Origin of the sequence: Cupriavidus sp. HPC(L), assembly GCF_000307735.3 — a bacterium.
Taxonomy (GTDB): domain Bacteria; phylum Pseudomonadota; class Gammaproteobacteria; order Burkholderiales; family Burkholderiaceae; genus Cupriavidus.
This window is the reverse complement of sequence record NZ_AMPR02000090.1, coordinates 1-40,647: the sequence shown is the minus strand read 5'-3', so window position 1 is coordinate 40,647 and position 40,647 is coordinate 1. Positions and strand designations below refer to the sequence as shown.

At 68.4% G+C, this 40,647-nt stretch carries 36 protein-coding genes; 20 read left to right on the top strand and 16 right to left on the bottom strand.

What is annotated here, in order from left to right; all coding sequences use genetic code 11:
* The first annotated feature begins 75 nt into the window (after positions 1-75).
* The 3 genes from B551_RS07030 to B551_RS07020 are packed head-to-tail and all read left to right on the top strand — an operon-like array spanning position 76 to position 8,029.
* The gene (locus tag B551_RS07030) at positions 76-3,234 is read left to right on the top strand and encodes an MdtB/MuxB family multidrug efflux RND transporter permease subunit (RefSeq protein WP_006579839.1); all 3,159 of its coding nucleotides are present in this window, start codon (positions 76-78) and stop codon (positions 3,232-3,234) included.
* The gene (locus tag B551_RS07025; protein WP_006579840.1) at positions 3,231-6,560 is read left to right on the top strand and encodes an efflux RND transporter permease subunit; all 3,330 of its coding nucleotides are present in this window, start codon (positions 3,231-3,233) and stop codon (positions 6,558-6,560) included. Before B551_RS07030 ends, B551_RS07025 begins: the two co-directional genes overlap by 4 nt.
* 2 nt (positions 6,561-6,562) lie before the next feature.
* Complete coding sequence (locus tag B551_RS07020) at positions 6,563-8,029, top strand: efflux transporter outer membrane subunit (protein ID WP_023263755.1); 1,467 nt, start codon at positions 6,563-6,565, stop codon at positions 8,027-8,029.
* Positions 8,030-8,065: 36 nt separating this feature from the next.
* Here the strand turns inward: B551_RS07020 and B551_RS07015 are convergent, their stop codons facing one another.
* Positions 8,066-8,980 carry a LysR family transcriptional regulator gene (locus B551_RS07015; RefSeq protein ID WP_023263754.1) on the bottom strand — a complete coding sequence of 305 codons (915 nt, stop codon included), beginning with the start codon at positions 8,978-8,980 and terminating at the stop codon, positions 8,066-8,068.
* A 155-nt stretch (positions 8,981-9,135) separates the two neighbouring features.
* Here B551_RS07015 and B551_RS07010 point away from each other — a divergent pair, with 155 nt between their 5' ends.
* Positions 9,136-9,588: a PACE efflux transporter gene (locus B551_RS07010; protein ID WP_006579880.1), complete on the top strand. Its 453-nt coding sequence runs from the start codon at positions 9,136-9,138 to the stop codon at positions 9,586-9,588.
* A 144-nt stretch (positions 9,589-9,732) separates the two neighbouring features.
* On the opposite strand, the gene B551_RS07005 is transcribed toward B551_RS07010, so the two are convergent.
* Positions 9,733-9,945 carry a glycine zipper 2TM domain-containing protein gene (locus tag B551_RS07005; RefSeq protein WP_006579879.1) on the bottom strand — a complete coding sequence of 71 codons (213 nt, stop codon included), beginning with the start codon at positions 9,943-9,945 and terminating at the stop codon, positions 9,733-9,735.
* 191 nt (positions 9,946-10,136) lie between these two features.
* Here B551_RS07005 and B551_RS07000 point away from each other — a divergent pair, with 191 nt between their 5' ends.
* From B551_RS07000 to dacB, 8 genes are all read left to right on the top strand, one after another.
* Positions 10,137-10,868, top strand: coding sequence for a hypothetical protein (locus B551_RS07000; protein ID WP_006579878.1), 732 nt, complete (start codon positions 10,137-10,139; stop codon positions 10,866-10,868).
* A 198-nt stretch (positions 10,869-11,066) separates the two neighbouring features.
* Positions 11,067-12,329, top strand: a complete 1,263-nt coding sequence (locus tag B551_RS06995) for a flavin-dependent oxidoreductase (RefSeq protein WP_023263752.1) — start codon at positions 11,067-11,069, stop codon at positions 12,327-12,329.
* Between the two features lie 36 nt (positions 12,330-12,365).
* Complete coding sequence (locus tag B551_RS06990; protein ID WP_006578277.1) at positions 12,366-13,526, top strand: ABC transporter substrate-binding protein; 1,161 nt, start codon at positions 12,366-12,368, stop codon at positions 13,524-13,526.
* Positions 13,523-14,032: a DUF3237 domain-containing protein gene (locus B551_RS06985; RefSeq protein WP_006578278.1), complete on the top strand. Its 510-nt coding sequence runs from the start codon at positions 13,523-13,525 to the stop codon at positions 14,030-14,032. The genes B551_RS06990 and B551_RS06985 overlap by 4 nt, the downstream gene beginning before the upstream one ends.
* Positions 14,033-14,069: 37 nt before the next feature.
* Positions 14,070-14,609, top strand: coding sequence for a MarR family winged helix-turn-helix transcriptional regulator (locus B551_RS06980; protein ID WP_043437899.1), 540 nt, complete (start codon positions 14,070-14,072; stop codon positions 14,607-14,609).
* Between the two features lie 379 nt (positions 14,610-14,988).
* Positions 14,989-16,425 (top strand): hypothetical protein, encoded by a 1,437-nt coding sequence (locus tag B551_RS06975; RefSeq protein WP_006578280.1) that lies wholly within the window; start codon positions 14,989-14,991, stop codon positions 16,423-16,425.
* Between the two features lie 88 nt (positions 16,426-16,513).
* The gene (locus tag B551_RS06970; RefSeq protein ID WP_157071927.1) at positions 16,514-17,458 is read left to right on the top strand and encodes a hypothetical protein; all 945 of its coding nucleotides are present in this window, start codon (positions 16,514-16,516) and stop codon (positions 17,456-17,458) included.
* 99 nt (positions 17,459-17,557) lie between these two features.
* The gene (dacB, locus tag B551_RS06965; RefSeq protein ID WP_052511282.1) at positions 17,558-19,168 is read left to right on the top strand and encodes a D-alanyl-D-alanine carboxypeptidase/D-alanyl-D-alanine-endopeptidase; all 1,611 of its coding nucleotides are present in this window, start codon (positions 17,558-17,560) and stop codon (positions 19,166-19,168) included.
* Positions 19,169-19,180: 12 nt separating this feature from the next.
* Here dacB and B551_RS06960 read toward each other — a convergent pair whose 3' ends face one another.
* The 7 genes from B551_RS06960 to B551_RS06930 form a co-directional block, all read right to left on the bottom strand.
* On the bottom strand, positions 19,181-20,158 hold the full coding sequence (locus B551_RS06960) for an L-threonylcarbamoyladenylate synthase (RefSeq protein WP_023263748.1): 978 nt from the start codon (positions 20,156-20,158) through the stop codon (positions 19,181-19,183).
* A gap of 61 nt (positions 20,159-20,219) precedes the next feature.
* Positions 20,220-21,464 (bottom strand): 5-(carboxyamino)imidazole ribonucleotide synthase, encoded by a 1,245-nt coding sequence (locus tag B551_RS06955; protein ID WP_023263747.1) that lies wholly within the window; start codon positions 21,462-21,464, stop codon positions 20,220-20,222.
* A gap of 100 nt (positions 21,465-21,564) precedes the next feature.
* Positions 21,565-22,062, bottom strand: a complete 498-nt coding sequence (purE, locus tag B551_RS06950) for a 5-(carboxyamino)imidazole ribonucleotide mutase (RefSeq protein ID WP_006577368.1) — start codon at positions 22,060-22,062, stop codon at positions 21,565-21,567.
* Positions 22,063-22,102: 40 nt separating this feature from the next.
* Complete coding sequence (locus B551_RS06945; RefSeq protein WP_006577367.1) at positions 22,103-23,011, bottom strand: phosphoribosylaminoimidazolesuccinocarboxamide synthase; 909 nt, start codon at positions 23,009-23,011, stop codon at positions 22,103-22,105.
* Positions 23,012-23,164: 153 nt separating this feature from the next.
* A complete protein-coding gene (gene fba / locus B551_RS06940; RefSeq protein ID WP_023263746.1) occupies positions 23,165-24,229 on the bottom strand; it encodes a class II fructose-bisphosphate aldolase in 1,065 nt (354 codons plus the stop codon).
* 232 nt (positions 24,230-24,461) lie between these two features.
* Positions 24,462-25,898 carry a pyruvate kinase gene (pyk, locus tag B551_RS06935; protein WP_006577366.1) on the bottom strand — a complete coding sequence of 479 codons (1,437 nt, stop codon included), beginning with the start codon at positions 25,896-25,898 and terminating at the stop codon, positions 24,462-24,464.
* 80 nt (positions 25,899-25,978) lie between these two features.
* A complete protein-coding gene (locus B551_RS06930; protein ID WP_006577365.1) occupies positions 25,979-27,175 on the bottom strand; it encodes a phosphoglycerate kinase in 1,197 nt (398 codons plus the stop codon).
* A 437-nt stretch (positions 27,176-27,612) separates the two neighbouring features.
* On the opposite strand from B551_RS06930, the gene B551_RS06925 reads away from it, so the two are divergent.
* The gene (locus B551_RS06925) at positions 27,613-28,773 is read left to right on the top strand and encodes a helix-turn-helix transcriptional regulator (protein WP_023263745.1); all 1,161 of its coding nucleotides are present in this window, start codon (positions 27,613-27,615) and stop codon (positions 28,771-28,773) included.
* Positions 28,774-28,775: 2 nt separating this feature from the next.
* Here the strand turns inward: B551_RS06925 and B551_RS06920 are convergent, their stop codons facing one another.
* From B551_RS06920 to B551_RS06910, 3 genes are all read right to left on the bottom strand, one after another.
* A complete protein-coding gene (locus B551_RS06920; protein ID WP_006575853.1) occupies positions 28,776-29,099 on the bottom strand; it encodes an AzlD domain-containing protein in 324 nt (107 codons plus the stop codon).
* Positions 29,096-30,007, bottom strand: coding sequence for an AzlC family ABC transporter permease (locus tag B551_RS06915; RefSeq protein ID WP_043437886.1), 912 nt, complete (start codon positions 30,005-30,007; stop codon positions 29,096-29,098). The genes B551_RS06920 and B551_RS06915 overlap by 4 nt, the downstream gene beginning before the upstream one ends.
* Positions 30,008-30,191: 184 nt before the next feature.
* Complete coding sequence (locus tag B551_RS06910) at positions 30,192-31,091, bottom strand: AraC family transcriptional regulator (protein WP_006575851.1); 900 nt, start codon at positions 31,089-31,091, stop codon at positions 30,192-30,194.
* A gap of 143 nt (positions 31,092-31,234) precedes the next feature.
* On the opposite strand from B551_RS06910, the gene B551_RS06905 reads away from it, so the two are divergent.
* On the top strand, positions 31,235-31,990 hold the full coding sequence (locus tag B551_RS06905; RefSeq protein ID WP_006575850.1) for an SDR family NAD(P)-dependent oxidoreductase: 756 nt from the start codon (positions 31,235-31,237) through the stop codon (positions 31,988-31,990).
* Positions 31,991-32,008: 18 nt separating this feature from the next.
* Here B551_RS06905 and B551_RS06900 read toward each other — a convergent pair whose 3' ends face one another.
* The 3 genes from B551_RS06900 to B551_RS06895 all read right to left on the bottom strand — a co-directional run bounded on the left by B551_RS06900 (position 32,009) and on the right by B551_RS06895 (position 33,857).
* The gene (locus tag B551_RS06900; RefSeq protein WP_006575849.1) at positions 32,009-32,428 is read right to left on the bottom strand and encodes a PIN domain-containing protein; all 420 of its coding nucleotides are present in this window, start codon (positions 32,426-32,428) and stop codon (positions 32,009-32,011) included.
* Positions 32,415-32,669: an AbrB/MazE/SpoVT family DNA-binding domain-containing protein gene (locus B551_RS25525; protein WP_006575848.1), complete on the bottom strand. Its 255-nt coding sequence runs from the start codon at positions 32,667-32,669 to the stop codon at positions 32,415-32,417. The genes B551_RS06900 and B551_RS25525 overlap by 14 nt, the downstream gene beginning before the upstream one ends.
* A 168-nt stretch (positions 32,670-32,837) precedes the next feature.
* On the bottom strand, positions 32,838-33,857 hold the full coding sequence (locus B551_RS06895; protein WP_006575847.1) for a tripartite tricarboxylate transporter substrate binding protein: 1,020 nt from the start codon (positions 33,855-33,857) through the stop codon (positions 32,838-32,840).
* Positions 33,858-34,171: 314 nt separating this feature from the next.
* On the opposite strand from B551_RS06895, the gene B551_RS06890 reads away from it, so the two are divergent.
* From B551_RS06890 to B551_RS06865, 6 genes are all read left to right on the top strand, one after another.
* Positions 34,172-35,092, top strand: a complete 921-nt coding sequence (locus tag B551_RS06890) for a branched-chain amino acid transaminase (protein WP_006575846.1) — start codon at positions 34,172-34,174, stop codon at positions 35,090-35,092.
* Positions 35,093-35,177: 85 nt separating this feature from the next.
* Positions 35,178-35,372, top strand: a complete 195-nt coding sequence (locus tag B551_RS06885; protein ID WP_006575845.1) for a zinc-finger domain-containing protein — start codon at positions 35,178-35,180, stop codon at positions 35,370-35,372.
* Positions 35,373-35,505: 133 nt separating this feature from the next.
* On the top strand, positions 35,506-36,528 hold the full coding sequence (gene waaF, locus B551_RS06880) for a lipopolysaccharide heptosyltransferase II (protein WP_023263744.1): 1,023 nt from the start codon (positions 35,506-35,508) through the stop codon (positions 36,526-36,528).
* A 160-nt stretch (positions 36,529-36,688) separates the two neighbouring features.
* Complete coding sequence (locus B551_RS06875) at positions 36,689-37,129, top strand: nuclear transport factor 2 family protein (protein ID WP_023263743.1); 441 nt, start codon at positions 36,689-36,691, stop codon at positions 37,127-37,129.
* 127 nt (positions 37,130-37,256) lie between these two features.
* Positions 37,257-38,249 (top strand): YheT family hydrolase, encoded by a 993-nt coding sequence (locus tag B551_RS06870; protein ID WP_023263742.1) that lies wholly within the window; start codon positions 37,257-37,259, stop codon positions 38,247-38,249.
* A 90-nt stretch (positions 38,250-38,339) separates the two neighbouring features.
* Complete coding sequence (locus tag B551_RS06865; protein WP_006575843.1) at positions 38,340-38,942, top strand: DUF2946 family protein; 603 nt, start codon at positions 38,340-38,342, stop codon at positions 38,940-38,942.
* 42 nt (positions 38,943-38,984) lie between these two features.
* Here the strand turns inward: B551_RS06865 and B551_RS06860 are convergent, their stop codons facing one another.
* Positions 38,985-40,646, bottom strand: a complete 1,662-nt coding sequence (locus tag B551_RS06860; protein WP_023263741.1) for a M48 family metalloprotease — start codon at positions 40,644-40,646, stop codon at positions 38,985-38,987.
* Position 40,647: the final 1 nt, after the last annotated feature.

Sequence of the window (40,647 nt, the reverse complement as noted above, 5' to 3'; positions counted from 1 at the left end):
CCGCGGCCTCGGCCTCCGCCGCCGCGCCGGCACCGCGCCAATGAGCCCGCGTCGTAGCCGTACCGAGGACGCTGCATGAACCCGTCACGCCTATTCATCGAGCGGCCCGTCGCCACCGCGCTGCTGATGCTCGCGATCCTGCTGTCCGGGCTGGTCGCCTACCGGATGCTGCCGCTGTCGGCGCTGCCCGAGGTCGACTACCCGACCATCCAGGTCACCACGCTGTATCCCGGGGCCAGCCCCGACGTGATGACCTCGGCGGTGACCGCGCCGCTGGAGCGCCAGTTCGGCCAGATGCCCGGGCTCAAGCAGATGTCGTCGTCCTCGTCGGGCGGCGCGTCGGTGATCACGCTGCAGTTCGACCTGACGCTGCCGCTCGACGTCGCCGAGCAGGAGGTGCAGGCCGCCATCAATGCCGGCAGCAACCTGCTGCCGGGCGACTTGCCGATGCCGCCGGTCTACAGCAAGGTCAATCCCGCCGACGCGCCGATCCTGACGCTGGCGATGACCTCGGACACGCTGCCGCTGCCCAAGCTGCAGGACCTGGTCGATACGCGCGTGGCGCAGAAGATCTCGCAGATCCAGGGCGTGGGTCTGGTCACCATCAGCGGCGGCCAGCGCCCGGCCGTGCGCATCCAGGCCAATCCGACCGCGCTGGCCGCGCTCGGCATGTCGATCGACGACCTGCGCACCGCGATCGGCGCGGCCAACGTCAATGGCGCCAAGGGCAGCTTCGACGGCCCGGCGCGTGCCTCGACGATCGACGCCAACGACCAGCTGCGCTCGGCGGACGAATATCGCCAGATCATCATCGGCTACCAGAACGGCGCGCCAATCCGCATCACCGACGTGGCCACCATCGTCGACGGCCCGGAGAACTCGCGCCTGGCCGCATGGGCCAACGGCAAGCCGGCCATCGTCGTCAATATCCAGCGCCAGCCCGGGGCCAACGTGATCGCGGTGGTCGACCGCATCAAGACGATGCTGCCGCAGCTGCAGGCCTCGCTGCCGGCCTCGGTCAAGGCCGAGGTGCTGACCGACCGCACCACCACGATCCGCGCGTCGGTGCACGACGTCGAAATCGAACTGCTGCTGGCGATCGCGCTGGTGGTGATGGTGATCTTCCTGTTCCTGCGCAACGTGCCGGCGACGGTGATCCCCGGCGTGGCGGTGCCGCTGTCGCTGGTCGGCACCTTCGGCGTGATGTACCTGGCCGGCTTCTCGATCAACAACCTGACGCTGATGGCGCTGACCATCGCGACCGGCTTCGTCGTCGACGACGCCATCGTGATGATCGAAAACATCATGCGCTACATCGAGAAGGGCGAATCGCCGATGGCGGCGGCGCTCAAGGGCTCGAAGCAGATCGGCTTCACCATCATCTCGCTGACCTTCTCGCTGGTGGCGGTGCTGATCCCGCTGCTGTTCATGGGCGATGTGGTCGGCCGGCTGTTCCGCGAGTTCGCGGTCACGCTGGCGGTGTCGATCCTGATCTCGGCGGTGGTCTCGCTGACGCTGACGCCGATGATGTGCGCCCGGATGCTGCGCCACGTGCCCGAGGACCAGCTGCCGCGCTTTCACCGCGCCACCGGCGCCTTCTTCGACCGCGTGATCGAGCGCTACGGCCGCGCGCTGAACTGGGTGCTGGGCCGGCAGCGCGCCACGCTGCTGGTCGCGATCGGCACGCTGGCGCTGACCGTGGTGCTGTACCTGGCGATTCCGAAGGGCTTCTTCCCGGTGCAGGACACCGGCGTGATCCAGGGCGTCACCGAAGCCTCGCAGAGCATCTCGTTCCAGGCGATGTCGCAGAAGCAGCGCGCGGTGTCGGAAGTCGTGCTGAAGGACCCGGCGGTGCAGAGCGTGTCCGCCTTCATCGGCGTCGACGGCACCAACACCACGATGAACGCCGGCCGCATGCTGATCAACCTGAAGCCCAAGGGCGAGCGCGACGACATCGCGACGGTCACCGAGCGGCTGCAGGCCGCGGTCGAGGAGATGGGCGGCGTCTCGCTGTACATGCAGCCGGTGCAGGACCTGACGATCGAAGACCGGGTCTCGCGCACGCAGTACCAGTTCACGGTGGAAGACCCCGATCCGCAGACGCTGGCGACCTGGGTGCCGAAGCTGGTCGAGCGGCTGAAGGAGGAACCCGAATTCCGCGACGTCGCCACCGACCAGCAGAACAACGGCCTGCGCGTCTACGTCGACATCGACCGCGACGCGGCCGCGCGCTTCGGCATCACCACCGCGGTGATCGACAGCGCGCTGTACAGCGCCTACGGCCAGCGGCTCGTGTCGACGATCTTCACGCAATCGAGCCAGTACCGCGTGGTGCTGGAGGCGATGCCGGAATTCCGCGACAACCCGCAGGCGGTGGCCGAGCTGCGGCTGCCCTCGTCGTCCGGCGGCCAGGTGCCGCTGGGCGCGTTCGCCCGCATCAGCGAGCGCACCGGGCCGCTGGTGATCAACCACCAGGGCCAGTTCCCGGCCGCGACGATCTCGTTCAACCTGGCGCAGGGCGCGTCGCTGGGCCACGCCGTCGACAAGATCAAGCAGGTCGAGCAGGAGATCGGCCTGCCGATCTCGATGCAGACCACCTTCCAGGGCGCGGCGCTGGCATTCAGCGCGTCGCTGTCGAACACGCTGTGGCTGATCCTGGCCGCGGTGGTCACGATGTACATCGTGCTCGGCGTGCTGTACGAGAGCACGATCCATCCGGTGACGATCCTGTCGACGCTGCCGTCGGCCGGCGTCGGCGCGCTGCTGGCGCTGCTCCTGGCCGGCCATGACCTGGGCATCATCGCGATCATCGGCATCATCCTGCTGATCGGCATCGTCAAGAAGAACGCGATCATGATGATCGACTTCGCGCTGGAGGCCGAGCGCGAACGCGGCATGGCGCCGCGCGACGCGATCTTCGAGGCCTGCCTGCTGCGCTTCCGGCCGATCCTGATGACGACGATGGCGGCGCTGCTGGCGGCGCTGCCGATGATGCTGGGCACCGGCATCGGCTCGGAACTGCGCCGGCCGCTGGGCATCACGATGGTCGGCGGGCTGCTGGTCAGCCAGGTGCTGACGCTGTTCACCACGCCGGTGATCTACCTGGCGTTCGACCGGGTCGCCGGCCGGCTCAAAGGCTGGCGCCGGCGCCGCTTCGGCGATCCGGACACCGATCGGGATGCGGACTTCGGCCCGGGCGGCACGCCGGGTACCGAACCGCCGAGGGCGCCATGAACCTGTCGGCCATCTTCATCCACCGGCCGGTCGCGACCGCGCTGCTGACGCTGGGCATCCTGCTGGCCGGACTGGCCGCGCTGCGGATGCTGCCGGTGTCGCCGCTGCCGCAGGTCGACTACCCGACCATCTCGGTGTCGGCCTCGCTGCCGGGCGCCAGCCCCGAAACGATGGCCGCCACCGTGGCGACGCCGCTGGAGCGCGCGCTCGGCTCGATCGCCGGCGTCAACGAGATCACCTCGAGCAGCTCGCTGGGCTCGACGCGGATCGTGCTGCAGTTCGACCTGTCGCGCGACATCGACGGCGCCGCGCGCGACGTGCAGGCGGCGATCAACGCCTCGCGCGCGACGCTGCCGAGCAGCCTGCCGGGCAACCCGACCTATCGCAAGGTCAACCCGTCGGACGCGCCGATCATGATCATCGCGCTGACCTCGCCGACGATGACGCGCGGCCAGCTGTACGACGCCGCCTCGACCATCCTCGCGCAGAAGCTGTCGCAGATCGAGGGCGTCGGCCAGGTGACGATCGGCGGCGCTTCGCTGCCGGCGGTGCGGGTCTCGCTCAATCCGACCGCGCTGAACAAGTACGGCATCGCGCTGTCCGACGTGCGCAACGCGATCAGCGCGACCAATGCCAACCGGCCGCTCGGCGTGGTCGAGAACGACAGCAAGGCATGGCAGATCTATGCCAACGACCAGGCGATGAAGGCGGAAGACTACATGCCGCTGATCATCCGCTACGCGACGCCGGGCAGCTATTCGACCACCACCGCCGGCGCGCTGATCGCCAGCACGTCGAGCGCGACCTCGGGCGGTACGGTGCGCACCACCACCGTCAACGGCGTGACCACGACCACGGTGACCGCGGGCGGCACGACCACCACCACGGTCAACAATGCCGCCGGCAGCAATGCGGCGACCAGCGGCCCCAATTCCTTCGCGGTGCCGGTGCGGCTATCCGACGTCGCCACGGTGACCGACTCGGTGCAGGACGTGCGCAACGCCGGCTCGGCCAATGGCGAGCCGTCGGTGCTGCTGGTGCTGAACCGCTCGCCCGGCGCCAACATCATCGAGACCGTCGACCGCGTCAACGAGATGCTGCCGACGCTGCGCCAGATGATCCCGGCCGCGATCTCGATGGACGTGATGATGGACCGCACGCCGACCATCCGCGCGTCGCTGCGCGAGGTCGAGCACACGCTGATCATCTCGGTCGCGCTGGTGATCATGGTGGTGTTCCTGTTCCTGCGCAACGTGCGCGCCACGCTGATTCCCAGCGTCGCGGTGCCGGTGTCGCTGATCGGCACCTTCACCGTGATGTACCTGGCCGGCTTCTCGCTGAACAACCTGTCGCTGATGGCGCTGACGATCGCCACCGGCTTCGTCGTCGACGATGCGATCGTGGTGCTGGAGAACATCTCGCGCCATCTGGAGGCCGGCATGCGGCCGGTGCAGGCGGCGCTGCGCGGCGCGCGCGAGGTGGGCTTTACCGTGATCTCGATGAGCCTGTCGCTGATCGCGGTGTTCATCCCGCTGCTGCTGATGGGCGGCATCATCGGCCGGCTGTTCCAGGAGTTCGCGATCACGCTGTCGGTGGCGATCCTGGTGTCGCTGGTGGTCTCGCTGACGACCACGCCGATGATGTGCGCGCGGCTGCTGCGCGAGCCGCGGCACCAGCGCCCGCCCGGCCGCTGGTATCGCGCCAGCGAGCGCGCGTTCGGCTGGATCAGCGAGCGCTATGCGCGCTCGCTGTCGGTGGCGCTGCGGCACAGCCGCCTGGTCTGGCTGATCCTGCTGGTGACGATCGGCCTGAACGTCTGGCTCTATGTGATCGTGCCGAAGGGCTTTTTCCCGCAGCAGGACACCGGCCGGCTGATCGGCTTCATCCGCGCGGACCAGGCCACCTCGTTCCAGGCGATGCGCCAGAAGCTCGACAGCTTCATCCGCATCGTGCAGTCCGACCCCGCGGTGGTCAACGTGACCGGCTTTACCGGCGGTTCGCAGCGCAATACCGGGCAGATGTTCGTCACGCTCAAGCCGCTGACCGAGCGCACCGAGACGGCCAACGAGGTGATCGCGCGGCTGCGCGGCAAGCTGGCGAAGGAGCCGGGCGCGAGCCTGTTCCTGGTGCCGGTGCAAGACATCCGCATCGGCGGCCGGCAGAGCAGCTCGCAGTATCAGTTCACGCTGCGCTCGGACGACCTCGAGGTGCTGCGCGCGTGGGAGCCCAAGGTCCGCAATGCGCTGTCGAACCTGAAGGAGCTGGAGGACATCGACACCGACACCAACGACAAGGGCCTGCAGACCTCGGTGATCGTCGATCGCGACACCGCGTCACGGCTCGGCGTCACGATGCAGCAGGTCGATTCGCTGCTGAACGACGCGTTCGGCCAGCGGCTGGTGTCGACGATCTACCATCCGCTGAACCAGTATCGCGTGGTGATGGAGCTGAGCCAGGAATACCTGCAGGGGCCGAACGCGCTGAAGGACATCTATGTGGTGACCGGTGCCGGCAATCGCGTGCCGCTGTCCGCGTTCGCGCGCGTGGTGCCGACCAGCACGCCGCTCGGCGTCAACCACCAGGGCCAGTTCGCCGCGTCGACGATCTCGTTCAACCTCGCCGAGGGCGTGTCGCTGTCGCAGGCCACCGAGCGGATCCAGCATGAAATGGCGCGGATCGGCGCGCCCGAATCGCTGCAGGCCAATTTCGCCGGCACCGCCAGCGCCTTCCAGGAGTCGCTGCGCAGCCAGCCGATCCTGATCCTGGCCGCGCTGATCACGATCTACATCGTGCTGGGCATCCTGTACGAAAGCTATGTGCACCCGCTGACGATCCTGTCGACGCTGCCGTCCGCCGGCGTCGGCGCGTTGCTGGCGCTGCTGGCCTCGGGCACCGAGTTCAGCGTGATCGCGCTGATCGGCGTGATCCTGCTGATCGGCATCGTCAAGAAGAACGCGATCATGATGATCGACTTCGCGATCGATGCCGAACGGCGCGAAGGGCTGACGCCGCGCGAGGCGATCTATCAGGCCTGCCTGCTGCGCTTCCGGCCGATCATGATGACGACGATGGCGGCGCTGCTCGGCGCGGTGCCGCTGGCGCTCGGCCGTGGCGACGGCGCCGAGCTGCGCGCGCCGCTCGGCATCTCGATCGTCGGCGGCCTGCTGGTCAGCCAGCTGCTGACGCTCTACACCACCCCGGTGGTCTACCTGACGCTGGACCGCTGGCGCCTGAAGTGGCAGGCCTGGCGCAACCGCCGCCATGCACGTCGCGACAGCGGCCGCGGCACGCCGTCCGCGCCGACGCCTGCCGGATTCGATTCGTGACGATGAACCAGAAAGCGATGACCCGCCCCTCCTCCCTGCCCCGCTGCGTCGTGATGGCCTGCGCGCTGCTGCTCGGCGCCTGCGCGGTCGGGCCCGACTACCAGCGGCCCGATGCGCCGGTGACACCCACCTTCAAGGAGGCGCCGGCCGAATGGGGCCAATGGAAGCCCGCCGAGCCCGGCGACGCCAGAGAGCGCGGCGACTGGTGGACCGTGTTCGGCGATCCGCAGCTCGACGCGCTGATGGCGCGCGTGAAGGTCTCCAACCAGACCATCGCCGCCGCCGAGGCCCAGTACCGGCAGGCCACCGCGATCCTGCGCGCGGCACGCTCCGGCTACTTCCCGGTGGTCGGCGCGCAGGCCAGCGTGGACCGCTCGCGCAGCGGCAACGGCAATATCACCAGCGGACAGACGGCAACGCTGTCTGCCAGCTGGGAGGTCGATCTGTGGGGCCGCGTGCGGCGCCAGGTCGAGAGCAGCGAAGCGAGCGCGCAGGCCAGCGAGGCCGACCTGGCCTCGACGCTGCTGTCGACGCAGGCCACGCTGGCGCAGACCTATTTCCTGCTGCGCGTCGCCGATGCCCAGCAGGCGCTGCTGCAGCGGACCGGGGCCGATTACGAAAAATCGCTGCAGCTGGTGCGCAACCAGTACCAGGCCGGCATCGCGCAGCGCTCCGACGTGCTGCAGTCCGAGACGCAATTGAAAAGCGCGCAGGCACAGCTGATCGACATCCAGATCGAGCGCGCGCAATACGAGCATGCGATCGCGGTGCTGACCGGGCAGCCGCCGGCGGCATTCTCGCTGGCGCCAATCGACTTCACCGAGACGGTGCCGCGCGTGCCGGTGGCGGTGCCGTCGCAGCTGCTGGAGCGCCGCCCCGACATCAGCGCGGCCGAGCGCCGGGTCGCCGCTGCCAACGCGCAGATCGGCGTGGCGCAGGCCGCGTATTACCCGACGCTGAGCCTGTCGGCCGCGGGCGGCTTCACCTCGAGCTCACTCGAGCGCTGGCTGTCGCTGCCGAACCGGATCTGGTCGTTCGGCCCCGAACTGGCCATGACGCTGCTCGACTTCGGCGCGCGCAGCGCGGCCAAGGAACAGGCGATCGCGGTCTACGACCAGACCGTGGCGAACTATCGGCAGACGGTGCTGACGGCGTTCCAGGAGGTCGAGGACAACCTGGCCGCGGCGCGCCTGCTCGAGCAGGAAGCGGTGGTACAGAACGAGGCGCTGCGCTCGGCGCGCGAGGCGCTGTCGCTGGTCAACAACCGCTATCGCGCCGGTACCGCAGGCCTGCTCGACGTGCTGACGGCGCAGACCGCGGCCTATACGGCCGAGCGCACCGCGCTGTCGATCGCCGGCCGGCAGCTGAGCGCGAGCGTGGTGTTGATCAAGGCGCTGGGCGGGGGATGGCAGGGCCCCGGGACGGCGGTGGCGACGGGATCCGAGGCAGGAGCTGCGGTGTCGCGCTAGGCGCCGCGGCGGTGGTCTGCCGCCGCCCTCGCCGAATCAACCGCTGCTGCGCCGCCGCGGCGCCGGCTGCGGCAGCGGCTGGTGGCTGACCCGCTCCTGCAGCCAGGCGCCCGCCTTGCCGAGCGGGCGCTGCTTGTGCCAGACCAGCTCCATCGCCACCGGCCAGTCCTGGTCGTCGAAGTCCAGCTCCGGTGAAACCAGCTGCGCGGCGGCCGGCGAGTTGGCGGCGACGTGCCACGGCACGAAGGCCCAGCCCAGTTCGCGCTTGACCAGCTCGACGATGACCCAGTGGCTCTCGACCCACCAGACCTCGGCTGCCACGCGCAGGCGCATCTTCTCCTCGCTGTCGCTGCGCACCGCCACCATCAGCTGCCGATGGCGCTTGAGCTCTTCCCAGCCGACGCGCTGCTGCGCCGCCAGCGGATGGTCGGGCGCGCAGATGATCTGCATCGGCACCCAGCCCAGCCCGCGGAAGGCCAGCGCGGGCGGCAGCACCTCCTGCCGCCACATCAGGCCCAGGTCGGCACCGCCCTCGAGCACCAGCCGGCTGACGTCCTCCATCACCGGGAACAGCAACTCCAGCTCGACCGCAGGAAACCGGTGCGAGAACTCCTCGAGCAGCACGCCCAGCGTCTCCTCGGGATAGAGCTCGTCGACCGCCAGCACCAGCCGGCTTTCGACGCCCTCGCCCAGGCTCTTGGCGACGCCGCGGAAATGCTCGCAGCGCTCCAGGATCACGCGGGCCTCGACCAGCAGGCGCTCGCCCGCCGGCGTCAGCGCGGGATAGCGTCCGCTGCGGTCGAACAGCGCATTGTCGAGATCGATTTCGAGATTGGAGACGGCGGTGCTGACCACCGACTGGGCCTTGCCGAGGCGGCGCGCCGCGGCCGAGAACGAGCCGGTCTCGGCCGCGGCGACGAAGGCTTGCAGTTGTTCGAGGGACAGGCTCATGGCGCGGGTTGGCCGTCGGATGAACGGCGGTAGCGGAACGGAATCCCCATGGTGCCACATCTGCACCACATCCATCTGGATAACCGATACTTCCCAACTTGTATCTGCTGCCCTACCCGATAGACTGGCGTCATTGTCTTCGATGGAGCGACACAATGCGCGGTACGTTGGACAGAATCCGTCACACGGTGGGCTTCGAACTGATCGGCCTGCTGATCTTCGCGCCGCTGGGCAGCTGGGTGTTCGGCTACGCCCTGCACCAGATGGGCGTGATCGCCGCGGTCGCCTCGCTGATCGCGGCGGTCTGGAACTACGTCTACAACCTGATGTTCGACAAGGCCATGGTTCGGCTGACCGGCTCGGTGCGCAAGTCGCCGGCGGTGCGCGTCGGCCATGCGCTGCTGTTCGAGCTGGGCCTGCTGATCGTGTTCCTGCCGTCGGTGGCGTGGTACCTGAAGATCAGCCTGCTCGATGCGCTGCTGATGGACCTGGCGGTCGCCGGCTTCTACGTGGTCTACGCCTTCGTCTACAACTGGGCCTACGACATCGTGTTCCCGGTGCCGGGCCGCACGGTCGCCGCCGAGGCGTCCGGCAGCGAGCCGGCCTGATCGGCGCCGCGCCAGAGCAGCGGCAACACCGACGCAACGCAGACGCATCAAACGACGACGCCCCGGCCATTGGCCGGGGCGTCCTGCCTTGGTGCCGCCTGACTGCTGCGGCCCTGACCGCTGCAGCCCTGACTTCTGCGACCCTTACTTCTTCTTGTCGTCGGTCAGCACATTGCCGACCACACCGCCCAGCGCGGCGCCGCCCAGCGTGGCGCCCGGTCCGCCGATCAGGGTCGCGCCGGCGACCCCGCCCACACCGGCACCGATGGCGGTGTTGCGCTGCTTGGCGGTCATGTCGGCGCAGCCCGCGGTGGCGAGCAGCGTGGCCAGCGCGAACGACAGGGTAAGGGTACGCATCGAAAGCTCCTTGTACGGGCGAGAGACAGCTCGATTGTGCGGCCCCATCGCACCGGGCGGGCAGACCATCGCCACCTATACCGCTGTCAGATAAATCCCACATCGGCCGCGCGTCCTCACGTCGTGACGGCGTCGTGCGACACCATGTCATCGGTGCGCGTTAGACTTCGGGCGCCATTGCGAGCCAACACATGCTGCCGATTTCCGCCCGCCTCTCCCCTCTGCGCCGCGTCTTCGCGGCAACGCTGCTGCTCTGCCTGACCCCGCTGGCATGGGCGGCGCGGCCGCTCGTCACCGACGACGCGCGCATCGTCGATCCGCAATCGTGCCAGCTCGAATCGTGGCTGCGCTTCAATCGCGACGGCACCGAACGCTGGGCGCTGCCGGGCTGCAACTTCACCGGCAACTTCGAATGGACGTTCGGCGGTTCGGTGCAGCGATACGGCGATGGACCGGGCAACGCGATCACCGATCTGCAGTTGCAGGGCAAGACGGTGCTCAAGCCCGTGGAGACCAACGGCTACGGCGTCGCGCTGACGGTCGGCATGACGGAATATCCGAAGGCCTCGCCGCGCAGGACGCCGGGCGGGCTCTACCTGAACCTGCCGCTGACGGTGTCGATGCGCGACGACCGTCTGCTGCTGCATGCGAACGTCGGCGCCACGCACGATCGCGCCGAGCGGCAGACCCGCATGACCTGGGGCGTGGCCGGCGAGGCGACGATCAGCGAGCGCTGGGCCATGATCGCCGAGACCTTCGGCGAGAGCGGCGACCGCCCGTGGATCCAGCTCGGCGCGCGCGTGTGGATCGTGCCGCAGCGCGTCCAGGTCGACATGACCTGGGGCACGCAGCTGAACCAGCCGCGCGAGACGCGCTTCGTGTCGGTCGGCCTGCGGCTGCTGTCGCCAAGCTGGGGAAAATAAGCCAGAACGCAGCCGTGTCGACCCGCCCTTGCGCGGTTCGGCGATTTAGTTATACTCCATAACAATTCGTCGAACGGACGTCGAACGGACGTCGAACGGACGTCGAACGGACGTCGAACAGACGTCGAACAGACGCCAAGCAGACATCCAACACAGAGCGGACCGCCCGTTGCGCGCAGGTCCGCCGCAGGAGACACCATGCGCATCGCCATCGCAGGCGGCGGCATCGGCGGGCTGACGCTCGCGCTGCTGTGCCATCGCCACGGCATCGACGCCGAAGTCTGGGAAGCCAGCGAATCGCTGAAGCCGCTCGGCGTCGGCATCAACCTGCTGCCCCATGCGGTTCGCGAACTCGCCGAACTCGGCCTGCAGCCCGCGCTCGCGCAGATCGCGATCGAAACGAGTTCGCTGTCCTACTACAACAAGTTCGGCCAACGGATCTGGCATGAGCCGCGCGGGCTTGCCGCCGGCTATCCGTATCCGCAGTTCTCGGTCCATCGCGGCGAGCTGCAGATGCTGCTGTATCGGACCGCGGTCGAGCGGCTGGGCGCCGATCGCGTCCATACCGGCCACGCCTTCGAGGCGGTGCACGACACCGGCGCGCGGCCCGGGTCGCCGGTGCAATTCACGCTGCGGCGGCGCGCGGACGGCGCGCAGGTGCCGGCCAGCGCCGATGTGCTGGTCGGCGCCGACGGCATCCATTCGGCGGTCCGGCGGCAGTTCTATCCGAGCGGCGACGCCCCGCGTTTTTCGCGGCGGATGCTGTGGCGCGCGGTCACCGAGGCGCCGCCCTATCTGGACGGCCGCTCGATGTTCATGGCCGGCCATCAGGACCAGAAGTTCGTCGCCTATCCGATCTCCGAGCCGCTGCGCCGGCAGGGCCGCTCGCTGATCAACTGGATCGCGGAGTTGCGCGTGCCGGACGACGCGTCCGACACGCCGCCGCGCAGCGACTGGAACCGGCAGGTCGACAAGTCGGTGTTCCGCGAGGCCTTCGCCGGCTGGCGCTGGGACTGGATCGACATTCCGGCGCTGATCGACGGCGCCGGGGCGATCTACGAATTCCCGATGGTCGACAAGGATCCGCTGCCGCGCTGGACCTTCGATCGCGTCACGCTGCTCGGCGACGCCGCGCACCCGATGTACCCGATCGGCTCGAACGGCAGCGCGCAGGCGATCGTCGATGCCCGCCATCTGGTCGACTGCCTGCTCGGCACGCCCGATACCAGCTACGCGCTGCGCGAATACGAGGCAGAACGGCTGCCGCGCACCGCCGGCATCGTGCTGCGCAACCGGCTCAACGGCCCCGAGCAGGTCATGCAGCTGGCCGAGTTGCGCGCGCCGCAGGGCTTCACCGATATCGAGCAGGTGATTCCACACGCCGAGCTGGAGGCGATCGCATTGCGCTACAAGCAGCTGGCCGGATTCGACCGGCAGTCCGTGCAGGGCGGCACACCCTAACCGCCCGCACCATCATATAAGAAAGGGAGACAAGCCATGACACTTCGCCGCACCGCGCTCGCGCGCCTGGCCCCGGCACTGGCATTGACGCTGGCCGCCGCCTCGATGTCCGGCGCCGCGCTGGCCGACGTCACCGTCGGCGTCAGCATCTCGTCGACCGGGCCCTCGGCCTCGCTCGGCATTCCGCAGAAGCAGTCGCTGGGGCTGATGCCGCAGCAGATCGCCGGCGAGACCATCCGCTATGTGGTGCTCGACGACGGCTCCGATCCGACCCAGGCCACCAAGGTCGCGCGCCGCTTCGTCAGCGAGGACAAGGTCGATATCATCCTCGGCTCGTCGGCGGTGGCACCGTCGATTGCGATCGCCGAAGTCGCCGACGAGAGCAAGACCGTGCAGCTGGCGTTCTCGCCGATCGAGCTCAAGCCCGGCCGCGGCGAATGGACCTACCGGCTGGCCCAGCCGATCAAGCTGATGGCCGAGGCCGTCGCGGCAACGGCCAAGGCGAACGGCGTCAAGACCATCGGCTTCATCGGCTTTGCCGACGCCTATGGCGAGACCTGGCTGAAGGAATTCACCACGGCCGCGGCCGCCAACGGCATCCGCATCGTCGCCACCGAACGCTACGCGCGCTCGGACACCGCGGTCACCGCGCAAACGCTGAAGCTGATCTCGGCGCGCCCCGATGCGATGCTGATCGCCGGCGCCGGCACCGGGGCCGCGCTGCCCCACACGACGCTGCGGGAACGCGGCTATCGCGGGCCGATCTACCACACGCACGGCGCCGCCACCAAGGACCTGATCCGCATCGGCGGCAAGGCGGTCGACGGCGCCATCCTGCCGGCCGGTCCGGTGATCGTGCCCGAACAACTGGCCGCCGACAGCGCGCCGAAGAAGCCGGGCCTCGACTATGTCGGCCGCTACGAGAAGCAGTACGGCGCGGAAAGCCGCACGCAGTTCGGCGCGCATCCGTACGATGCGGGCCTGGTGCTGCAACGGATCGTGCCGGTCGCGCTCAAGCGCGCCAAACCGGGCACGCCGGAGTTCCGTGCGGCGCTGAAGGCGGCGCTGGAGAGCGAGCGCGAGATCGTGGTCTCGCATGGCGTGCTCAACTACACCAGCCAGGACCACTTCGGTTTCGACCAGCGCGGCCGCGTGATGCTGACCATCGACAACGGCAACTGGAAGCTGCTGAAATGACGGCCGAATCGACGTTGCCTGGCCTGCCCGGCTTGCCGACGCCGAAGCTCGAGCACGTCGCCGACTTCAGCTTCCGGCTCGATCCGGCGATCGAAGTCGGCGTCAGCGCGGTCGGGCAGCGGCGCGTGATTCCGATTCTCGATGGCATCGTCGACGGCCCGCTGCTGCGCGGCCGCGTGCTGCCCGGCGGCGCCGACTTCCAGCTGGTGCGTCCGGACCTTGGCGACGGCGTCACGGTCGCGGAGATCGAGGCGCGCTACGTGCTGCAGACCGACGACGGCGCCCGGATCTACATCGTGAACGCGGGCCTGCGCAGCGGTCCCGCCGATGTGCTGGCGCGCCTGTCTGCCGGCGAGACGGTCGATCCGTCGCGGGTCTACTTCCGCACCGCGCCCCGCTTCGAGACGCAGGCACCGGCCTACCGCTGGCTGATGCAACACACGTTTGTCGCGACCGGCGCGCGTTTCCCGGACCGCGTGCAGATGCGATACTTCCGCGTCGCCTGAACGGATGGCGGGCGTCGGCGCCGCCATTCCCTTTTCCATGTCCGCTTCGTTACGCTCCTCACGCTCGTCCCCATCTTCCCGCTCTCCGCGCAAGACCCGCGATACGCTCGCGCCCGACCCCGCCACCGAAGCCGGCGGCTTCGACCCGCATCTGCCGGACGTCGACTATGGGGTGCTGGACAACCTGATCGGCTACGCGATCCGCCGCGCGCAGATCCGGCTCTACGAAGACTTCGTGCGATCGCTGGCGCCATGGAACATCACGCCGCCACGCTTTTCGGCGCTGGTGCTGATCTCGCGCAACCCGGACCTGAAGCTGACCGACCTGGCCAGGATCATGGGCATTGCACGTTCGGGGGCCGTGCTGCTGGTCGATGCGCTGGAAGAGATGAAGCTGGTGGCGCGACGGCCGGCGGAGAAGGATCGCCGCGCGTTCAGCCTGGTGTTGACGGCGGCCGGCCGGCGCACGCTGGAGGCGGCGACCGAGGCCGTTTGCGACCATGACGCGAAGATGGCGCGCGCGCTGTCGGCGCAGGAACAGCAGACGTTGAGAGCACTGCTGTCGCGACTGGCCTGAGAGTAACAAATCCTGTAGTGGCCGCCATCATTTGAATAGTGTCGTCGCAGTGCGGTGGGTACGCTTCGCTGTCCTGAAGCTCCAGCCAACGTTGCCGTTCCTCGTTGGCCTTTCTCCACCCACCCACCGCGCCGACATGTTCCGTATCTTTGCCCCGTCTCGCCCTGCCGCACATCTTGCCGCACATCTTGCCGCAGACCCTGCCTCAGCCCCTGCCGTACATCCCGCCGCTCCGCTTGCGGCCGATCTCCCGATCCACACCGAAGCCCAATCTCAGCCCCCGCAAGACATCCAGCCCGCCAGCGTTGGTCCAGTAGCCGCCCATCGCGCGGAACCAGCGCCATCCGCCGATGCCGTCCGGAACCAGCCGGCGCCCCGCGTGGTCGATCTGCTCGATTCCGCCTGGCAGAAGCTGACCAGCGCGGTGCATTCGCTGCCGGATACCAGCCGCAAGGACGAGATCCTGAGCACCGCGACGCGATGCGGCAAGAAGATCGCGAAGGCGCAGTCGGCCGCCGCGCGCATCGAAGCCTGGGATCTGCAACAAGGCCACGACGTACGCATCTCCCCTCAGGAGTTGTTGCGGCTGCGTGCCGATATCAAGCAGTGTGCGCAGTCGGTCGGCGAAGCGCTGGCCGATCTCGATCAGTTGGCCACGAGCGTTCGGGATTATCCGGACAACGAAGCCCCGGGCACCAGGGCCATCGTGTTGATCGGGATCGCCGGCATCGTCAGCGCGCTGGCGATGCTGGTCGTCACGGTCGCCTGCCCTCCCCTGGGCCTCGCACTGCTCGGAGCGCTCGCTGCCGGCGGGGCCGCAGGTGGCGGTTATCTGATCCACAAGCTCTGTCAGGCCGCCTCCGCTCACGAGGGCTTCGAACGAGCGAACGGCGACGTGTCCGGCGCCCTCCGGCAATCGCTGGAGCAGGCCAGGGCCCTGGAGGCCCGGTTCAACGACGAATTGGCGCCTGCGTTGATGCGGAATGCGACCCTCCGAACCACGGACGATCTGCAGGAATTTCTCGAGCGGCAGATGTCGCTGAATCGGTTTGCAGGCGACGTCACGCAGCGAAGGGCGGAATGGCAGCGCGATATCACCGCTCAGCTGCACGCCGACCTTCCGCGGGATCAGTCGGAACTGTTGTATCCGTGCGAGATAGCCAACGAGCGCCTGATTCCGCCGGGCTTCCGTGACGGGCTGGCCGCGCTCCCCGCGAAGCAGCAGCAGAGGGAGATCGACAAGCGTCTCCCTGGGGCCATCGACATCGCGATCAACAAGATCCGCGCTGCCGCGGATGGCAACGACGACACGTTCGATGCGCTGCTATATCTGATCACGCAGCGCCCTCGCAATGCGGTGGAGAACGCGGCGATGACTGTGCTGGCCAGGGCCATCGGACTTTCCGAAGCGTTCAGCACTGCCGCGGGGCAAAAGATCAACCTCGTGCAGATTGCATGCGACGAAAGCGGAAGGGCCATCGGCGGCACGATCACCTACAAGCTGTACCAGCCGGCACCCGAACTCGGCCTCAACGCCTTGTACATCATGCCGCTGGGGGCCGGCGAAATCATGTTGGCGCCGGAAGACGCCGGTCTTCAGGCCGTCGCGACCTTCGCGTTGGAAGGCCGGAACATCAAGGTCACGTCGCTTACGTTCAACGCAACGCTCTCCATCCTTGCAGCCTGCGCCGAAATGTTCGCGCCCGAAGTGGACCGGTTGGCGCAGTCGGGCAATCCACGGGATTTTGTGTTTGACGAGAAGCCGGCCGGCAGCAACGTTCCGGTACCCGGCGATCCGCCCGCGGGCCGCGGCTGAACAGCGACGAGGGCACCGAACGGCAGCCCGGATCGGCTCGACGGCGATATCGGGGCAATCCTTGATTCCAACCTGGGAGGAACTGCATATGTCATTGGTACCGACGGGATCCACGCACACGGCCATGCCGCCCCCCGGATATCTGGGCGCCCTGCCGACGGAACTGAAGCTCGCGGTCATCGATGCCGATCCGGGCGCCGCGCTTGCGTTGATGGATACCACGCATGAATTCGAGATGCTGGTTTGCGACGGGCCACTGCGCCCGCTCTTCCAGTACTTCGAGCGTTCGCCGGACCGCCTGCGGTCCTTCCTGCAGGCAGGTATCCGCTCGGGAAAGACAGCCGGCCAGTTGGTGGGCCTGGCGAAGGTATTCGACCAGGTGACGAGCGCCCCAATCGAGGGCATCCGTCATGCCGCGCGATATCTGGTGGAGTTGGGAATGGTGACGCCACGGATCTACAACGCCATGTGTCCTTCCTTTGTCCATCTGCTGTGCGAAAAGGACACGCTGACGTTCTCGTTTTCGCGCCGCTTTCCGTTGCTCAGCGAAGGCGAGCTGGCCGAACATCGGAACATGCTGCGGCCGTACGCCGACGAGCACGCGTTCAACCATGTTTCCGAACTCGATATCGTCCTGCTTCGCATCGCGCCCGCGCTCGGTGAACGTGGACTGCTCGGACTGGCTTTTGATCAGTTGTGCGATCGGGACTGCTTCGGCCGCTTTCTGATCCTCGATGGATTCGCCGATCGCGAAGCGGCCTACCATTGCTCAAGAGCCGACTCCGCGGCTCTTGCGCAAATGATGAAGCGGTTCTATGGCGCGATGGACCTGCGAATCATCGATTTCAACCGCAACGCGCGGGATGGCGCCCTCTACCGGACCGCCTTCGGCAGCCCGGGACGTCCTTCCGCCAGCTGTCAGTCAACAGCGTCGGCGTCATCGGCCCGCGTCCGTGTTCGTCCTGCGGCAAAGTGGCGTCACACGCGGGACGACCAGCGAATCTGGCTGTTTCAGCTGTTTCGCCAGCTCTGACGGCCAACGACAGGAAGCCGGGACCTGACAGCGCTTCCTCGCGACGATGAGCAGCCGAAGCTGGCATCGGGTCGCATCGTTGCAGACGACTACGGTACCATGCTGCCCATGCCTGCTCGCCCCCTTCTCGCCCGCAGCATGGTGCCATTGCTGGCGTTTGCGCTGGCATTCGGTCCCGCTGCCAATTCCGAAGCCGCCCCCAAGCGGTCCAAGCCAAAAGCCGCCGCCGCGAAGGCATCGCGGCAATCGCCATCGACAAAGGCAGTGCCCTCCCATGCCCGGCTGCTGTCCCTGTCACAGGATCAAACGGGCCTGCCGGCGTCGGTGCTGCTCGGCTTGCGGCAGGCGGGCGTACCGCTTTCCGCGGCCAGCTTCTACATCGTCCGGCAAGGCGCCCCGGCCGCGACCGTCAGCTGGAACGCCCAGACCCCGATGAACCCGGCTTCGACGATGAAGCTGATCACGACCTTCGCCGGCCTGCAGCTGCTGGGGCCCAGCTACCGCTGGCAGACCTCGCTCTATGCGGACCGCGAGCCGGGCGCCGACGGCGTGGTCGGCAACGTCTATCTGCGCGGCCAGGGCGACCCCAAGCTGGTACCGGAGGAGATGGCCAAGCTGGTGGCCCAGGCGATGCGCGCCGGCGTGACCACCATTGCCGGCGACGTGGTGCTCGACCGCAGCTACTTCGACAATGGGCTGGACAACGGCGGCACCATCGACGGCGAGACCCATCGCGCCTACAACGTGGCACCGGACGCGCTGCTCTATTCGTTCAAGACGCTGTCCTTCACGTTGACCCCGGATGCCGCCACGCAGACGGTCGGCGTGTCGGTCATGCCGCCGCTGGCGCAACTGCGCGTGGACAACCGGCTGGCGCTGACCAACGGCCGCTGCGGCGACTGGCGCGCCGGCGCGACGCCGACGCTGTCCCCGCAGACGGACGGTACCGTGGTGGCGTCGTTCGACGGCAGCTATTCGGCCGATTGCGGCGAGCAGGTACTGAACTTCGCGGCGCTCAGTCACGACGACTTCATCGGCGGCGGCTTTGTCGCGCAATGGCTGGCGGCCGGCGGCACCTTCGCGAAGCCACCGGCGATCCGGCGCGGCAGCGTGCCGCGGCCCGCCTTCCGGCTGACGCGCCACCATGGCCTGCCGCTGGCCGACATCGTCCGCGACATCAACAAGTATTCGAACAACGTGATGGCGCGCCAGCTGTTCCTGACCATCGGCGCGGAGATCGACCGCCGCGGCCCAGCGAACACCAGGCGCGCGGCGGCGGTGATCCGCCGCTGGCTGTCGCACCAGGGACTGGACATGCCGGGGCTGATGCTGGACAACGGCTCGGGCCTGTCACGCCAGGAGCGCATCAGCGCGTACGACCTCGCGCGGCTGCTGCAACAGGCGCTGGCCAGCGAGGCGGCGCCGCTCTTCGTCGACTCGCTGCCGGTCCTTGGCGTCGATGGCACGTTGCGGAACCGGCTGACGCGCAGCAGCGCCGCCGGCCACGGCTATCTGAAGACGGGTACGTTGGCGGATGTGCGCGCCATCGCCGGCTATGTCGATGCGGCCGATGGCAAGCGCTACGTGGTGGTCAGCCTGATCAACCACCCGAACGCCGCGCAGGCGCAGCAGGCGCATGACGCGCTGCTCGAATGGGTCTATCGCGGCGCGCCGGTGTCGGCCGCCGCAGCCGCAGCGGCTGCAGAATAGCGGCCCGGGCGTTCAGTCCTGGAACGCGGCGGCGGCGCGCTGCAGCCGGTCCCGCACGCCCGCCCACTCATGCCCTTCGGGCAGCGGCTCGACGTACAGCCGCGCGTAGCCTTCCTTATCGAGCCGGCGCAGCAGCCGGTACAGCTCCCGGGCATAGGCCTTGGCGTCCGCCGGGGCTTGCACCCAGACGCAGCGGGGATCGTCCGCCGGCGCGGCGGAGACCCAGGCCACGCGCGCATCGGCCGGCAGCGTCGCGAGATCGCGCGCCAGTGCGCGCGCATCGGCCAGATACAGCGGCGTGCGGGGCGCGTAGTGCGCCTTCAGCGTGCCGGAGGCCCGCGGTGCCGCGGCATCCGGCGGCAGCGGCGCGACGCCCAGCACATCGGCCATCATCGCCGGCGTGATCGCGCCCGGGCGCAGCAGCACCGGGCCGACACCCTGGTCCAGCCGCGACAGGTCGACGATCGTCGATTCGATGCCGACCTCGACGCCATCGCCCTCGAGCACATAGACGCTGTCGCCGAATTCCTCGCGCACATGCTGCGCGGTGGTCGGGCTGACCTGCCCGAACTTGTTGGCCGAAGGCGCGGCGATGCCGCCGCGGCCGCGCTTGAAGCGCGACAGCAGCGCCTGCGCGACCGGATGCGACGGGCAGCGCAGGCCGATGCTGTCCTGGCCGCCGGCCACGTCGGCCGGGATATGGGATGCGCGCTTCAGGATCAGCGTCAGCGGCCCGGGCCAGAACGCGTCGATCAGGCGCTGCGCGGCCTCGGGCACGTCGTCGGTCCAATGCCCGATGTCGGCGCCGTCGACCACATGGACGATGATCGGATGGTTGGACGGCCGCCCCTTGGCCGCGAAGATGCGCGCCACCGCCTCCGGGTTCTCGGCATCGGCGCCGAGGCCATAGACGGTTTCGGTCGGAAACGCGACCAGCTGCCCGGCCTCGAGCAGGCGCGCGGCCTCGTCGAGTTCGGCGGCGGTCGGCATCCGGGAAGGATGGGAAGCGGCGGCCATCGTCATCACACTGTGCGGAAAACGGTGCGGAAAATCAGGGCGCGATATGCAGCAACTGCAGCGCCGCGTCGAAGGCGCGCTGCGCGTCCTCGGCGCGCTCGCCGACGCAGTTGACGTGGCCCATCTTGCGTCCGGGCCGCGCATCGCTCTTGCCGTACAGATGCAGCTTGGCACCCGGCTGCGCCACCACCGCATCCCAGGCCGGCTCGCGCTCGAGCCCGTATTCGTACCAGACGTCGCCCAGCAGGTTCAGCATCTTGCCGGCAGAATGCTGGCGCGTGCTGCCCAGCGGCAGCCGCGCCATCGCGCGCACCTGCTGCTCGAACTGGCTGGTCTCGCACGCATCCATCGTGATATGGCCGGAATTGTGCGGGCGCGGCGCCATCTCGTTGGCGACCAGGCTGCCGTCCTTCAGCACGAAGAATTCGATGCACAGCACGCCGACATAGCCCATCTCGCCGGCGATGGTCGCCGCGGCGGCACGCGCGCGGTCGGCGATCTCGGCCGACACCTGGCGCGACGGCATCACCGTCGAGAACAGGATGCCGTCGCGATGGACGTTCTCGGCCAGCGGCCAGGTCGCCGTCGAGCCATCGGCGCCGCGCGCGGCCAGCACCGACACCTCATAGGCCAGCGGCAGCATCTGCTCGAGCACGCATGGCACATGCTGCATCGCGTTCCAGGCGGCGCGAACGTCGTCGCGGGTCTTGACGCGGGCCTGGCCCTTGCCGTCGTAGCCCATGCGCGCGGTCTTCAGGATGCCCGGCAGCAGCTGCTCGGGCAGCTGGTCGATGTCGGCATCGTGCTGGATCACCCAGTGCGGGGCCGGCGACACGCCGGTGCGCTCGGCGCAGGCGGCGAAGAACTTCTTCTCGCCGATGCGGTTCTGCGCGATCGACACGCAGTGGCCGCGCGGCGCGACGAAGGCGCCGAGCTGCTCCAGCCGCTCCAGCGACATCGACGGCACGTTCTCGAATTCGGTCGAGACCGCCTGGCACAGCTTCGCCATCTCGCCCAGCGCCGCCTCGTCGGTGTAGGTCGCGCAGATATGCCTGTCGGCGACCGCGCCTGCCGGGCTGTCCTGGTCGGGATCGAGCACGCAGACCTTGTAGCCCATCGCCTGCGCGGCGTGCGTGAACATCCGGCCCAGCTGGCCGCCGCCGAGCATGCCGAGCCAGGCGCCGGGCAGGATCGGCGCGTTCGGGCCGCCGACGCCGAATTCGGCGCGCGACTCCGGCGTGTGCGCTTCGATCAGATGGGGATGGATATCGGTGGGCATGCTCGTGCGGATTCCAGGAGAACGGTTCGCGGCCGCCGGCGGCGGCCGCGGGGGCGTGAATCAGTAAAGCCGTAATGCAGTCATTCGATGCCGTATGCGCTCACAGCGGCAACGTCATCGCGCGCGCCGCTTCGGTCTGGCGCGTGCGGAAGGCGTCCAGCGCCGCGGCCAGCGCGTCGTCGGTGGTGGCCAGCGTGGCGATCGCATGCAGCGCGGCATTGGCCGCGCCCGCCTCGCCGATCGCGAAGGTGGCGACCGGCACGCCCTTGGGCATCTGCACGATCGACAGCAGCGAATCCTCGCCGCGCAGGTATTTGGACGGCACCGGCACGCCGAACACCGGCACGATGGTCTTGGCGGCGATCATGCCCGGTAAGTGCGCGGCACCGCCGGCGCCCGCGATGATCGCGCGCAGTCCGCGCGAGCGTGCCGTCTCGGCATAGCGGAACATCTCGTCGGCCATCCGGTGCGCCGAAACCACCTGCGCCTCGAACGGAACGCCGAAATCCTTCAGCATCGCCACCGCGTGCTGCATCACGTCCCAGTCCGAGCTGCTGCCCATCACGACGCCGACCAGCGGCTTGTTTGTCTGGCTCACTTCCAATCCTTGCTTGCGTGGCGTGCCCGCGGCCGCCCGGTTATTGCAGTTCCTGCCCGGTCAGCCGGGTCAGCGCCTCGCGGTACTTGGCCGCGGTCTTGTCGACCACGTCGGCCGGCAGCGCCGGCGCCGGCGCGGTCTTGGGCCACGGCTTGCCGTCGATGCGCACCGCCTCGAGCCAGTCGCGCACGAACTGCTTGTCGAACGACGGCGGGTTGGTGCCGACCTGATAGGAATCGGCCGGCCAGAAGCGCGACGAATCGGCGGTCAGCACCTCGTCCATCAGCGTCAGCGTGCCGTTCTCATCCAGCCCGAACTCGAACTTGGTGTCGGCGATGATGATGCCGCGCGTGGCGGCGTAGTCGGCCGCCTCCTTGTACAGGCGGATCGAGATGTCGCGCATCTGCGCGGCCAGTTCCTTGCCGATGCGCGCCTCGACCTCGGCGAAGCTGATGTTCTCGTCGTGCTCGCCCATCTCGGCCTTGGCCGCCGGCGTGAAGATCGGCTCGGGCAGCTTCTGCGCGTTCTGCAGGCCGGCCGGCAGCGCGATGCCGCAAACCCGGCCGGTCGCCTGGTAGTCCTTCCAGCCCGAGCCCGCCAGATAGCCGCGCACCACGGCCTCGACCAGGATCGGCTTCAGACGCTTGACCACGACCGCGCGGCCGCGCACCTGCGCGACCTCATCGGCCTGCACCACCGTCTCGGGCGCAATGCCGGTCTCGTGGTTCGGCACGATATGGGCCAGCTTCTGGAACCAGAAGTTGGCCATCTGGTTCAGCACGCGGCCCTTGCCCGGAATCGGCTCGCCGAGGATCACGTCGAACGCCGACAGCCGATCGGTCGTCACGATCAGCAGCTTGTCGTCGCCGACGGCATAGTTGTCGCGCACCTTGCCATGGCCGAGCAGCGGCAGCGAGCGGATGGAGGACTGATAGAGAGCGTCAGACATAGAAATTGGCCGGCGAGCCGGAGAGAGGGAGAAACAATGAGGGGCTTCGTGCAGTGGCGAAGCCCCCATCGGTCGAATCATTGGCCGACGCCATGGCGTCGGCCATGACCCGGCCCCCGATGCGTGCAACGCGGGAGGCCAGGCCCAGACGGCTTACTGCACCACTTGCGACAGCTTGCCCGACTTGTACTGCTCGGCGATGTCCTTCAGCGCGATCGGCTTGATCTTGCCGGCCTGGCCTTCGCAGCCGAACGCGACATAGCGCGCCTTGCACACCTGCTTGGCCGCTTCGCGGGCCGGCTTCAGGTATTCGCGCGGATCGAACTTGCTCGGGTTCTCGACGAAGAAGCGGCGGATCGCGCCCGTCATGGCCAGGCGGATATCGGTGTCGATATTGATCTTGCGCACGCCGTACTTGATCGCTTCCTGGATTTCCTCGACCGGCACGCCGTAGGTTTCCTTCATGTCGCCGCCGAACTTGCGGATTTCCTCCAGCAGTTCCTGCGGCACCGACGACGAGCCATGCATCACCAGGTGGGTGTTGGGGATGCGGGCGTGGATTTCCTTGATGCGGCTGATCGCCAGGATGTCGCCGGTCGGCTTGCGGGTGAACTTGTACGCGCCGTGCGAGGTGCCGATGGCGATCGCCAGCGCGTCCAGCTGGGTCGCCTTGACGAAGTCGGCGGCCTGCTCGGGGTCGGTCAGCAGCATCGAGTGGTCGAGCTTGCCTTCGGCGCCGATGCCGTCTTCCTCGCCGGCCTCACCGGTTTCGAGCGAGCCCAGGCAGCCCAGTTCGCCCTCGACGGTCACGCCGACCGCATGGGCCATCTCGACGACCTTGCGGGTCACCTCGATGTTGTAGTCATACTCGGCCGGGGTCTTGCCGTCTTCGCGCAGCGAGCCGTCCATCATCACCGACGAGAAGCCCAGATCGATCGCGCCCTGGCAGATCGCCGGCGACTGGCCGTGGTCCTGGTGCATCACGACCGGGATATGCGGATAGGCCTCGACCGCGGCCTCGATCAGGTGGCGCAGGAAGTGTTCGCCCGCGTATTTGCGGGCGCCGGCGGAAGCCTGCATGATCACCGGCGCATTCACTTCGTCGGCCGCCTGCATGATGGCCTGGACCTGCTCCAGGTTGTTGACGTTGAATGCCGGCAGACCGTAGCCGTTCTCGGCGGCGTGGTCGAGCAACTGGCGCATCGAAACGAGTGGCATGTCAGACTCCTAAGAAAAGAATGGGGTTCTCGGTATTGGATGTTCTTCGGGCTGCCGGGCTGTCGCCGCGGCCCGCCGCTATCGTGGCAAGTTTCCGCGGGCCGCGGCACCGGGCTGTGTTCCCCAGCGCACCGTGCGCGCCGTCATGGTTGGCGTCATCGTTCGCGTGATCGTTCGCGTCATCGGCATCGCCTCCTCGCCTCCGGCTTCATGGTCAGGGTGCGGATCCCCATCACAGGCCGACCCGGACGATCTTCAGCGTATTGGTGCCGCCCGGCTGCCCCATCGGCTCGCCGATCGTCAGCACGATGAAATCGCCGCGCTGCACCACGCCCTTGGCGAGCAGCAGCTCCTCGGCCTGTTCCAGCGCGGTATCGCGGTCGCTGCTCGATTCCAGCGGCAGCGCCACCACGTTGCGGTACAGCTGCATCTTGCGCTGCGAGGCCAGGTTCGGCGTCATCGCGTAGATCGGCACATGGATGCGGTGACGGCTCATCCACAACGCGGTCGCGCCCGAATCGGTCAGCGCGGCTATGGCCTTCACTTGCAGATGATAGGCGGTGAACAGCGCGCCCATTGCGATCGACTGGTCGATCCGCGTGAAGGTCTGGTTCAGGAAGTCGGTATCCAGCTGGACCACCTCGGACTTCTCGGCCTCGACGCAGACCGCGGCCATCGCCTCGACGGTCTCGACCGGATAGCGTCCGGCGGCGGTCTCGGCCGACAGCATCACGGCGTCGGTGCCGTCGAGCACGGCGTTGGCCACGTCCGACACCTCGGCGCGGGTCGGCACCGGATTGACGATCATGCTTTCCATCATCTGCGTGGCGGTGATGGTCAGCTTGTTGGCCTCGCGCGCGAGCCGGATCATCCGTTTCTGCAGCGCCGGCACCGCGGCGTTGCCCACTTCCACGGCCAGGTCGCCGCGCGCCACCATGATGCCGTCCGAAGCGGCGAGGATTTCCTCGAGCACGCCCGGCCGGATCGCCTCGGCGCGCTCGATCTTGGCGATCATCCGCGCCTTGTGGCCGAACTGCTGGCCCGCCACCGCGGCGAGCTGGCGCGCCATCTCCATGTCGGTGGCGTTCTTCGGGAAGCTGACCGCGATATAGTCGGCGCCCAGCGCCATCGCGGTCTTGATGTCTTCCATGTCCTTGGCCGTCAGCGCCGGCGCCGACAGGCCGCCGCCCTGGCGGTTGATGCCCTTGTTGTTGGACAGGTCGCCGCCGACCTTGACGGTGGTGAAGATCTCGTTGCCGATCACGCGGTCGACCACCAGCACGATCAGGCCGTCGTTGAGCAGCAGCAGATCGCCCGGACCGACATCGCGCGGCAGGTCGCGGTAATCGAGGCCGGCGCGCTCCTCGTTGCCGAGCTGGCAGTTGGCGTCCAGCACGAACGGGTCGCCCGCCTTCAGCGTGACCTTGCCGTGCTCGAACTTGCCGACGCGGATCTTCGGCCCCTGCAGGTCGGCCATGATCGCGACCTCGCGGCCGCAGGCCTGGGCGGCCTCGCGCACCAGGCGCGCGCGCTCGAGGTGGTCCTCGGCGGTGCCGTGCGAGAAATTGAGCCGCACCACGTCGACCCCGGCCGCAATCATGCGGGTCAGCATCTCGAGCGTGCTGGAAGCGGGGCCGATGGTGGCGACGATCTTGGTCGAACGGGTCATCTGGTTTCCTTGTCCTTGGGGTGTCGCGGCCGTCCGCCGGCTCGCCGCCGCGGCGGCCGGCAGACGGCGGGCCTGTGGGGTCAGCCCGCGGCGCGCTGCTCCAGGACTTCGAAGGCCGGCAGCTTCTTGCCCTCGAGGAATTCGAGGAAGGCGCCGCCGCCGGTCGAGATATAGCCGACGCGGTCGGCGATGCCGTACTTGGCAATCGCGGCCAGCGTGTCGCCGCCGCCGGCGATCGAGAACGCCTTCGATTCGGCGATCGCGTCGGCCAGCACCTTGGTGCCGTTGCCGAACTGGTCGAATTCGAACACGCCGACCGGACCGTTCCAGACGATGGTGCCCGCCGCCTTCAGCTGCTCGGCCAGCATCGCCGCGGTGCGCGGACCGATGTCGAGGATCATGTCGTCGTCGGCCACGTCCTTGACGTCCTTGACGGTGGCCGCGGCGTTGGCGCTGAACTCCTTGGCGCAGACCACGTCGACCGGGATCGGCACCGAGGCGCCCCGCGCGGCCATGATGTCGATGATGGCCCTGGCTTCGCCGGCCAGGTCGGGCTCGGCCAGCGACTTGCCGATCTTCAGGCCGGCGGCCAGCATGAAGGTGTTGGCGATGCCGCCGCCGACCACCAGGTTGTCGACCTTGTCGGCGAGCGACTTCAGGATGGTCAGCTTGGTCGAGACCTTCGAGCCCGCGACGATGGCCACCAGCGGACGGGCCGGCTGGCCCAGCGCCTTGCCCAGCGCGTCGATCTCGGCGGCCAGCAGCGGACCGGCGCAGGCGATCGGCGCGTATTTGGCGATGCCGTGCGTGGTGGCCTCGGCGCGATGGGCGGTGCCGAAGGCGTCGTTGACGTAGATGTCGCAGAGCCTGGCCATCTTCTGCGCCAGCTCGTCGCTGTTCTTCTTCTCGCCCTTGTTGACGCGGCAGTTCTCGAGCAGCACCACCTGGCCGGGCGCGACCTCGACGCCGTCGACCCAGTTCTGCACCAGCTTGACGTCCTTGCCCAGCAGTTCCGACAGGCGCTTGCCGATCGGCGCCAGCGAATCGGCCGGCTTGAACTCGCCCTCGGTCGGGCGGCCCAGGTGGGAGGTCACCATCAAGGCGGCGCCGGCGTCCAGGCAGGCCTGGATCGCGGGCACGGAGGCGCGGATGCGGGTGTCCTCGGTGATGTTGCCGGCGTCGTCCTGCGGCACGTTGAGGTCGGCGCGGATGAACACGCGCTTGCCGGACAGTTTGCCTTGGGAAATCAGGTCGGATAGACGCAGGACAGAGGTCATGGCTCTTGCGGGAAAGATCGGAAAAACCGGCATTTTACCTGAAGGGGGATCCCCTTTTGCGCAATTGCAACGGGGTTGCGACGCCTGGGGCACAAAGGCAGGTGAAACCCTCATCACATCGTGCTGACGACCCTGCGGCAAAGCCGTACCATAGCTGCTCGGCCATCGCAGACGCCCCGGCGCGCTGCCCTCGAGAAGCCGTCCAATCCCAATCAAGAAGAAACAAGAAGTTGGAAAGCCGACCGGGCCGTCACTAGAGCCCGGCAGCGCGTTGCTTTGTCGTCGGAACAGGGGAAGTCGATGAACCAAGGGGAAGTCCATGGCGCAAACCATGGGCGGCGCCAGCCTTTGCACGTGCCGCCCGACGCCTGCCGCACCAACGGATCGACCGGGTCGGCCAGGTCGTTCGGGTCGCTCGGGTCAATGCGGAGGCCGCAATGACCGATAGCGACATCCACGACACCATCCGCGGACTCTACGAGGGCATCGTGGATCCGCAGGCGTGGCAGCGCAGCCTGCAGAACCTGCGCCGCGCCAGCGGCAGCACCCAGATGGGCATGGTCGTGCTGGACAAGCGCAGCGACCGCATGTCGGTGATCGAACTGGCCAATCCGGTGGAAGGACTGGCCCAGGCCTACCAGCAGACCTTTCAGGCGCTGGACCCGGGGCGCTCGTTTACGCCGCGGATGCCGCTTGGCGGCTGGTACATCGACGCGCGCGAGCTCGGTGTCGGCACCCTCTCGCGGCACCCTTTCTATGGCGACTTCCTGCATCGCTACGGCATGGGCTCGGTGATGGCCTGCCTGGTCGACCGCCAGCCCTATTACGAGGTCTTTTTCTCGCTGCAGCGGCCACTGGACGGCCCGCTGTTCGCGCCCGAGGACGCGCGCGCGCTGGACTGGGCGATTCCCCACATCCGGCAAGCGATGGCGCTGCGCGAGCGCACCAGCGCGCTGACCGCGCTGCAGCGCCTGTCGATGCAGCTGCTGGACCAGCTGGCGTTCGGCGTGATCGTCTTCACCGCGGATGCGCGCGTGCTGCTGCACAACGGCGAGGGCGAGGCCTGGGTGCGCCGGCTGGTGCCCAACCCGGCCGCCCCGCGCATGGGCACGGGTACGGGCACGGGCGACGAATGGACGCTGTCGCGCCCGTTCGCCGCGATGGTCCGCGCCGCCTGCGATGCCAGCGCGCCGGTGCCCGCCCAGGCGGCGATGGCGCAATCGCGCCAGGGCGCCCGTGCGCAGGTCGTCGTGCTGCCGCTGCCGCCGTCGCACGCGCTGGGCCAGGCCTGGCAGCAGCCGGCCGCGCTGGTCGCGATCCACGACGCCCGCGGCAGCTCGCCCCTTCTGCCCCAGGTACTGCGCGATCTTTACGGACTGACGCCGGCCGAGATGCGGCTGGCGACGCTGCTGACTACCGGCATCGGGCTGCCCGAGGCCAGCGAGCAGCTGCAGATCGGCCGCGAGACCAGCAGGACGCAGCTGAAGTCGGTGTTCATCAAGACCGGCACCAACAGCCAGGCCCAGCTGTCGCACCTGCTGACCCAGCTGAGCGCCACGCTGAAGGCGCCAGTGGCCGAACCGAACGGCGCGTCCTGAGATCAGGCCAGCAGCCGCAATGCCGTGTAGACCGCCATGCCGACCGCGATCATGCCGAGCATCCTGCGGGTGGCCAGATAGAACAGCGCGGCGGCGATGCCGGCGATCAGCTTGTAGTTTTCCAGGCCGACGGTGAAATGGCCCTGCCAGGTCATCAGGTCGGGCAGGATGATGGCCGCCAGCGCGGCCGCGGGCGCGTAGCGCAGCGCCCGCTGCAGCCGGTCGGGCAGGCTGACGTGCTCGCCCGCCATCAGGAACAAGGCCCGCGTGACGATGGTCACCACCGCCATGCCGACCAGCGCGATCCAGATCTGCCAGTGGCTCATGCCCGGTCCTCCGCCGACGAAGCGGCATGGCTGGCATGGCCGCCAGCGTTGTTGTCTGTCTTGTGATTGACGTGTGGAGGGTCCGTGTCGGCTGCCCTGTCCCGTCGCCGCTTGCGTTCGATGCCGCGCAGCGCGGCGCGGGCCGCCATCTGGTCGCTGGCCATGCCGGCCGCGATCGCCCCGGCCACCGCCACCACCAGCCCGAGCCGGTACGGCAGGTCGAAGAAGAACAGCGCCAGCACCGCGGACACCGCGACCGCCATCAGCGTCGAGCGCGAATTGATCGTCGACACCATCACCGGAATCAGCGCCAGCGTGCCGGCCAGCGCCAGTCCCCAGCTGTCCGGGAACAGGCTCGCCAGCAGGATGCCCGCCAGCGACGACACCTGCCACATCACGAAGTTGACCAGCGCCATGCCCCAGAAATAGCCTTCCTTGCCGGGCTCGTAGCCCGGCGCCTGGTAGCGCTGCATGAAGAAGACGAAATGCAGGTCGCCGTTGAACGACCCCAGCACGGTGCGGCGCCACAGCGGCAGATAGCTGAAATGCGGCTGCAGCGCGGCGCTGAAGATCACGAAGCGCAGGTTGACCACGGCCGCGGTCAGCCAGATCGTCCACAGCGGCATGCCGGCGGCGAACAGCGGCAGTACCGCCAGCTGGGCCGAGCCGGCATAGACCAGCAGGCTCATGCCGATCGCCTCGGGCACCGTCATCACCGACTTGCTCATCGCGACGCCCGTTACCAGCCCCCACGAGAACGTGGCGGGCAGCGACGGCGCGAATCGGCGCGCGCCGGCCAGGAAGCCGGTGCGCTCGGCGGGCGGGAAACGGGTCCAGAAATGGTGCAGGACGCCTTGCGTGGCACGATGCCAAAGGCGCAACCAGGCCGGGGGCCGAGGGGAAGTCATGGAGCGGATGCGGTGAGGATCCGGCCGATCGCGCGACGGCGCGGCACCATTCCCCGCGCCGCGCCGGCATCGCCGGACACCCCGCCGCGAGCGCGGCGGGTAAGGCGCCATTATAGGGCCTGGCGCACATCGGGTAAGTGGCTGCTTAAATCCGCGGAACGCAGCCAGTGCAGCGTTCGGCCGGCTATTCGGCGACGTCCGCCGGCAGCGCCGCGCGCATCGCCTCCGCATCCCGCGCCGGCGGCGCGCCAAACAGGCGCCGGTATTCCCGCGTGAACTGCGGCACGCTCTCGTAACCGACGGCAAAGGCCGCGCTGCTGGCCGTGATGCCATCGGCCAGCATCAGCCGGCGCGCTTCGATCAGCCGCAGCTGCTTCTGGAACTGCAACGGCGACAGCGACGTGACAGTACGGAAGTGCTGGTAGAACGACGACGGGCTCATGCCGGCGGCCGCGGCCAGCCGCTCCATCGGCAACGGCTTCGCGAAGTCCTCGCGCAGCACCGCCACGGCGCGCGCCACGCGGCGCGCATTGCCTTCCGGCCATCCCAGTTCGCGGATCGCCGCGCCATGCCGGCCGGCCAGCAGCCAGTAATGCAGCTCACGAACGCGCTGCGCGTGCAGCACCGGAACCGCCTCCGGCCGCTCGACCAGACGCATCAACCGCAGCGCGGCGTCGGCGACCTCGGCATCGGTGGGCTGGTAGCGCACCGCCAAGCCGCCTGCCGCCGGCAGCGTCTGCATCTGCATCGCCAGTTCGGCGATCACGGCCGGCTCTAGATCCAGCACCAGCGACAGATACGGCGCTTCGCGGCTGGCCCGGCTGACCTGGCTGACGGTCGGCACGTCGGCGGTAATCAGCAGCGAGTCGCCCGCCTCGAAGGTGAACGTCTGCGAGCCAATGGTGACCTGCTTGCTCCCTTGAAGCACCAGACAGACCAGCGGCCGCGCGATCGCATGGACCAGTCCGCTGGGCGAGGTCGCCCGGATCGTGGTCAGGCCCGGCACTGGCGTTTGGGCAAGGCCGTCGGGATCGGCGTAGGCGTCCGTGTAGCGGCGGACGGCATCGAGCAGCTCGGCGTTCATGCGCGCAGCATAGCGTTGCTCCGCCGCGATGGCGAACCGGCTCGGAGATTCAGGCAAGAAAGCGGGAGAAATTGACAAAGACTATCGAGACGCGAACTCCAATAATTCGAAGCACCACCAACCGAACCACAGGAGTTCTCGCCATGAACAGCATTGCCCTCGTGACAGGTGCCAGCCGCGGGCTGGGCCGAGCCACCGCCATCAGCATTGCCCGCAGCGGCGGCGATGTCATCGTGACCTACCAGCGCCGTGCCGACCAGGCCAACGCCGTCGTCGCCGAGATCGAGGCCATGGGCCGCAAGGCCCGCGCGCTGCAGCTCGACACCGGCGACGTCGGCAGCTTCGCCGCATTCGCACAAGCGCTGGGCGTTGCGCTGCGCGAGACCTGGCAGCGCGACAGCTTCGACCATCTGGTCAACAACGCCGGCCACGGCGACCATGCGCTGATCGCCGACACCACGGAGGCGCAGTTCGACGCGCTGGTCAACGTGCATTTCAAGGGCGTCTATTTCCTGACGCAGACGCTGCTGCCGCTGATCCGCGACGGCGGACGCATCGTCAACCTGTCCAGCGGGCTGACGCGCGTGTCCTTCCCCGGCTACGCCGCGTACGCGGCGGTCAAGGGCGCGGTGGAAGTGCTGACGCGGTATATGGCGAAGGAACTGGGCGCGCGCGGCATCGCGGTCAATACCGTCGCCCCGGGCGCGATCGAAACCGACTTCGGCGGCGGCGCCGTCCGCGACAACCCCGAGATCAACAAGCTGTTCGCGGAAATGACCGCGCTGGGCCGCGCCGGCGTGCCGGACGATATCGGACCGATGATTGCGAGCCTGCTGTCGGAGAGCCACCGCTGGGTCAACGCCCAGCGGATCGAGGTGTCGGGTGGTCAGGGAATCTGAGGCGACTATCTTTTGACGTCATGCGCGCTCGTCGGCCATTCCCTGCGCAAGCAGGCGAAAACCCGGCGTGCGTGCTGCGGCGGCATCAAACGTCGCGACCCATTCGCATGCCGCGGCGTGGCACGTCCGTTCGATCAAACAGTCCGCAAAATCGGCGGTGGACGTCGCATACGATTGGAGGGCTTTGCGAACCGTTTCGGGCGATTCGACCACCAGTTCGCGCGACTCCAATATGCCTTGAACGATGGCCGCAATGCCGTTTCGCTTGACCCCGAAGCGCCGCGTCATTACCCATACCAGTTCGACGAGCGCGACGATCGGCACGTAGCCGCGTCGCTCGGGACTCAAGCCCTCCAGCAGGGCGCTGGCGACAGGAGACTGCAGTGGATCGTCCTGCGCGAAATATCGGACCAGGACGTTGGTATCAATTCCGATCACCGGCCGACGCTCCCTGTTCCGCGATTGCCGCGTTCATGTCGTCGACCGAAACGGGTTTGTCCGGCTTCGGTAAAACACCCTTCAGCCGCTTGACCGACTGACTGGCTGGAATTACCTCGTAGTTGCCTGTGGCTTCGTTCATTACAAACTCCACGCGATCGCCTGCCGACAAGCCCAACCTGTCCCGAACCTCAGCAGGAAGGGTGACTTGCCCCCTCGAAGTCATCGTGACCGATGGCATGTGCTTACCTCCTGTCGATCCGTTACCAACATTCGCATTGAACGCCAGTGGACCGCGGGCAGCAAGCGGGCGATTGTGGAGCCGGAACGCCCGCCAGACTTCCAGAAAGAACGGCGCTCCTCAGGAAACGGGCCGTCGCACAGGCAGCGCGGCCCGAAGTCCTGATCATCAATCGATCGACGCTCCCACCGTCTTGACGACGTTCGCCCACTTCTGGCGGTCGGCCTTGACCGTGGCGCGGAACTGGTCGACGGTTTCGACGCGCGGCGTGTTGCCCGCGTCGACCAGCTTCTGGCGCACCGCCGGGTTTTCCAGCGCGACGCGCACGGCCTCGTTGACCTTGCGGGCGATCTGCGGGTCCAGGCCCTTGGGACCGAAGAAGCCGAACCAGATCGTGCTGTTGTAGTTGGGCACGCCGCTCTCGGCGATGGTCGGCACATCGGGGATCACGGGCACGCGCTTGGCGGTGGTCACGCCCAGCAGCCTGACCTTGCCGGCGCGGTATTGCGGCAGCACGCTCTGCACCTGGTTGAAGATGCAGCAGACCTCGCCCTTGAGCACGGCCTGCAGCGCGTCGGGGCCGCCCTTGTACGGCACGTGGACCATGTCCAGGCCCGCGCGCGCGTTGAATTCGGCGAAGGCCAGATGGGTGCCGGTGCCGTTGCCGGTCGACGCGTAGTTGTACTTGCCCGGGTTGGCCTTGACCTTCTCGATGAATTCCTTGACCGACTTGACGTCGAGTACCGCCGGATTGACGGTCAGCACGTTGGAGACCTCGACCAGCGGCGCGATCGGCGTGAAGTCGGCCTCGGCGTCGAACGGCAGGTTCTTGTACAGCGCCGGGTTGATGCCATGGGTCGCGGCGGTGCCCAGCAGCAGCGTATAGCCGTCCGGCTTGGCGTGGGCGACCACTTCGGAGGCGACGTTGCCGCCGGCGCCCGGCCGGTAGTCGTACAGGATCGTGGTCTTCAGCGACTTCTGCAGCGAGTCCTGCAGCGTGCGGCCGACCATGTCGACGCCCGAGCCGGCGGTAAAGCCCATCAGGATGGTGATCGGCTTGTTGTCGGGCCAGTTGCCCGGGCCCTGCGCGTGCGCGGACGGTGCCAACGACAGGCAGGCGAGGCTGCCCAGGCTGGCCAGGGTGGCGGCAAGACGGGTCACGAGGCGGCGGGTCGAAGTGCGGGTCATGGCAGCGGAAAGTCCAAAAAACCAGAACGGGAAGGTGCGGTCCCTGGCGGGCATGTGCGGCGGGGTCCGGATTCCAAAGCAAGTACGATACCAACGAATCGCCACTTTCCAAACGATTGAGTTCGCTTGAGCGTATGCCCTGACGATATAAGCGGGGCCCGACCGCTGGCGGAACACCCCACCATCGTGGGCCTGGCGCCGCTTTCCCGCCGCCATCCCGCCGCTTCCTTGCCCCCGCGCCGCGTTGGCACGGGGTGTGCCGGGGCTTACAATGTCGCCTTTGCACCTTTTTGACGTTTTTGCGGGAGACGAGCATGTCGATGGCCGATCGTGACGGAAAGATCTGGATGGATGGCAAGTTGATCGATTGGCGCGACGCCAAGATCCACGTGCTGACCCATACCCTGCACTACGGCATGGGCGTATTCGAGGGTGTGCGCGCCTACAAGACGCCGGCCGGCACCGCGATCTTCCGGCTCAAGGAGCACACCCGCCGGCTGTTCAATTCCGCCAAGATCTTCCAGATGGAGATCCCGTTCGACCAGGCGACCCTGGAGGCGGCGCAGCGCGAGGTGGTCAAGGCCAACCAGCTCGAGTCCTGCTATATCCGCCCGCTGGTCTGGATCGGCTCGGAAAAGCTCGGCGTCTCCGCGCGCGGCAACACGATCCACGTGGCGATCGCCGCCTGGCCCTGGGGCGCCTACCTGGGCGAGGAAGGCATGGAGCGCGGCATCCGCGTCAAGACCTCGTCGTTCACCCGCCATCACGTCAACGTGTCGCTGGTACGCGCCAAGGCCAGCGGCTACTACATCAACTCGATCCTGGCCAACCAGGAGGCCACGAGCCTGGGCTACGACGAGGCGCTGCTGCTCGACACCGACGGCTATGTCAGCGAAGGCTCCGGCGAGAACGTCTTCATCGTGCGCAACGGCGTGATCTACACCCCGGACCTCGCCTCCTGCCTGGACGGCATCACCCGCGACGCGACGCTGACGATCGCGCGCGACCTGGGCATCGAAGTCCGCGAGAAGCGCATCACCCGCGACGAGATGTACTGCGCGGACGAAGCGTTCTTCACCGGCACCGCGGCCGAAGTCACGCCGATCCGCGAGCTCGACGACCGCATCATCGGCGAAGGCCGCCGCGGGCCGATCACCAAGCAGATCCAGGACGCCTTCTTCGCCGCGGTCGGCGGCACCAACGAGAAGTACCAGCACTGGCTGACCCTGGTCTGATGCCGGCGGCCCGGCGGCCATCGGCGCCGGGCCTGCCGCAGCACCAGCCGGACCCCCCATCTGACTAGACTGACCCCGCAACACCATGACGCAAACCGCAAACGTCGTCGAAATCGGCGCCGAAGACCTCCCGCTGCACTGCCCCACCCCCAATACGCCGACCTGGAACTACCATCCGCGCGTGTTCCTCGATGTGGCGGACACCGGCCAGGCCAAGTGCCCGTACTGCGGCACCGTCTACCAGCTCAAGCCGGGCACCGTGCTGAAGGGCCACCACTGATCGCCCGCTCGCCCGTTCCCGGCGGCGGCCACGCTGATGTGGCCGCGTCGCCGGCCGGCACCGAACGCCCCGTTTTCCTCTCGCCGCTCTGCCGCCCCGCCAACCCGCGGGGCGGCACGGCGGCGCCTTGCTTATGAACAAAGCCCTCGTCATCGCGCCCAACTGGATCGGCGACGCCCTGATGGCGCAGCCGCTGTTCGCGCTGCTCAAGCAACGCCATCCGCGCCTGGCCATCGATGCGCTCGCGCCGAAATGGGTCGCGCCCGTGCTCGCGCGCATGCCCGAGATCGGGCGCGTGTTTCCCAGCGACCTGGCGCACGGCAAGCTGCAGCTGTCGGCCCGGCTGATGTTCGCGCAGCAGCTGAAGAACGAAGGCTACGACGTCGCCTACGTGCTGCCCAACTCGCTGAAGTCCGCGCTGATCCCGTGGCTGGCCGGCATTCCGCTGCGCGTGGGCTACCGCGGCGAGGCGCGCTTCGGCCTGCTGAACATCCGGCACGCCAATCCGCCGAAGGACAAGCGTCCGCCGATGGTCGAGCACTACGCGCGGCTGGCGCTCAAGCCCGGCGCGCGGCTGCCCGAGGCGCTGCCCGAGCCGCGGCTGCGCGTCGATCCGGCACGCGTGGTCAAGACCGCCGAGCGCTTCGACATCGCGCCGCAAACCCGGCTGATCGCCTTCTGCCCCGGCGCCGAATACGGTCCGGCCAAGCGCTGGCCCGCCGCGCATTTCGCCGAGCTGGCGCAGATGCTGCGCCGCTCGTACCCGTACGCGCAGATCGTGACGCTGGGCTCGGCCAAGGACGGCGAGATCGCCGCCGAGATCTGCGCCGGCGCGCCGTTCGTGCGCAATCTGTGCGGCCAGACCTCGCTGGACGACGCGGTCGACCTGCTGGCGCTGGCCGAGGCGGCGGTCTGCAACGACTCCGGCCTGATGCACGTGACGGCGGCCCTGAACCGGCCGCAGGTCGCGGTATTCGGCTCCAGCGATCCCCGCCATACGCCCCCGCTGTCACAGGCAGCGAGTATCATGTGGCTCCAGCTCGAGTGCAGCCCCTGTTTCCAGCGCGAATGCCCGCTCGGCCATCTGCGCTGCCTCAGGGAGATCGAGCCGGAAATGGTGTTCGTGGAGCTGCGCAAGCTGCTGCACCGGCCTTGATCCGTAGCGAACACCGCGCGCCGGCGCCGCGCCACCAGGCGGGCCCGGCGCCGCTGATTGACCCGCGATGGCCGTCCCGCACAGATCGACCGACACGGCGACTGGGACGGCTTCGATTCATGGCCCGGCCTGCCGGCGGGGCCCACCGACCGATCCCGCCATGCCTCGCTTCGCCCGCCTGTTCGATTCCGCCGAAGACATCCTGGAAGCCTTTCGCGAGGCATTGAAGCTGCGCGATGCCGAAGGCGCGCTGAAACTGTGGCTGGACGAGGATTCGATCACCTGCGTGATGCCCGACGGCCAGCGGCTGATCGGCCACGATCATCTGCGCCAGGCCTTCCTGCAGCTGCTGGACCGCCAGCCGGTGCTGATCGACGTGCTCGAGAGCAGCAGCCATTCGACGCTGGGCGTCTCGATCTTCGACGTGACCGAGGCGCTGCGTTTCGCCACCGACCGCGTCGAGGCCGACCTGTACGTGCACACCACCTACGTGCTGATGCAGAACCACGAGGGCTGGCGCCTGGCGCATATTCATTGCAGCCCGGCCAACGCGGCGCAGGTCGCGATCTCGACCGCGACGGCCAAGCAGGCCCTGCACTGAACCACCCCGGGAAGCGCCCGGCATCGGAGCCATCGGAGCGCCCGCCGCCATGTCCCGCCCCGCCGACCTGATCCGGCATCCGTCCTCGCCATTGCCCGACCCGCACGGGTTCGACGCCCACGCTCGCATGCCGTGGTGGCTGCGCGACGGCCATAGCCAGACCATCATCCCGGCCCGGCTGACGCGCCGGCCGCGCGTGAGCTTCCGCCGCGAACGCTGGGACACGCCCGACGGCGACTTCATCGACCTGGACTGGACCACGCATCCGGTCGCGCCCGGCGCCCCGCTGCTGGTGCTGTTCCACGGGCTCGAGGGCAACTCGACCAGCCACTACGCGCAGGCGATGATGGCCGCGCTGCGCGAGCGCGGCTGGCAAGGCGTGATCCCGCATTTCCGCGGCTGCTCGGGCGAGCTGAACCTGGCGCCGCGCTTCTACCATTCCGGCGACTACGAAGAGATCGACTGGGTGCTGCGGCGGCTCGCGCAGCGGCATGCGGGCGGCGGCCGGCGGCTGTACGCGCTCGGCATCTCGCTCGGCGGCAATGCGCTGCTGCGCTATCTGGGCGAGGCGCAGTCGAGCGCCGGCTTCGTGGACGGCGCCGCCTCGGTGTCCGCGCCGCTCGATCTGGCGGGCGGCGGCGCGGCGCTGTCGCGCGGCTTCAACCGCGTCTATACGCAGATGTTCCTGCGAACGCTCAAGCGCAAGTCGCTGGACAAGCTGGCCCAGTTTCCGGGCCTGTTCGACCGCGCCGCGCTGCTGGCCAGCCGCGATCTCTATGCCTTCGACAACGTGGTCACCGCCCCGCTGCACGGCTTTCGCGATACCGACGACTACTGGGCGCGCGCCGCCAGCAAGCCGGTGCTGCGCCATATCGCCGTGCCGACGCTGGTGCTGAACGCGCGCAACGATCCCTTCCTGCCGGCGCGCTATCTGCCCGGCCCGGGCGACGTCAGCGGCCTGGTGCTGCTCGACCAGCCCGAGCATGGCGGCCACGTCGGCTTTCTGGCGCCGCCGCGCGACTGGCGGCGGCATCTTCCGCTGTCGTCGTTGCTGCCGGGCGGCGGCCATGTCGACTGGCTGCCGGCGCGGGTGCTGCGATTCTTCGATAGCCTGGGCTGACAGGTTCTACGCTGGAATCGGCATCGCTGCGATGTACCGCGCGCCTCCCGCGAGATGCGGCGCACGCAAGGAGTTCAACAGGAGACGAGCATGGACGAGATCGTCAAGCAGGCGATGGCCCGCTGGCCCAATGTCCCCTACTGCTATGGCTGGCTCGCGCTGGACCGGCGCGGCCAATGGCGCCTGCGCAACGAATACGCGCAGCAGCATGGCCTGTCCGGCGATCCGCTGCGGCATCCGGCGCTGGTCGGCTTCATCGAACGCAACTATCTGTGCGACGAGCATGGCGCGTGGTTCTTCCAGAACGGGCCGCAGCGCGTATTCGTCGAACTCGCCTATGCGCCGTGGGTGGTGCGCCTGCACGAGGGCCAGTTCCATACCACGTCGCAGCGGGCCTTCACGCCGCGCTGCTGCCATGCCGACGAGCACGGCAATGTGGTGCTGGCCGGCGAGATCGACGGGGAGAGCGGTGTGCAGGCGGCGCTGCTGCACGACCACGATCTCGACGCGTTCAGCGGCAATTGCGACTGGCACGGCGAGGCCTGCGGCACGGACCTTGGCATGTTTCATTTCGGTGGCCGCGATCTGCCGATCGAGCCGATCGCCGAGGCCGAGGTGCCGCGGCGCTTCGGCTTCGTGCGGCAGCCGCGGCCGGCGCCGCAGCAGGGGCAGGAACCGCCGCCGTCGAACTGACCGCGCTTGCCGTCGCGTTCCCGCACGGACAACCGCGGCGGCTCAGTTCGGGATGCCCTTGTTGTCCTGGCGTTCTTCCCGATACTGGCGCTCGAGTTGGTGCAGCCGCGCATCGACCTCGGACAACGTATAGAAGTCGCCATCGCCGGCCTTGCGCGCGATCTGCAGCTGTTCGATCGCGGCCTGATAGGCGCCGTCGCGCGCGTATTTCTCTGCCAGCGCCTGATGCTGCTGCACGCGCTTGCCCTGCGCCGCGTAGGCACGCGCCAGCAGCTCCCACCATTCGGCGCGCGCGCTTTCCTCGCGGGTGCGCGAACGCAGGAAGGTCACCAGCTCGTCGGCGCGGCCGGCGCCCAGCAGCGTCTCCGCATACGACAGCGCGACCGCGTGCGACAAGGGGAAGGTCTTCATCGAGGCCAGCGCCTGGCGCACCGCGTCGGGCACGCGGCCCTGCCCGCGCGCCAGTTCGATTGCCATCACGTCCAGCATCGGGCTGCCCGATGACGCGCCCGGGATATTGCCGTACAGCCGGCGCGCCTCGGCCAGCGCCTGCTCGGCCTGCACCAGCCGGCCCAGCCGCTGCTCGGCGAAGGCAATGCCGTAGTAAATCGCAGGCAGCCGCATCGGCGACGCGCTGGACAGCTGCGCCTGCAGCGCGGCGCGCGCGTTCCGGATGTCGGTGGGATTGGCTTCCTGCAGGATGCGCGCGCGCACCCGCGCGAACTCGTACTCGGGCGTGCTGCCGACCTTGCGCACCGGAAGATGGCTGGCGCGGTCCTGCATGTCGGCGATCCGCTCGGAGGTCAGCGGGTGGGTGCGCACATAGGACGGCACCGAGCTCTCCGAGATGCCGGTAACCCGCTGCAGCCGGCGGAAGAAGTCGGGCATGCCCTGCGGATCGAAGCCCGCGGCCGACAGGATCTGGAAGCCGACCCGGTCGGCCTCGCGCTCGGCGCCGCGCGAGAACGACAGCTGGTTGGCCAGCGCCGCGCCCTGCCCGCCCATCGCCAGCGCTGCGGCGGCATCGGGGCTGCGGGTCGCCGCCAGGCCGGCCAGCACCATCGACGCCAGCGCGATCCACATCGATTGATCCTGGCTGGTGATGCCGCGCGCGATATGACGTTGCGTGACGTGGCCGATCTCGTGGCCGAGCACCGACGCCAGTTCCGACTCGGTCTCCGACTGCACCAGCAGGCCGGTATGCACGCCGATATAGCCGCCGGGCAGCGCAAACGCGTTGATGGTCCGGTCGCGCACGGCGAACAGTTCGAAGCCCGTCGCGAAGGTGCCGCCGCCGGTGGTGCCGGCCAGGTTCTGGCGGCGGGCGGCCTGGATCAGCTTGTAGCCGAGCGCATTCAGATAATCGGCCAGCAGCGCATCGGTGACGTACTGCGGATCGCGGCGGATGTCGCGCATGATGCGGTCGCCCAGCCGCTTCTCCATGTCTGGCGACAGCGCCGCGGTCGACGGATCGCCCATGTCCGGCAGCTGGATGCCGTTGCTCTCGACCACCGGATTGCCGCTGCGCAGGCCGAAGTCGGACCGCTGTCCGGCCTTCACGCTGCGGTTCAGGTTGTCGTAGACCTGATCGCTGGCGTCACCGCCCAGGCCCGGCAGCGCCGGCGCGATCGAGGGCACTGCCTTGCCCGCCGGCGCCGAGGCGGCCTGGGGCCAGGCGGGCGTGGCAAGCGCCAGCATCAGCAGC

What these genes read in the sequence shown, in the direction of transcription:
- B551_RS07030 (WP_006579839.1), top strand. Translation starts at nt 76, where the DNA reads ATGAACCCGTCACGCCTATTCATCGAGCGGCCCGTCGCCACCGCGCTG.
- B551_RS07025 (WP_006579840.1), top strand. Translation starts at nt 3,231, where the DNA reads ATGAACCTGTCGGCCATCTTCATCCACCGGCCGGTCGCGACCGCGCTG.
- B551_RS07020 (WP_023263755.1), top strand. Translation starts at nt 6,563, where the DNA reads ATGAACCAGAAAGCGATGACCCGCCCCTCCTCCCTGCCCCGCTGCGTC.
- B551_RS07015 (WP_023263754.1), bottom strand. Translation starts at nt 8,980, where the DNA reads ATGAGCCTGTCCCTCGAACAACTGCAAGCCTTCGTCGCCGCGGCCGAG.
- B551_RS07010 (WP_006579880.1), top strand. Translation starts at nt 9,136, where the DNA reads ATGCGCGGTACGTTGGACAGAATCCGTCACACGGTGGGCTTCGAACTG.
- B551_RS07005 (WP_006579879.1), bottom strand. Translation starts at nt 9,945, where the DNA reads ATGCGTACCCTTACCCTGTCGTTCGCGCTGGCCACGCTGCTCGCCACC.
- B551_RS07000 (WP_006579878.1), top strand. Translation starts at nt 10,137, where the DNA reads ATGCTGCCGATTTCCGCCCGCCTCTCCCCTCTGCGCCGCGTCTTCGCG.
- B551_RS06995 (WP_023263752.1), top strand. Translation starts at nt 11,067, where the DNA reads ATGCGCATCGCCATCGCAGGCGGCGGCATCGGCGGGCTGACGCTCGCG.
- B551_RS06990 (WP_006578277.1), top strand. Translation starts at nt 12,366, where the DNA reads ATGACACTTCGCCGCACCGCGCTCGCGCGCCTGGCCCCGGCACTGGCA.
- B551_RS06985 (WP_006578278.1), top strand. Translation starts at nt 13,523, where the DNA reads ATGACGGCCGAATCGACGTTGCCTGGCCTGCCCGGCTTGCCGACGCCG.
- B551_RS06980 (WP_043437899.1), top strand. Translation starts at nt 14,070, where the DNA reads ATGTCCGCTTCGTTACGCTCCTCACGCTCGTCCCCATCTTCCCGCTCT.
- B551_RS06970 (WP_157071927.1), top strand. Translation starts at nt 16,514, where the DNA reads ATGTCATTGGTACCGACGGGATCCACGCACACGGCCATGCCGCCCCCC.
- dacB (WP_052511282.1), top strand. Translation starts at nt 17,558, where the DNA reads ATGCTGCCCATGCCTGCTCGCCCCCTTCTCGCCCGCAGCATGGTGCCA.
- B551_RS06960 (WP_023263748.1), bottom strand. Translation starts at nt 20,158, where the DNA reads ATGCCGACCGCCGCCGAACTCGACGAGGCCGCGCGCCTGCTCGAGGCC.
- B551_RS06955 (WP_023263747.1), bottom strand. Translation starts at nt 21,464, where the DNA reads ATGCCCACCGATATCCATCCCCATCTGATCGAAGCGCACACGCCGGAG.
- B551_RS06945 (WP_006577367.1), bottom strand. Translation starts at nt 23,011, where the DNA reads ATGTCTGACGCTCTCTATCAGTCCTCCATCCGCTCGCTGCCGCTGCTC.
- fba (WP_023263746.1), bottom strand. Translation starts at nt 24,229, where the DNA reads ATGCCACTCGTTTCGATGCGCCAGTTGCTCGACCACGCCGCCGAGAAC.
- pyk (WP_006577366.1), bottom strand. Translation starts at nt 25,898, where the DNA reads ATGACCCGTTCGACCAAGATCGTCGCCACCATCGGCCCCGCTTCCAGC.
- B551_RS06930 (WP_006577365.1), bottom strand. Translation starts at nt 27,175, where the DNA reads ATGACCTCTGTCCTGCGTCTATCCGACCTGATTTCCCAAGGCAAACTG.
- B551_RS06925 (WP_023263745.1), top strand. Translation starts at nt 27,613, where the DNA reads ATGACCGATAGCGACATCCACGACACCATCCGCGGACTCTACGAGGGC.
- B551_RS06920 (WP_006575853.1), bottom strand. Translation starts at nt 29,099, where the DNA reads ATGAGCCACTGGCAGATCTGGATCGCGCTGGTCGGCATGGCGGTGGTG.
- B551_RS06915 (WP_043437886.1), bottom strand. Translation starts at nt 30,007, where the DNA reads ATGACTTCCCCTCGGCCCCCGGCCTGGTTGCGCCTTTGGCATCGTGCC.
- B551_RS06910 (WP_006575851.1), bottom strand. Translation starts at nt 31,091, where the DNA reads ATGAACGCCGAGCTGCTCGATGCCGTCCGCCGCTACACGGACGCCTAC.
- B551_RS06905 (WP_006575850.1), top strand. Translation starts at nt 31,235, where the DNA reads ATGAACAGCATTGCCCTCGTGACAGGTGCCAGCCGCGGGCTGGGCCGA.
- B551_RS25525 (WP_006575848.1), bottom strand. Translation starts at nt 32,669, where the DNA reads ATGCCATCGGTCACGATGACTTCGAGGGGGCAAGTCACCCTTCCTGCT.
- B551_RS06895 (WP_006575847.1), bottom strand. Translation starts at nt 33,857, where the DNA reads ATGACCCGCACTTCGACCCGCCGCCTCGTGACCCGTCTTGCCGCCACC.
- B551_RS06890 (WP_006575846.1), top strand. Translation starts at nt 34,172, where the DNA reads ATGTCGATGGCCGATCGTGACGGAAAGATCTGGATGGATGGCAAGTTG.
- B551_RS06885 (WP_006575845.1), top strand. Translation starts at nt 35,178, where the DNA reads ATGACGCAAACCGCAAACGTCGTCGAAATCGGCGCCGAAGACCTCCCG.
- waaF (WP_023263744.1), top strand. Translation starts at nt 35,506, where the DNA reads ATGAACAAAGCCCTCGTCATCGCGCCCAACTGGATCGGCGACGCCCTG.
- B551_RS06875 (WP_023263743.1), top strand. Translation starts at nt 36,689, where the DNA reads ATGCCTCGCTTCGCCCGCCTGTTCGATTCCGCCGAAGACATCCTGGAA.
- B551_RS06870 (WP_023263742.1), top strand. Translation starts at nt 37,257, where the DNA reads ATGCCGTGGTGGCTGCGCGACGGCCATAGCCAGACCATCATCCCGGCC.
- B551_RS06865 (WP_006575843.1), top strand. Translation starts at nt 38,340, where the DNA reads ATGGACGAGATCGTCAAGCAGGCGATGGCCCGCTGGCCCAATGTCCCC.